General features: G+C 57.2%; 47 protein-coding genes, 1 tRNA gene and 1 pseudogene. 35 read left to right on the top strand and 14 right to left on the bottom strand.

The genetic code is table 11. The annotated features are described in order from the left end of the window. Together QM579_RS00825 and QM579_RS00820 are read left to right on the top strand one after the other, a co-directional pair. On the top strand, positions 1–904 hold a 904-nt coding region (locus QM579_RS00825), incomplete at its 5' end, for a bacteriohemerythrin (protein ID WP_414997336.1). Positions 905–1,585: 681 nt separating this feature from the next. Next, positions 1,586–1,735 carry a hypothetical protein gene (locus QM579_RS00820; protein WP_414997335.1) on the top strand — a complete coding sequence of 50 codons (150 nt, stop codon included), beginning with the start codon at positions 1,586–1,588 and terminating at the stop codon, positions 1,733–1,735. A 26-nt stretch (positions 1,736–1,761) separates the two neighbouring features. Here QM579_RS00820 and QM579_RS00815 read toward each other — a convergent pair whose 3' ends face one another. The 4 genes from QM579_RS00815 to pdxS form a co-directional block, all read right to left on the bottom strand. After that, the gene (locus tag QM579_RS00815) at positions 1,762–3,621 is read right to left on the bottom strand and encodes a lysophospholipid acyltransferase family protein (RefSeq protein WP_414997334.1); all 1,860 of its coding nucleotides are present in this window, start codon (positions 3,619–3,621) and stop codon (positions 1,762–1,764) included. 25 nt (positions 3,622–3,646) lie between these two features. After that, positions 3,647–4,054 (bottom strand): TraR/DksA family transcriptional regulator, encoded by a 408-nt coding sequence (locus QM579_RS00810; RefSeq protein WP_414997333.1) that lies wholly within the window; start codon positions 4,052–4,054, stop codon positions 3,647–3,649. A 198-nt stretch (positions 4,055–4,252) separates the two neighbouring features. Continuing rightward, positions 4,253–4,831 (bottom strand): pyridoxal 5'-phosphate synthase glutaminase subunit PdxT, encoded by a 579-nt coding sequence (gene pdxT, locus QM579_RS00805; protein ID WP_414997332.1) that lies wholly within the window; start codon positions 4,829–4,831, stop codon positions 4,253–4,255. Further along, a complete protein-coding gene (gene pdxS, locus QM579_RS00800; RefSeq protein ID WP_414997331.1) occupies positions 4,832–5,713 on the bottom strand; it encodes a pyridoxal 5'-phosphate synthase lyase subunit PdxS in 882 nt (293 codons plus the stop codon). Positions 5,714–5,898: 185 nt separating this feature from the next. Between pdxS and QM579_RS00795 the strand changes: the two genes are divergently transcribed. The 10 genes from QM579_RS00795 to QM579_RS00750 all read left to right on the top strand — a co-directional run bounded on the left by QM579_RS00795 (position 5,899) and on the right by QM579_RS00750 (position 15,678). Next, the gene (locus tag QM579_RS00795; protein ID WP_414997330.1) at positions 5,899–6,786 is read left to right on the top strand and encodes a hypothetical protein; all 888 of its coding nucleotides are present in this window, start codon (positions 5,899–5,901) and stop codon (positions 6,784–6,786) included. Next, entirely contained in the window at positions 6,783–7,448 is a 666-nt protein-coding gene (locus tag QM579_RS00790) for an HAD family hydrolase (protein ID WP_414997329.1), read from the top strand. Before QM579_RS00795 ends, QM579_RS00790 begins: the two co-directional genes overlap by 4 nt. 61 nt (positions 7,449–7,509) lie before the next feature. Next, a complete protein-coding gene (locus tag QM579_RS00785; RefSeq protein WP_183721412.1) occupies positions 7,510–7,812 on the top strand; it encodes a YggT family protein in 303 nt (100 codons plus the stop codon). Between the two features lie 55 nt (positions 7,813–7,867). Further along, positions 7,868–8,095, top strand: coding sequence for a YdcH family protein (locus tag QM579_RS00780; protein ID WP_183721415.1), 228 nt, complete (start codon positions 7,868–7,870; stop codon positions 8,093–8,095). A gap of 22 nt (positions 8,096–8,117) precedes the next feature. Continuing rightward, complete coding sequence (ilvB, locus tag QM579_RS00775; RefSeq protein ID WP_414997328.1) at positions 8,118–9,809, top strand: biosynthetic-type acetolactate synthase large subunit; 1,692 nt, start codon at positions 8,118–8,120, stop codon at positions 9,807–9,809. A gap of 10 nt (positions 9,810–9,819) precedes the next feature. Continuing rightward, entirely contained in the window at positions 9,820–10,311 is a 492-nt protein-coding gene (gene ilvN, locus QM579_RS00770; protein ID WP_183721421.1) for an acetolactate synthase small subunit, read from the top strand. 268 nt (positions 10,312–10,579) lie between these two features. Beyond that, positions 10,580–11,581 (top strand): ketol-acid reductoisomerase, encoded by a 1,002-nt coding sequence (ilvC, locus tag QM579_RS00765; RefSeq protein WP_414997327.1) that lies wholly within the window; start codon positions 10,580–10,582, stop codon positions 11,579–11,581. Positions 11,582–11,905: 324 nt separating this feature from the next. Next, the gene (locus tag QM579_RS00760; protein WP_414997326.1) at positions 11,906–14,113 is read left to right on the top strand and encodes a hypothetical protein; all 2,208 of its coding nucleotides are present in this window, start codon (positions 11,906–11,908) and stop codon (positions 14,111–14,113) included. Between the two features lie 623 nt (positions 14,114–14,736). After that, positions 14,737–14,907 carry a hypothetical protein gene (locus QM579_RS00755; protein WP_012625527.1) on the top strand — a complete coding sequence of 57 codons (171 nt, stop codon included), beginning with the start codon at positions 14,737–14,739 and terminating at the stop codon, positions 14,905–14,907. Positions 14,908–14,997: 90 nt separating this feature from the next. Further along, positions 14,998–15,678: a ubiquinone/menaquinone biosynthesis methyltransferase gene (locus QM579_RS00750; protein ID WP_414997337.1), complete on the top strand. Its 681-nt coding sequence runs from the start codon at positions 14,998–15,000 to the stop codon at positions 15,676–15,678. Positions 15,679–16,094: 416 nt separating this feature from the next. On the opposite strand, the gene QM579_RS00745 is transcribed toward QM579_RS00750, so the two are convergent. Then, a complete protein-coding gene (locus QM579_RS00745; protein ID WP_414997325.1) occupies positions 16,095–16,292 on the bottom strand; it encodes a DUF2065 domain-containing protein in 198 nt (65 codons plus the stop codon). A 46-nt stretch (positions 16,293–16,338) separates the two neighbouring features. On the opposite strand from QM579_RS00745, the gene QM579_RS00740 reads away from it, so the two are divergent. The 6 genes from QM579_RS00740 (at position 16,339) to QM579_RS00715 (ending at position 25,218) form a co-directional block, all read left to right on the top strand. Then, positions 16,339–17,652, top strand: coding sequence for a nucleotide sugar dehydrogenase (locus QM579_RS00740; RefSeq protein ID WP_414997324.1), 1,314 nt, complete (start codon positions 16,339–16,341; stop codon positions 17,650–17,652). Between the two features lie 5 nt (positions 17,653–17,657). Beyond that, positions 17,658–18,431, top strand: a complete 774-nt coding sequence (mqnB, locus tag QM579_RS00735) for a futalosine hydrolase (protein ID WP_414997323.1) — start codon at positions 17,658–17,660, stop codon at positions 18,429–18,431. Positions 18,432–18,439: 8 nt separating this feature from the next. Then, positions 18,440–19,405 carry a polyprenyl synthetase family protein gene (locus QM579_RS00730; RefSeq protein ID WP_414997322.1) on the top strand — a complete coding sequence of 322 codons (966 nt, stop codon included), beginning with the start codon at positions 18,440–18,442 and terminating at the stop codon, positions 19,403–19,405. Positions 19,406–19,430: 25 nt separating this feature from the next. Further along, positions 19,431–22,430, top strand: coding sequence for an AIR synthase-related protein (locus QM579_RS00725; protein ID WP_414997321.1), 3,000 nt, complete (start codon positions 19,431–19,433; stop codon positions 22,428–22,430). 269 nt (positions 22,431–22,699) lie between these two features. After that, positions 22,700–23,887, top strand: a complete 1,188-nt coding sequence (locus tag QM579_RS00720; RefSeq protein ID WP_414997320.1) for a M20 metallopeptidase family protein — start codon at positions 22,700–22,702, stop codon at positions 23,885–23,887. A 68-nt stretch (positions 23,888–23,955) separates the two neighbouring features. Then, the gene (locus tag QM579_RS00715; protein WP_414997319.1) at positions 23,956–25,218 is read left to right on the top strand and encodes an MFS transporter; all 1,263 of its coding nucleotides are present in this window, start codon (positions 23,956–23,958) and stop codon (positions 25,216–25,218) included. A gap of 307 nt (positions 25,219–25,525) precedes the next feature. On the opposite strand, the gene QM579_RS00710 is transcribed toward QM579_RS00715, so the two are convergent. Both QM579_RS00710 and QM579_RS00705 read right to left on the bottom strand, forming a co-directional pair. Continuing rightward, positions 25,526–26,011, bottom strand: coding sequence for a hypothetical protein (locus tag QM579_RS00710; RefSeq protein ID WP_414997318.1), 486 nt, complete (start codon positions 26,009–26,011; stop codon positions 25,526–25,528). A gap of 325 nt (positions 26,012–26,336) precedes the next feature. Next, the gene (locus QM579_RS00705; protein WP_414997317.1) at positions 26,337–27,536 is read right to left on the bottom strand and encodes a LarC family nickel insertion protein; all 1,200 of its coding nucleotides are present in this window, start codon (positions 27,534–27,536) and stop codon (positions 26,337–26,339) included. Between the two features lie 94 nt (positions 27,537–27,630). Between QM579_RS00705 and QM579_RS00700 the strand changes: the two genes are divergently transcribed. From QM579_RS00700 to QM579_RS00675, 6 genes are all read left to right on the top strand, one after another. Continuing rightward, positions 27,631–28,290 (top strand): CBS and ACT domain-containing protein, encoded by a 660-nt coding sequence (locus QM579_RS00700; RefSeq protein WP_414997316.1) that lies wholly within the window; start codon positions 27,631–27,633, stop codon positions 28,288–28,290. Positions 28,291–28,542: 252 nt separating this feature from the next. Beyond that, positions 28,543–28,860 (top strand): TusE/DsrC/DsvC family sulfur relay protein, encoded by a 318-nt coding sequence (locus tag QM579_RS00695; RefSeq protein WP_183721463.1) that lies wholly within the window; start codon positions 28,543–28,545, stop codon positions 28,858–28,860. Between the two features lie 215 nt (positions 28,861–29,075). Continuing rightward, positions 29,076–31,511, top strand: coding sequence for a penicillin-binding protein 1A (locus tag QM579_RS00690; RefSeq protein WP_414997315.1), 2,436 nt, complete (start codon positions 29,076–29,078; stop codon positions 31,509–31,511). An 88-nt stretch (positions 31,512–31,599) separates the two neighbouring features. Then, positions 31,600–32,493, top strand: a complete 894-nt coding sequence (locus QM579_RS00685; protein ID WP_414997314.1) for a tRNA (adenine-N1)-methyltransferase — start codon at positions 31,600–31,602, stop codon at positions 32,491–32,493. A 473-nt stretch (positions 32,494–32,966) separates the two neighbouring features. Further along, positions 32,967–33,926 (top strand): GlxA family transcriptional regulator, encoded by a 960-nt coding sequence (locus tag QM579_RS00680; RefSeq protein WP_414997313.1) that lies wholly within the window; start codon positions 32,967–32,969, stop codon positions 33,924–33,926. A gap of 121 nt (positions 33,927–34,047) precedes the next feature. Further along, entirely contained in the window at positions 34,048–34,731 is a 684-nt protein-coding gene (locus QM579_RS00675) for a DJ-1/PfpI family protein (RefSeq protein WP_414997312.1), read from the top strand. 480 nt (positions 34,732–35,211) lie between these two features. Here the strand turns inward: QM579_RS00675 and rfaD are convergent, their stop codons facing one another. Next, positions 35,212–36,183, bottom strand: a complete 972-nt coding sequence (gene rfaD, locus QM579_RS00670) for an ADP-glyceromanno-heptose 6-epimerase (protein WP_414997311.1) — start codon at positions 36,181–36,183, stop codon at positions 35,212–35,214. On the opposite strand from rfaD, the gene QM579_RS00665 reads away from it, so the two are divergent. The 5 genes from QM579_RS00665 (at position 36,182) to QM579_RS00645 (ending at position 38,815) form a co-directional block, all read left to right on the top strand. Continuing rightward, positions 36,182–36,319, top strand: a complete 138-nt coding sequence (locus tag QM579_RS00665) for a hypothetical protein (protein ID WP_414997310.1) — start codon at positions 36,182–36,184, stop codon at positions 36,317–36,319. The two genes, rfaD and QM579_RS00665, sit on opposite strands and share 2 nt — an antisense overlap. A gap of 16 nt (positions 36,320–36,335) precedes the next feature. Next, complete coding sequence (locus QM579_RS00660) at positions 36,336–36,662, top strand: hypothetical protein (protein ID WP_414997309.1); 327 nt, start codon at positions 36,336–36,338, stop codon at positions 36,660–36,662. Next, entirely contained in the window at positions 36,655–37,449 is a 795-nt protein-coding gene (locus tag QM579_RS00655; protein WP_414997308.1) for an ABC transporter ATP-binding protein, read from the top strand. Before QM579_RS00660 ends, QM579_RS00655 begins: the two co-directional genes overlap by 8 nt. Next, on the top strand, positions 37,446–38,609 hold the full coding sequence (locus QM579_RS00650; protein ID WP_414997307.1) for a SufB/SufD family protein: 1,164 nt from the start codon (positions 37,446–37,448) through the stop codon (positions 38,607–38,609). Before QM579_RS00655 ends, QM579_RS00650 begins: the two co-directional genes overlap by 4 nt. Positions 38,610–38,739: 130 nt before the next feature. Beyond that, positions 38,740–38,815 (top strand) — tRNA-Ile (locus QM579_RS00645). Between the two features lie 368 nt (positions 38,816–39,183). Here the strand turns inward: QM579_RS00645 and QM579_RS00640 are convergent. Genes QM579_RS00640 through QM579_RS00630 form a run of 3 tightly spaced genes read right to left on the bottom strand, consistent with a single transcriptional unit; the run spans position 39,184 to position 41,703 of the window. Then, positions 39,184–39,921 carry an ABC transporter ATP-binding protein gene (locus QM579_RS00640; RefSeq protein ID WP_414997306.1) on the bottom strand — a complete coding sequence of 246 codons (738 nt, stop codon included), beginning with the start codon at positions 39,919–39,921 and terminating at the stop codon, positions 39,184–39,186. Then, the gene (locus QM579_RS00635; protein WP_414997305.1) at positions 39,918–40,694 is read right to left on the bottom strand and encodes an ABC transporter permease; all 777 of its coding nucleotides are present in this window, start codon (positions 40,692–40,694) and stop codon (positions 39,918–39,920) included. The genes QM579_RS00640 and QM579_RS00635 overlap by 4 nt, the downstream gene beginning before the upstream one ends. Further along, positions 40,687–41,703, bottom strand: a complete 1,017-nt coding sequence (locus QM579_RS00630; RefSeq protein ID WP_414997304.1) for an ABC transporter substrate-binding protein — start codon at positions 41,701–41,703, stop codon at positions 40,687–40,689. Before QM579_RS00630 ends, QM579_RS00635 begins: the two co-directional genes overlap by 8 nt. A gap of 701 nt (positions 41,704–42,404) precedes the next feature. Between QM579_RS00630 and QM579_RS00625 the strand changes: the two genes are divergently transcribed. The 5 genes from QM579_RS00625 (at position 42,405) to QM579_RS00605 (ending at position 46,732) form a co-directional block, all read left to right on the top strand. Further along, positions 42,405–43,712 carry a histidine-type phosphatase gene (locus QM579_RS00625; RefSeq protein ID WP_414997303.1) on the top strand — a complete coding sequence of 436 codons (1,308 nt, stop codon included), beginning with the start codon at positions 42,405–42,407 and terminating at the stop codon, positions 43,710–43,712. Positions 43,713–43,973: 261 nt separating this feature from the next. Continuing rightward, on the top strand, positions 43,974–44,498 hold the full coding sequence (locus QM579_RS00620) for an undecaprenyl-diphosphatase (RefSeq protein ID WP_414997302.1): 525 nt from the start codon (positions 43,974–43,976) through the stop codon (positions 44,496–44,498). 480 nt (positions 44,499–44,978) lie between these two features. Beyond that, a complete protein-coding gene (locus QM579_RS00615) occupies positions 44,979–45,338 on the top strand; it encodes an ArsR/SmtB family transcription factor (RefSeq protein ID WP_414997301.1) in 360 nt (119 codons plus the stop codon). A gap of 63 nt (positions 45,339–45,401) precedes the next feature. Further along, entirely contained in the window at positions 45,402–46,244 is an 843-nt protein-coding gene (arsM, locus tag QM579_RS00610) for an arsenite methyltransferase (protein ID WP_414997300.1), read from the top strand. Between the two features lie 221 nt (positions 46,245–46,465). Further along, entirely contained in the window at positions 46,466–46,732 is a 267-nt protein-coding gene (locus QM579_RS00605; RefSeq protein ID WP_183721509.1) for an RNA recognition motif domain-containing protein, read from the top strand. A gap of 474 nt (positions 46,733–47,206) precedes the next feature. Here QM579_RS00605 and secF read toward each other — a convergent pair whose 3' ends face one another. From secF to yajC, 3 genes are all read right to left on the bottom strand, one after another. Next, a complete protein-coding gene (gene secF, locus QM579_RS00600) occupies positions 47,207–48,310 on the bottom strand; it encodes a protein translocase subunit SecF (protein ID WP_414997299.1) in 1,104 nt (367 codons plus the stop codon). Positions 48,311–48,327: 17 nt separating this feature from the next. Then, positions 48,328–49,902 (bottom strand): protein translocase subunit SecD, encoded by a 1,575-nt coding sequence (gene secD, locus QM579_RS00595; RefSeq protein WP_414997298.1) that lies wholly within the window; start codon positions 49,900–49,902, stop codon positions 48,328–48,330. Positions 49,903–50,120: 218 nt separating this feature from the next. Beyond that, entirely contained in the window at positions 50,121–50,456 is a 336-nt protein-coding gene (gene yajC, locus QM579_RS00590) for a preprotein translocase subunit YajC (RefSeq protein ID WP_246388142.1), read from the bottom strand. Between the two features lie 217 nt (positions 50,457–50,673). On the opposite strand from yajC, the pseudogene QM579_RS00585 reads away from it, so the two are divergent. After that, positions 50,674–51,015, top strand: a pseudogene (locus QM579_RS00585) (hypothetical protein); the annotation flags it as partial.

Here is a 51,015-nt window from a genome sequence, read left to right as displayed (position 1 = left end):
GCTCAATGCCGCCATTGAGGCAGCCCGCGCTGGAGAAGCCGGACGCGGTTTTGCCGTAGTTGCTGACGAAGTTCGCAAGCTGGCCGAAAAAACAATGGGTGCGACCAAGGAAGTGGAAGAGGCCGTTCACGCCATCCAGGAAGAAACAAGCCGTAACGTGCTCACCGTGGACAAAGCCGCCCAGCTGAGCGTGGACGGCGCAGCGCAGGCTTCACGCGCGGGCACCTTCATGCACGATATTCTTCAGTCAATGAATGAAACGGCCGAACACCTTCAACTGGTGGCCAGAGCCGCTGAAGAGCAGTCGCAAAACAGCACAGGCACCAACGGCGCTCTTGATGAAATACGCCGGATAGCTGAACAGACCGCCAGCAATATGGAAACCTTCACCGCTGCCCTGCTCAGCTTCCAGAGCGGCATGGAAGAGCTGGACATGATTGTCAATGCTCTGGTTTCCGGCGACTATGAGCAGGCAACCTCCGACAAGTTCGTGCAGTGGACGCCAAAACTCGACCTGCATGTGACAATGGTCGACAAGCAGCACAGGCTGCTGGTTGACTACATCAACGAGCTGTACACAGCTATGGCCCACAACCGCACCACTGATGAACTGCAAGCCATCCTGCATAAATTGCGCGACTATACGGCCACGCACTTTGCGGATGAGGAGAGACTGTTCACCTCCACATCTTATCTGGGCGCTGCAGAGCACGTAAAAATCCACAGAAAGTTCGTGGCCAAACTGGACGAGGTTGAAGAGCAGCTCAAGTCCGGCACCGCCACTGTGAGCATGGATCTGCTGACCTTCCTCAAAGACTGGCTTGTGCAGCATATCATGGGCACTGACCCCACCTATGTTCCCTATCTCAGAAAAGAAGATCTGGAACACGAGCAGAACCACTAACACATTTATCTATGTAACAGATAATGATTTTCGTGCCGCCTGAATGTGCCGCGCGCTACAGAAATCACTTTTCCACCAGAATCCCTTTGGAATATCTTATATTTCAAAGGGATTCTGCATTAACACCTTTTCACTTTGAAGGTGTTGTGTAGCGGCGGAAAGTCCACCAATGTCAGCGGTTACTTTGTACGGAGTGCAGTGCGGCGCAACGCGGCGTGGCTTCTGCCAAAGACTGCCTTTCTCGGCAAAATGACAAATCTGAAATGTAGAATATTACAACGTTAACCTATTCCAAGGGATACCTCTAAAGCCAAATCCGTGTAGACAAATGCACGCATGAACAGCCCTATACCCCGCGAACAAGCACCTTCACCGGGCGTAAAAGCAGCGTCCCCCAACAAAACGGTAATACTTTCTCTGCACAGAAATGAAACCCTCCCATACGGCCCCTGCAACCAGCGCGAATACAGCGCATCAGTCGCCATAACTGTTTGCGTGGCGCTCATACCCCGCCTACCTCGCGAGCGCGCTGTTTTCCCCCACAGCTGAAACAGAAATGGCAGTTACAAAACCCAGCCCTGTAACTGCTGCCAGCATACTTGAAATCGCTACAGGCCGCCTCGGCACCATTGCCGGAGCGGCCTGTAGCTTACCTGGGGGATGAGAGGAGGGTCTGGAGATATGAAATTTAAGCCATTGTGGCGCTCGGTATGCACGCCTGTCTACGGTTCATCACACTGGCGCTACTGCGAATCTGGCGCAGCATCCACATTACCTTGCCGCATCACGGCACAGTGGCAATCGCAATCTGACTATGCTGCTGCGGCCTGAACAGTGTTAAAACAGACCAATGACACTCACGCGCCATAGTTGCTGCAATCGCATGTGTGCCACATGCTGTCGCGCAAAGCGGCCATGCCGTCCTCGCCAAGAAAGCGGCGCAGCTGTTTTTCTGGCGCGTTGAGCAAATCCACTACGAGCAGGGCATCCAGAGTGCCAAAGGCCCGGTCTTCATGAAAGGCCGCAATGCGCCCACCCAGTTGCAGATAGTGCTTGAAAAGAATGGGCAGGCCACGCCCGTTTTCCATCTGGCGTACTACTGTGTTCACGCAGTTATAGTCCATATGCCGGGCAAAAGGCAGCTCGCCCCGCAAAGCACGGGGTTTGCGGCCCTGAACCAGCGCGGCCAGGGGGGCATGCCAATGGCGCAGGCGCAGGTGGCGCCACAGAAGGTCCACAGACTGAGTGCGGTAGTTCAGGCCCATGCTGGCGGGTCCGAAGAGCGCGCGAGCACCGCGCAGAAGCGCCAACTGGGCAATGCCCTTCCAAAGCAGCATCAAAGGTGCATATTCCCGTTGATATTCAAGGCAAACAAAGGCTCTGCCCAGCTCAAGCGCGTTGCCGCACTGGCGAAAAAATTCGGGGTCATAGCGAAAAAGCGAGGCAGTATAGAGGTTGCTTCGACCGCAGGCAGCGGCCTCATCAGGACGTACCAGACGCGCCCGGTACGCGCCAGCAAGGCATTGAGCTTCCTCGTCAACAAGCAGCAGATGTTCATACTGGCAGTCATAGCGGTCAGTATCTCTGGCCTTGCCCGTGCCTTCACCCAGGGCGCGAAAACTTTCTTCACGGCGGCGGGTTATTTCGTCCAGCAAAAGGGGGCATTCACTGCCGTGCAGCACGTACACGCTGTACTTGCCCTCTCTGGCCAGCACCCTGTTTTGCGGCAGAGCCGCAAGCGCCACCATGAAATCTTGCGGGGCCACGCCAGCTGCCAATGGGGCCTGACGTTTTGCGTTTGCCGGGTCTTGGATTACAGCATTTTGCTGTCGCCCGCGCGCCAGAGATTCACGGTATAGCCGCAGGCAGTGCGTGCGCTGCTCGTGGTCAAGCCCATCCAGATGCTGTTCCCGCAGGGCTTCACCCACATACAGGCTCACGCGGCTTCCACGCTGCCGCCAGAGAACACGCGGCAACAACGCTGTGGCAAACCCTTCATGCAGGCAGGCGGCAGAAAGAAAGAGCGGATCGGCACTGGCCTGCACATGCAGGGGGATGTAACGAACGCGAGGTATTTCCCCTTCACTGCTCTCCCGCCGCCGCCATTCACCAAGACGGCTCAATAGCGTGGTCCAGGCCTGTTCCTCAAGGCCGGCTCCGGCACGCCAACGGGCTACCCGGCCTGCGGGAAAAATACCCAGCGCGCCGCCCTTGCGCAAATGTTTGACGGCAAGCCGCAATGATGCCCCGTTGGCGGCTCTGTCCTCGCCGGAAAGATCCAGCGGCAACAGCATGGATGCCAAGGGCGCAAGTTGCGGCAGGCGCAGCAGTTTGGAGCTGGCAAGTATTTTTAAATCCGGGCGCGCACGCCCGCACAGGGCCGCCATGACAAGTCCGTCCAGAGCGCCTGTAGGATGGTTGGCATAAAAAATCACTGGCCCCTCGGCAGGAATGCGGGCCAATTCCTCCCTGGAGCAATGCACGTCAACATCGAGCTGCGTCAGGCTGGCGGCTGCCCAGGTGTGGGCAGCATCACAAAGCGGCAGACGCTGCGCTGCCCTTTCAAGAGGGGCAAGACCGCTCAGGCTGCGCCCCACAGCCCGCATCTGACGGCTCAAATCATCGGCCAGACGGCGCAAGGGCGAACGGCGGGGGCCGCCTCTACCTGAAGGTTCACGCCCTGGCGCCAAGGGTAGCAGTTCTGTGGTGCCTTGCATATGGATCTCCTGATGTTTGTCTTGTTCAGCAGAATTGAGCCTGGGGTGTGGCGCTGACGTCAAACCACGGGGCGGATGCACCGCCGGGCGATGCCAGCGGGCTGGGCATGCTCTCCATCTGCTGCTGGCAGTAGAGGCAACGTGTAGTGCCCGGAGCCGCCACCAGGCGCTCCAGGGGAATGTCGTCGCCGCAGTCGACGCACTGGCGGGGGCCATTGTGGCGCAAGAGATACAAAAGACTCTGAAGATCACGGATTCGCTGGGCGCTGCGGCGGGCGCTGCATTGCGCCAGGTGGGCCGCTTCCATATGGCTGGCCGCATCTACTTCATCGGCAAAGTGCTGCGCTTGAAAAACGTCACGCAGCTGGGCCATACGCTGCAATTCGTCGGCAAGTTCGTCCTGAAGCCGCTTGAGCATGAGTGTGGTTTCCATAACTGCCTCCCCGGAATTTCCGGTGGTTGAACTGTTGTTCTTGAGGCAGTGTGCGCGCCCAGTTTGGCAGACAGGTGTCGGCCATGTTAAATCGTGCGGCACATTGACGGCAAATTGAGGAAAAAAACGACAAAGGGTGGAACGTCCAACGACGTTCCACCCTTTTCAAAGCAGAAAGGCTATTTCAGAGGCTGGGGACTACTTGCCGCACATACTCAGAAAATAGCTGTGCAAACGTGTATCCGGCGTCAGTTCGGGATGAAAGGACGTTGCCAGAATATTGTTCTGGCGAACCGCAACGGCCTGTCCCTTTACCTCGGCCAACACCTTGACATCCGGCCCCACACTGATGATCACGGGGGCGCGAATAAACACTGCCGGGATAGGGTCAGGGCCGACTTCAGGTATGCTGAGGTCAGTCTCAAAGCTGTCTACCTGACGGCCAAAGGCATTGCGCCGCACAGTCGCGTCCAGCACGCCAAGGCGCGGCTGGTCGGAGTTTTCAATGGTGCGGCACAGCAGGATAAGTCCCGCGCAGCTGCCGTAAACGGGCATGCCCTGCTGTATGCGTTCCCGCAAGGGCTCCAGCATATGCCACTCGTTGAGCAGTTTGCCCATAGTGGTGCTTTCGCCGCCGGGAATGATCATAGCGTCGATGCCGTCCATATCCTTGAGCTGGCGCACTTCGCGAGCCGCCACGCCCAGGCTGGACACAGCGGCTACATGCTCACGAAAGGCTCCCTGAAGAGCCAGAACGCCCACGCAACGTGCGGCCATCTACCAGCCCCGCTCCTGCATACGCTCACTCGAAGGAATGGTGGAAATTTCAATGCCCACCATAGGTTCGCCCAGATCGCGGGAGATTTCAGCCAGCATGGCGAAATCCTGATAATTGGTCACGGCCTGCACAATGGCTTTGGCGCGCTTGGCCGGGTCGCCGGACTTGAAGATGCCCGAGCCCACGAATACGCCGTCGCAACCAAGATGCATCATCAGGGCAGCGTCAGCCGGGGTGGCAATGCCGCCAGCGGCAAAGTTGACCACGGGCAGACGGCCTTCTTTGCGCACAAGCAGACACACTTCAAGAGGCGCGCCGATTTCTTTGGCAAAATTGGCCACTTCGGCCTCAGGCATGCCGCAAAGGATACGCACTTCGTTCATCACCTGACGGCAATGGCGCACAGCTTCAACGACGTTGCCGGTGCCGGGCTCGCCCTTGGTGCGGATCATAGCCGCGCCTTCGGCGATACGGCGCAGGGCTTCACCCAGGTTGCGGCAACCGCAAACAAAGGGCACGGTGAAGTCGCGCTTGTCGATATGATATTTGTCGTCAGCGGGGGTAAGAACTTCGCTTTCGTCAATGTAGTCCACACCCATAGATTCAAGAATACGGGCTTCGACGAAGTGGCCGATGCGTGCTTTGGCCATGACGGGAATAGTGGCCACTTCCATGATTTTTTTGACGATCGTGGGATCGGCCATGCGGGCCACGCCACCGGCGGCACGAATGTCCGCAGGTACGCGTTCCAGCGCCATGACCGCGCAAGCTCCGGCTTCTTCAGCAATCTTGGCTTGCTCGGGAGTGGTGACGTCCATAATCACGCCGCCTTTCAGCATTTCCGCAAGGCCTGTCTTCAGGCGGATGGTGCCCTGTTCCATATTTCTACTCCTTCTGAGCCGGGTCCGCCGGCGAGGTGTTGGCAGTCTACCGCTCACGCTGCGGCGTTGCTGGGGTGCTATATATGTCATATGCGATCATCTGACAATACATCGCAACCGCAACTCCACCCGGCTTGCACTCTGGCCCGGCTCTGGATATGCTGGTTCTGTCCAAAGGATGTACAATGACCGCACCTACCCCCTGTGTAAGGCTGCCTTTTTTGCGCGGCCCTCTGTCTTCCGGCGTGGAGGAAGCCGACGCCCCAGCTGCGTCTGCGCCTCAGGCCGGGCCCGTTGCGGCCCTGCTGCTGTGGCCGGGCCTCCCAAACATTCCGCAGCAAGGGTTTTACTGCCCGGCGGATTACCCATTCAGTCAACGAGAAGCCGCTGCCTGTCTTGAAGATTTGCGCCAGATGGGCGATGCCGCTCTTTCGGGACTTCCTGTGGGCGCAACCGCAGCAAACAACCCCCGAGCGGCGCGCCGTGCCTCTGAAATGGCGCTTCTGCGTGAACTCGGCGGCGCAGATAACGAAGCTGCCCTTAAAGCCGAGGCCGCCCGTAAGCTGCGTATTGAGCGCGAACAGGCCCAGAAGGCTCTTATCTGGGTCTGGCTGCAGGAAGAACGCATGGGCGAACTGGCCGATATGGCCCGCACGCTGGCCCGGAAATCCAGCGTCTTCACTCTCTCCCTCGGGCTTGACAGCGCCGATGCGGATGAAGCCAATGAACTGGCCTCGCCCGGCGCATACGCAGGCGCGGGCATTCTGGGAGCGCCCATTTCTCTGGATCTCGGCCTTATGCCGCCCTGGAAAATGGTAACGGCCAATGCCATGTATTTTCTGCCGTCCGCCCTGCCGATTCTGGCCGAAGGCACTATGGCAGAGGATCTGCTGGAAGAGCTGGATTTCGTTCCGTCCACAGACAGCGCATTGACTGCGGATGCTGCCCCGGCAGACGCCACCCTGCTCTGCGCCCGCGCCCCGGCGTGGCGTGCAATGGGACGAAGCCGCCCCACAGGCGCGCTGGCTCTGGATGAAGAGCGCCTGTGGCTCGTAAGGAGAGCCGCATCATGAGCAAGCTCTTCACCAATGGACTTGCGGGGGTCATCTTTGACTGTGACGGCGTCATGGTAGACTCGCGCGAATCCAACAACATTTTCTACAATCGCGTGCTTGAGTACTTCAAGCTGCCGCCTATGACGCCAGAGCAGGAAAAGTTCAGCTTTATGGCAACGGCCATGCAGGCATTGCTGCACATTGTGCCGCCGCATCTGCACAATCAGATAAATTATGTCACCAGTGATGTAATCAACTATCAACGCGATATTATGCCCATGCTGCGTCTGCAACCAGGATTTGTTGATTTCATTGACTATCTGCGGGGCAAACAGGTGCGCATGGCCGTGCATACCAACCGCAGGCTTGAAGGAATACAAACGGTTCTGGACATTTTTGGCCTGCCCTCCTATTTTAATCCTGTGGTCGCTGCTGATACGGCAGCCCCCAAACCGTCACCAGAAGGCACGTTGCGCATCTGCGCAGCATGGCAAACCCTGCCGGAAAACGTGCTTTTTGTGGGCGACAGCGAACACGATAAAGAAGCGGCCCAAGGGGCGGGTGTGGTTTTTGCTGCATTTAACAGCGGCTCTTTGCGGGGGCAAATAACCGCGACAGACTATGAAGGTCTGCGCGTTGCTCTGGACCACACCCTGCCGCAAAACAGCGCCCTGGCATGATGCCCGGCCCCGCCGGGGCCTTGATGTATTTTGACACAAAGACCGCCACGCTGGAGGGCGCATGATTGTTCTGGCCAATACTATGAGCGCTGTTGCTATGATACTGGGTTCACTGCTGAGCCTGTATTTCTGGATAGTCATTATCGCCGCCGTACTTACCTGGGTGCGGCCTGACCCGTACAATCCCATAGTGCGCACCCTGCGCGCCCTCACTGAACCAGTGTTCTACCGGGTGCGCAAATGGTTGCCCTTTACCTATACAAACGGCATGGATTTTTCGCCTGTGGTCGTGCTGCTGTCCATTGAGCTTTTCAACCGCATTGTGGTTGCCTCTCTGGCCCAGTACGCCCTGACCATGCAGTAACACCGGTTTCACTCGCGGGACTCCGCGTTCGAACATCTAACAATGGAGATTTCTTATGGATCAGCATGAACTAGAACTCCTAAACAAGTATGCGGCCACTGATCCGGAGCTGAAATCCCTTTGGGAAGATCATGTGCTCTACGAAAAGCAGGTGGACAAGCTTGAAGGCAAGGCCTTTCGCACCCCTACTGAAGAACAGACCTTGAAGCAGCTGAAAAAGCAGAAGCTTGAAGGAAAAACCCAGCTCATGGCAATCCTGGATCGTCTGAAAAAACAGGGTTAGCCTGGCTGCTAAGGAGCCGGTCATGGAATGTACAGGTGCGCAGATTCTCCTTGAGTCCCTGAAAAGAGAGGGCGTTGACGTGCTGTTCGGATATCCCGGCGGCGCTGTTATTGACATTTACGACGAACTGCCGCGACATCAGGAAATCCGTCACGTGCTGGTACGGCACGAGCAAGGGGCTGTGCACGCAGCTGATGGATATGCCCGCGCCTCCGGCAAGGTAGGCGCATGCCTGGTAACATCAGGCCCCGGTGCCACCAACACGGTGACGGGCATAGCCACAGCCTATTCCGACTCCATTCCGCTAGTAGTAATTACGGGGCAGGTGCCCACGCAACTGATCGGCAATGACGCTTTTCAGGAAGTGGACATCGTGGGCATCACCCGCCCCTGCACCAAGCATAACTTTCTGGTAAAGGACATCAACAAACTGGCCCTTACCATACGACAGGCCTTTTACCTGGCGCGCACGGGCCGCCCCGGGCCCGTGCTCGTCGACCTGCCCAAGGACATCATGCAGGCCAAGGCCGAATTCGTCTGGCCTGAAGATGTGTATATGCGCAGCTACAACCCCACCTACAAGCCCAACCTCAATCAGTTGCGGCGCTCGGTGGAAGAACTGGCCAAGGCAGAACGCCCGGTCATTCTGGCTGGCGGCGGCGTCATCATGTCCAATGCGGCCGATGCGCTGACGAGCCTTGCCCGCAAACTGCAAATACCCGTAACCTGTTCGCTCATGGGGCTTGGGGCATTTCCCGCCACTGATCCCCTGTGGCTGGGCATGGTGGGCATGCACGGCACATACGCGGCCAACCTGGCCATCAACAATGCCGACGTGCTCGTGTGTGTCGGCGCGCGCTTTGACGACCGCGTCACTGGCAAACTGGCCGGTTTCGCGCCCAAGGCCCGCATCGTTCACATTGACATAGACCCCACTTCCATCCGCAAAAACGTGGAAGTGCAGGTTCCTGTGGTGGGCGACTGTCGCCTGGCCCTTGAAGGCATGGCCGAGATATGCGACGCCAAGCTTGAAGGAAAAGACTGGGCCAGCGAACATGCCGCGTGGCTTGAGGCCGTGGGCGAATGGAAAAAGAGCAAGCCGCTCTGCTACCAGAAGAACCACAATATCAAGCCGCAGGAAGTTATTGAAACCCTGTACGAACTTGCCAACGGCGATGCCATCATCGCTACGGAAGTGGGTCAGCACCAGATGTGGGTGGCCCAGTTCTATACCTTCACCAAGCCCCGCACCCTGCTTACCAGCGGCGGTCTCGGCACAATGGGCTACGGCTTTCCCGCGTCCATCGGCGCGCAGTTTGCCTTTCCCGACAAGAAGGTCATCACCGTGGCTGGCGACGGCTCGCTGCAAATGAACATTCAGGAGCTGGGCACTGTGGTGGCCAACAAACTGCCCATCAAGGTCGTTATCCTGAACAACCGCCATCTTGGCATGGTTCGTCAGTGGCAGGAACTCTTTTACAACCAGAACTACAGCTCCACCAATATGGAAGCCCAGCCGGATTTCGTGAAACTGGCTGAAGCCTATGGCGCTGAAGGCTACCGCATCGAAAAGGGCGAAGACCTGCGTGCCACGCTTGAAAAGGCTCTGGCCTCGCCTAACCCGGCCTTTATTGACGTTGTGGTGGAGCGTGAGGAAAACGTGTACCCCATCGTGCCCGCTGGTGCGGCGCTTGATGAAATGTTGCTGGTGTAAGGGAGCGGCTATGAGCAAAAGACATGTGCTTTCCGTGCTGGTGGAAAACGAACCGGGCGTGCTTTCCCGCGTGGCGGGGCTGTTCAGCGGCCGCGGCTTCAACATCCACTCGCTTAATGTGGCCCCGGCCCTGGAAGAAGGCGTTTCACACATGACCATCACCACTGAAGGCGACAGCCTGATTTTGGAGCAGATAATGAAACAGCTGCACAAAATCGTTTCTGTCATCAAGGTGGTGGATTTTGCGGACATACCCGCTGTGGAACGCGAAATGATGTTTGTGAAGGTGCAGGCAGAAGGCCCCATGCGGGGCGAAATTCTGCGCACCGTTGAAATATTCCGCTGCAAGGTGGTGGACGTGAGCCCCAATGAAATGACCATTGAGGCCACTGGCAATCAGGACAAGCTTGATGCCATCATCAACCTTCTACAGCGGTTTGGTATCAAGGAACTGGCGCGCACAGGCTCTGTAGCCATACGCCGTTCCAAAAAGACGGATTAGGCTGCATCAGCCCCGGCTTTGCCCGCTTCCGCATCCGACGGCCCACAAGGCCCTCTCCGGCGCGGAAGCGACGCAGGTGGTTTTCCCTTTATCCCCAAGGGCCACATCTGCGCGCAGGCATGTCCGGTTCCGTCCACCGCGCCCCAGGCCGCGTAACTGCCGCAAGGCAGCAGCACCGCCGGGGCATCGTCAGGGCCCCCTACTTTCTCTTCGGGTGAAGAGAAATGCAATTTTTGCTTAACCGTGAGTGATCTCAAAGGAATTTCAGATGAAAGTCTATTACGATCAGGATGCCGACCTTAATCTCCTGAAAGACAAAACCGTTGCCATCATCGGCTACGGCAGTCAGGGACACGCCCACGCCCAGAACCTGCGCGATTCCGGCGTCAAGGTTGTGGTGGGACAGCGCCCCGGCGGCGCCAACTACGAACTGGCCAAGGAACACGGCTTCACCCCTGTTTCCGCTGCCGAAGCCGCTGAGCAGGCCGACCTGATTATGATTCTGCTGCCTGACGAAGTGCAGGCCTCTGTTTACGAAAACGACATCAAGCCCCACCTCACCAAGGGCAAGGCTCTGCTGTTCGCTCACGGCTTCAACATCCACTTCTGCCAGATCCAGCCACCCAAGGATGTGGACGTGTTCCTCATCGCTCCCAAGGGTCCCGGCCATCTGGTGCGCCGCACCTACACCGAAGGCGGCGGCGTTCCCTGCCTGGTGGCCATTCATCAGGATGCCACCGGCAATGCCCTCAAGGTAGCCCTGGCCTATGCCAAGGGCGTTGGCGGCGCACGCTCCGGCGTGATCGAAACCACCTTCCGTGAAGAAACCGAAACCGACCTCTTCGGCGAACAGGCCGTGCTTTGCGGCGGCGTTTCCGCCCTGATCAAGGCTGGCTTTGAAACTCTGGTGGAAGCCGGATACCAGCCCGAAATGGCCTACTTTGAATGCCTGCACGAAATGAAGCTTATCGTCGACCTCATGTACGAGGGCGGTCTTTCGCGCATGCGTTACTCCATCAGTAACACCGCGGAATACGGCGACTACGTCACCGGCCCCCGCCTCATCACCGATGAAGTGAAAAAAGAAATGAAAGGCGTGCTGAAAGACATTCAGAGCGGCGTGTTCGCCCGCAACTTTATTCTTGAAGCCCGCGCCAAGTATCCTATGTTCCTCACCACCCGCCGCAACGAATCTGAACACCAGATCGAAAAAGTGGGCAAGGAACTGCGCAGCATGATGTCCTGGCTCAAGAAGGACAAAAAAGACTAATACCGTATCCTCGGTTTAGCCATTTGACCTTTCTACCGGCCACCCATCAGGGTGGCCGGTTCTTTTTTGGAATAGTTTTATTTTATAGCATGTTACCTTTGAAAAATTTTAAAAGCCCCAAAATCCTTGCTGGCTCGGTTCAAAATACGTAAAGCCGCACAGCAGAGAGGTTTGCGTCTTTCTTCATAACCTGATACGAAAAACCGTGGCTTTGCACGTATTTTGCTTCTGCGGCATGGCCAATAATCGTCATACCGCATACAGGCGACAATCCCGCCCCCCTCCGGCCCAGTAGCCGAAGTTCCTAACCACATGAGGTCGCGCATGGCTGCCCAAAACACCCATGAAAATACTGAAGAAATCATCGACCTGACCGAACTTATCGAAAAAGGCAGCGTTCCAGAAGCAGATGAGGCCGTCGGAAGCCGCACTGTAGAAGAAAACGCCGACCTTCACAGCCATATGCGCAGCCTGAATGATCAGGTGCAGCACTCCGAAGCGGAAGCAGAAATCGACAACCTGCTGGCGCAGATGGATTCTATGGACGAAAATGCCACTGCAGATATGCCCTTTCCGGGTGTTGACGCTGACGATGAGCCCGCGAGCGGAATTGCCGACAACCTGGCTGACGCCAATACCGGCATACCCTCCGATTTTCCGCCTGTGCGCATGCCTGACGGCCATATTGTAGACCCCCATGAAGAATTGCACATGCCAGGCATGGGTGATGTTGACAGCCTTCTGAACTCGCTCGACATCCCCCCGCAGCCCAGAGCTCAGGAAACCGCCGCCCCGTCCCCCAAGGACACGGATGACGCTGTGGATAAGATGCTCGGCAGTCTGGGCGGTGCATCCTGCCCCACCCCGGAAGATTTTGCCCCAAGCGCCGAACAGGGCTCTCAGGCAGACCCAATGGGCCTTGATGAGCTTCTGGCCGCCGGAACCATGCCGGAGCCTGTTATTTCCGACGAGCTTGAAGCCCTGCTGCGCGAGGCTGCTCCGGCAGCGGCACAACCCGCGCCCGCCAAGCCCCAACCCACTGATCCGCGCGTGGCAGCGCCAGCTCAGGCGGCGGAACCCCAGGCGGCTGCCCCAAATCAGGCCGCTCCGGCGCACAACCTCACTGAAGATCTGGACGCTCTGCTGCATTCCATCATGGCCGACCAGCCAGATAATGCCCCAGCCCAGACGCAAGTCCAGCCTGCCGCCAGTCAGGAGCCTGTTCAGGCAACCTCCCACGATACTTTGGATTCGCAGGCCGCGCAAAACATGATGGATACGCCACCGGCTCCCGCTTTTTCGCCAGATCCTGCGCCGACCACCCCCGAATCCGCAGCGCCTGCTGCAGATATGGCATCAGACCCTGTTTCTGACCTGGCCGCCGATCTGGATATGTTACTGGCCTCCATCAATGGGCCAGAATCCGCACCTGCGAGCAGCGGCACAGACCAGACGGCTTCGTCCGGTCCGGCGAAAAGCGACGAACCGCTTGAATTTGATCTTGATGCACTTTTGGCGGCAGCTGACGCGGAAGAACGGGGCATACAGCAGACCAGCACAGCAGAGCCTCAGGCAGAAGCTGTGCAGCCCCCCGTTGAAGACGTGCCAGCCGGGTATCAAGAACCTCCCGTAGAAGCCCATCCTCAGGCCGTGTCCTTGCCGCCCGAACTGGATCTGGACGACATTCTGGATGCAAACGTTGCCGTTGAGCCCGACGCTGTGGCCCAAATGCCCGATCAGGCAGGCAGCACTGCGGTGGCTGCAACTGCCGCCGCCAGCGTCGCCAGCAATGCTCCGGCCAGTAGCGGAAGCCAGATTTCTGCTCAGGATATGGCAGCTCTTGTGGAACGGCTTGACCAGTATGCGGCGCAATTACAGCAGGCAGACGATCGTGTGTCGGCTCTGGAATCCGCAGTGGCTGAAGCACGGGCAGAAGCTGAACAGGCCCGCACCGAGGCCGATGAAGCCCGCGCCACAGCACAGCAGGCCCAGACCGCGCTGGACGAAGCCCTTGCTTCGGCGCAATCTGCGCACGAAAATGTGGCGCAAACCGCTACCGAAGCCCTGCACACGGCACAAGGCGCTGCGGAAGCAGCAGCCAGCGCCGCCGCGCAACAGCAAGGGGACAAACCAAAAAACGCGTCGTCACCCGAAGATCTTTTCGCAACAGACCACCCCCTGCATCAGCGCCTTTTGGAACTTATTTCCGCCACAGCCGCAGAGGTTGCCGCAGAAGCAGCCGCAACGGCGGCACACCAGGCTGCGGACGAGGCTGTTCAGTCCGCCACATCGCAGGCCGGGGACAAGCCGCAGACAGAGCATGAAGATCCCGCCCTGCTGGAGACCCTGCTGGACGAGCGCATGCACGCGGTTAACCTGACCGTGCGGGGCACTTCTGCCAGACTGGATTCCGTCGAAGAAAGACTGGACGAACTGGAACCCCGCTTCAACGACAGAGTGGAAAAAGCAGCGGCAGCGGCAGCCGCCCGCATTCTGCGCGAAGAGATTGGCCGCCTGCTGGAAAACGAATAGCCCGGTATAGTTTGCTGGCTGAACAGGCCTCGGTGTCATGCTCTGACTGCTGGCAGGACTGTACGAAGGCTGCCGCAATGCGAGTCAGTCAGTCCACTTGAGGTGTTTTTATCAGTGTTCCCGTGCGAACCTGATTGAGGGAGTTTGCTGACAAAACCCCTTACTGTTCCCCCACAGGCAAAAACGCTGTTACAGGCGCATGCCGACAAGCCGCATCCCTGCCAGACAGGGCCGCTGTGCTTGCCAAGTGAAGGCGGAACGCATATGCTGTTGCCCGATTTCACTTGCATGGGACCATCAGCCCGCCGATCCATGCCACGTGGTTTCAGCTTGAAGCCGAAACACGACGGCATGGCGTTTTCTGTTGCCAGCCGCGTTTTTCGCACGCAGGGCAGAGGGTATGGAAGCATGCCGCCACATGCGGGATGAAGGGGCACGTTCCCCAACGCAGATATAAAAAAGGGGCGGGGGCTTGAGTTTCCGTTCATTTCCCGTCCAGGCAATGCCCACTGTGGGTCAAGGCCATTCCCCGAAGGGCGGGTTTTATTTCCGGCCATCAGGCAAGCGCCGCAAGTCTTTCGCAAACAGCGGCAGAAGCGGCAGCAACAAAGCATGAGGACCGTATGGACAAGGATCGCAAGGAAGCCCTGCAGGTGGCCAAGGAACTGACCGCCAAATTTATTGAGACGCGCACGGTTTCTCCCGGCAACTTTGCCGAGGTATTCCCCTCGGTCTACCGGGTGGTATGCACAGCCATTGGCGTTGATGCAGATCAGGACAACAAGGGAAAATAAGTGGATTCTTCTCAGAACTCCCGGCAGGAAGGCGGGCACAACCCGGCTGCCGCGCCGCAACCGGCTCCCCGGCCCACCCATGACGCAGCTGTGGCTGGCATGTTTGGCCGCATCGTGCGCTTTTATGATTTGCTGAACCGCGTTCTCAGCCTGGGTCTTGACCAGTACTGGCGCAAGGTGCTGGCCCGCAACGTGCGTCTGGGCGATACAGGCGTGGTTCTGGATCTGGCCGCAGGTACCCTGGACGTTTCCCTGGCCATACGCCGCCAGCATCCGACCGCCATTGTGCCTGCGCTGGACTTTTGCCCGCCCATGCTGGTGCAGGGCACCCGCAAGCTAAAAGGCGAAAACACCCGGTGCATTCTGCCAGTTGCGGCCGACGCCAAGCGCCTGCCCCTGCCCGATGCCTCCGTGGATTGCCTGACCATAGCCTTTGGCATTCGCAACATTATCCCGCGCGAAACGGCTTTTGCCGAGATGCTGCGCGTATTGCGCCCCGGCGGCCGGGCCTGCATTCTTGAATTCGGCTCCGGGCGCGAGCGCATCTGGTGCGGGCTATACAACGTATACCTGAATTTTCTGCTGCCCCGCGTTGGCCGCTTGTTTTCCAAAGATCCTGCGGCCTATGGCTATCTGGCCGACACCATCCGCGCTTTCCCTTCAGCCATTGAGCTGGAAAAAGAAATGCGCAAGGCTGGTTTTTCCAAAGCCTGGTACCAAAAGCTCACATCGGGCATTGTATGCCTGCATGTGGGGGAAAAGGCGAAGTAGTTTTAGCGCCGCGCGTGCCGGACTTTTCGTGCTGTATCCACGGTTTGGCAGTGACCAACTATTTGTGCTAGCGGCAGTTTGCGGCAAGGCGGGCAGCCCCTGCATGCCAGATTTGCAGCTGAGCGCCAAAAGTGTGCCCCTCATTGCTTGCAGCAGCATCGGCAAAGGCCAACGGCTGAAACAATGGGTAGCCCCTGTGCGAGCAGTTTCAGGTTTTATGCGTTCAGGCAGCTCCGCGCAAACGCAACGCCTGAAACAATGTTTTGCACAGGGCAACATGCGCTGAAGCATACCCGGTTTACAGATTGGCCCTCTGCCAGTAGCGAGGTTTGCGGCTAGCCCGCACTCGCGTTACAGAAAGCGGCGCATCTATACACAAACGGGCGTTTTTATATGTTCAATAATGGCAAAATGCTTTAGTGCGAAGCTAGCCAGACAACCAGCAAACCCAAAGCCAATGCCGTCAGCCCGGCTATACGCAGGCGGCTTTCAGGCAAGTGTAAAAGACTCAGCAGTGCGCGGCGCATGCCGCCAGGAAACAGCGTCCAGCACAGCCCCTCAAGCACAATGGCAAGGCCCAGGGCGCGAAGAAAGAGTTCAATATTAAATTCCATGCTTTTTTGGTGACGAAAAAAGCCTGTTTTGTAAAGGAATGAAATTATGGTGACATTCGAGGCTCTGCAACAAGGCAAGGAAACGCTGGCCGTCGTCGGCCTTGGCTATGTGGGTTTGCCCCTGGCCGTTGCCCTTTCGCGCCACATGAAGGTTCTGGGTTTTGACATCAGCGCCCCGCGCATCAAAGAGCTGCAAGACGGACACGACCGCACCCGCGAAGTGGACGACACCAGGCTGCAGGCTGCTGATGTGCGCTATACCTGCGATCCTGCCGAACTCAAGGAAGCTGCCGTTATCATCGTGGCCGTGCCCACGCCCATTGACGATCACCGCTCCCCTGACCTCACCCCTGTGGTGGGCGCAAGCAAAACCGTTGGCCAGCATATGAGCAAGGGTTGCGTGGTGGTGTATGAATCCACCGTGTATCCCGGCCTGACAGAAGAAATCTGCGTGCCCATCCTTGAGCGCGAGTCCGGCCTTACGTTTGGCAAGGACTTCACCATCGGCTACTCGCCGGAACGCATCAATCCCGGCGACAAGGTACATACCCTTGAAACCATCACCAAGATCGTTTCCGGCTCGGACGAACCCACCGCCGATCTGCTGGTAAAGGTCTACGGTTCCGTGGTTACGGCGGGTATCCACCGGGCCTCCAGCATCAAGGTGGCCGAGGCGGCCAAGGTGATTGAAAACACCCAGCGCGACCTCAATATCGCCCTTATGAACGAGCTTGCCATCATCTTTGGCCGATTGGGCATCGACACGCTTGAAGTGCTTGAAGCCGCTGGCAGCAAGTGGAACTTCCTGCCTTTCCGTCCCGGCCTTGTGGGCGGGCACTGCATTGGCGTGGACCCCTACTACCTCACCTATAAGGCCGAGGAACTGGGCTTTCACCCCGAGGTTATTCTGGCTGGCCGCCGCATCAATGACAATATGGGCAAGTATGTGGCCGAATGCGTGGTCAAACGCCTTATCAAGAGCGGCCGCGTCATCAGCGGCGCCCGGGTGGGCATCTTCGGCTTCACCTTCAAGGAGAATGTGCCGGACCTGCGCAATACCCGCGTGGTGGACGTTATCCGCGAGCTTGAAGATTACGGCGTGCAGGTGCTGGTAAGCGATGCCGAGGCCGATCCCGCCGAAGCCATGCACGAGTACGGCCAGACCCTGTTGCCGCAGGAAGATCTGAACAATCTGGACGCATTTATCCTGACCGTGAGCCACAGCGCCTACAAAGCTCTGACCCCCGAAAAAATCAAGAGTCTCTTCGCCCAGCCGGAAAAAGCTGTGGTGCTGGACGTGAAAAGCTTCTTCGACCCAGCCGACATGAGCGGTGCGGGCATAGACTACTGGAGGCTGTAAGCCGCGTGAGCCTGCTTATCTGCGTCGCTACCGGCCCGGAACTGGCGGGCCTTTTGCCGGATTTTGCACCGCCACTGGAAACTGGCGCAAAATCCGGCGGTAGTGATACGCCTGCGGCACCCGGCGCAGCAAGCTGGCCCGAAATGCAGCTCTGGCCAGCAAGGCTCAAAACAGGAAACGCCTTGTGCTGCATAACGGGCGTTGGCCCCATCAATGCGGCTTTGGCTCTTGGTCATGTTCTCAGCCGGGCCCAGGCGGAAGGCACGCCCATAAACGCAGTGCTCAACGCGGGACTTGCCGGGGCATTTGACCTTGAAGCCAACCCCCTGCTTTCGCACTGCCTGGTGCGGGAAGAAATCTGGCCTGAGTACGGCCTGCACGATGGGCAAAGCGTCACTGCCGGAGCTTTTGGCTTTCCGCAGTGGCAGCCCCCGCAAGGCGAAGCCGTACGTGACCGACTGACGCTCCCGGGCGTGGAAGCTCTGGCCCCCTTTGGCGGCAAGTGCGCAGACGACGCCCTGACGAACTGCCGTTCTCTTACGGTTGCGGGCGTCAGCGCCAGTTTCGCCCGAGCCACAGACTTGCGTGGCCGCTATAAGGCTGATCTGGAAAATATGGAAGGCTTTGCCGTGGCATACGCCTGCGCACGCCAGGGCATTCCCTGTGTGGAAGTACGCAGCGTGTCCAACAAGGTAGGGCCACGCGCCAGGGAAGAAAAAGATTTTCCCGGCGCGCTGCGCTCACTGGCGCAGGTGCTGCCCGCCCTTAACCTTATCTGAGTAGCGACATGATTCAACTCAAAGCACGCCTTGCCCTGGAACTGCCCGCCATCAACCGCGCTCTGGACAAGGCCGTGGACACATTGCCAGAACCAGTACGCCCGGTAACGCGCCACATCTTCGAGGCAGGCGGCAAACGCCTGCGTCCTCTGCTTACCGTGCTTACGGCACGTTTGCTGGGAAACAACAATGAAGATATCCTTAATCTGGCCGTCACCCTTGAAATGCTGCACGCCGCCACCCTGCTGCACGACGATGTGCTGGACAACGCCGTAAGCCGCCGGGGCAAACCAGCGGCCCACACGCTCTACAATGTGTCCAGCGTCATTCTGGCTGGCGATGCCCTGCTGGCAGGCGCCAATGCCCTTGTGGCCCAAAGGGGCGATCCGCGCCTTTCGCACTGTTTTTCCAAGGCTACAAGCCAGACAGCGGCGGGCGAAATTCTTGAAATCGCGTCCCAGGGCAGTGTGGATTCCAGCGCCGCCCAGTATGAAGAAATGGTACGCGGCAAAACGGCATGGCTTATCCGCGCCGCCTGTGAAATGGGCGCGCTGGCAGCAGGAGCCGACGATAAAACCGTGGCCGCCGCTGCTGCCTACGGCGAAAACCTGGGCATGGCCTTTCAGATGGTGGACGACGCGCTGGACTTTGCTCCTGAAAGCGTCACGGGCAAGCCCACTGGCGGCGACGTGCGCGAGGGCAAGCTGACTCCGCCCCTGCGCCTCTACCGAGACAGCCTGACCGAGGCTGACCGCAAGGATTTTGACGTGGCCTTTACCAGCCTGAGCATGACCGAGGCAGACGCCGAGGCCATTGCCCTGCGCATACGCGAGGCAGGCTTTGACGCCGCCGTTCGCCGCCAGGCCGATACTTTTCTTGACGCGGCAAGGCATGCCCTCAACAGCCTGCCCGACAAGTCAGAGCGCAAGGTCATGTTCCACATGGCCGACTATGTGCGCGACAGAAAGAAATAAGCTGTAACCTCACGAGGAAGCACCAATGCTCTACCGGGTGGAAACCGGCCTGCACGCCGGACTGGACGATACACAGGGTCGCAAGACGGCCCAGCATCTGCTCAAGGCTCTCAACCTGTCTACAGGGGCCGTGCGTCAGATCAAGGTCTTTACTGCCGAAGGCCTCGATGAAGCCCAGGTCAAGCGGCTGCTGGACGAAGGCATCTGGCACGACCCCATATTGCAGGCGGCCTCTCTTGAGCCCCTGCCCGCAGGCCAGCCCGAACCGGACTGGTATGTGGAAGTTGGCTTTCGTCCCGGCGTGACCGACAACGAAGCACGCACCGCCCGCGATACTGCCGCAATGGTGCTGGACATCCCCCGCGACAGCCTGCGCGTGTACACCGCCGTGCAGCACCGCATTGTCAATGATCCGGCTGCGCCGTTGACCCGCGAACAGGTGGACATGCTGGCGCGCGACCTGCTCTGCAATACCCTGATCCAGCGGTACCGCATCAAGAGCCGCCAGGAATGGCAGGCCAACCCCGGCTTTGAAGCTCAGGCCGCTCAGGTCACAGGCGAAGCCAACGACACGGTGGACACCATCACCCTGTCCGGCATGAACGACGACGACCTCACCCAGGCCAGCCGCACCAATACCTGGGCCCTGAACCTCAAGGAAATGCACTGCATTCGCGACCAGTTCACTGCCCCGGACGAAGTGTCCCGCCGCAAGACCATTGGCCTGCCCGGGGACCCCACTGACGTGGAGATGGAAGTGCTGGCCCAGACCTGGTCCGAGCACTGCAAGCACAAAATTTTCGCCTCTCGCATCAATTACACTGATGCGGACACGAACCGCCACGAAGTGGTGGACAACCTTTACAAGACCTGCATTCGCGATGCCACGGCCATTTTGCGCGAACGCATGGGCCCCAATGACTACTGCAAGTCCGTGTTCAAGGACAACGCGGGCGTCATCGCCTTCATCAACGGCTACGATGCCTGCATCAAGGTAGAAACCCACAACAGCCCTTCGGCTCTGGACCCTTACGGCGGCGCACTTACGGGTATCGTGGGCGTTAACCGCGACCCGATGGGTACGGGCATGGGCGCGGAGCTTGTCTGCAATACAGACGTGTTCTGCTTTGCCTCGCCCTTCCACGACAAGCCCCTGCCTCCGCGCCTGCTGCATCCCCGCCGCGTGCTGGAAGGCGTGCGCGAAGGTGTGGAACACGGCGGCAACAAGTCCGGTATTCCCACGGTCAACGGTTCTCTGGTTTTTGACGAGCGCTTTTTGGGCAAACCGCTGGTGTACTGCGGCACTGTCGGCGTGATTCCGGCTGAAATCCACGGCCGCCCCGGCTGGTTCAAAAAGGCCGAAACTGGCGACTTTATCGTCATGACCGGCGGGCGCATCGGCAAGGACGGCATCCACGGAGCCACCTTCTCATCCGAAGAACTGCATGAAGGCTCACCTGCCACAGCCGTACAGATCGGCGATCCCATCACCCAGCGCAAGATGTATGACTTCATCATGCGCGCCCGGGACCTTGGCCTGTACCACGCCATCACCGACAACGGCGCTGGCGGCCTGTCCTCTTCTGTGGGTGAAATGGCGGAAGACACAGGCGGCTGCGTGCTGGATATTGCCAAGGCCCCTCTCAAGTACGACGGCCTGCGCCCCTGGGAAATCCTGCTCTCCGAAGCACAGGAACGCATGACCCTGGCTGTGCCGGCCGAAAAACTTGAAGAATTTATGGAGCTGGCCACCCGTATGGACGTGGAAGCCACGGCTCTCGGCACGTTCACCGAATCCGGCTACTTTGAAGTGCGCTACAATGACCGCATTGTGGCTTCCATGCCCATGCAGTTCATGCATGAAGGCGTGCCCCAGCTTGAGCTGGAAGCCGAATGGAAGGCCCCTGAAATCAAGGAAATCAGCGTGGATGTGGCCGATGCGGAACAGGGCGCTTTTCTCAAGCGTATGCTGAGCCGCCTCAACATCTGCTCCAAGGAATACATCATCCGCCAGTACGACCACGAAGTGCGCGGCGGCAGCGTTATCAAGCCTCTGGTGGGCGTCAAACGCGACGGCCCTGCAGACGCGGGCGTGCTGCGTCCTCTGCTGGAATCGGACGCTGGCCTTGTGATTTCTCACGGCATTTGCCCCAAGTTCAGCGATTACGACACCTACTGGATGATGGCCAACGCAATGGACGAGGCCATCCGTAACGCCGTTGCCGTGGGCGCTGATCCCGACGCCCTGGCCGGGGTGGACAACTTCTGCTGGTGCGACCCTGTGGTCAGCCCCACCAACCCCGATGGCCGCTACAAGCTGGCTCAGCTTGTGCGCGCCTGCCGCGCCCTGCGCCAGTTCAGCCTGGCCTTCGGCGTGCCTTGCATTTCCGGCAAGGACTCGATGAAGAACGACTACACCGGCGGCGGCGAGCGCATCTCCATTCCGCCCACGGTATTGTTCTCCGTACTGGGCGTTATCCGCAATGTCACTGCTACCCAGACGTCAGACTTCAAAAAAGCTGGCGACTATATCTACCTGCTGGGCGGCACCTGGAATGAAATGGCTGGCAGCGAGGCGTGCGACGAACTGGGCATCAAGGGCGGGCACGTGCCTCACGTGGACGCGGCCTCTGCTATGGCGCGCTACCGTGCGGTTTCCGCCCTTATGGGCCAGCGGGCCATCTCCGCCTGCCACGACTGCTCTGACGGTGGGCTGGCTGTGGCCCTGGCTGAAATGTGCATTGGTGGCCGTTTGGGCGCAGAACTGGATCTGGACGCGGTACACGCCATGCAGTGCATGAACAAAACCGAGCTGCTGTACAGCGAAAGCGCCAGCCGCCTGCTCGTCAGCGTTAAGCCCGAACTGGCTATGATCTTTGACGCTCTTGGCCAGTGGCAGCTCTGTTCGCGCGTAGGCGTGGTCACCACCGACGAGCGCCTGACAATGAAATCTGGCGACAGCGTCATTGCCAGCGAACATGTGGAAGATCTGGCACGCGCCTTCAAGGTGACGCTGGACTGGTAAATATAGCCCCCATAACAGTGCATAGTATAGAAATGCCGTTGGCTGCCGCCAACGGCATTTCTTCATATACGTTACAGTTGGCCAGCAGCTTCTCAGGTACGATATGGCATCTGCTATTATTTATACCAACAAAACCATGCCATTAGCATTTGCCATCTCGTAAACCTAGGTATATGGTTGGGCATATAGTTTTCTAACATGGGATATTACGCTGCTGGCGGTCCATCCTTGCCCGTGGGTGGGCTGTCTCCATAGCAAAGGAGAAAACCATGCACCATATGCGCGAAGAAGCAGAAGGCATCAGATCCCAACTGACGGTGTGGCGTGAAACCCTGCATCGGCATCCAGAGCTGAGTTTCAAAGAATTCTGGACCACCGACTACCTGAAAAAAGAACTGGTCGGTATGGGTATCGAAATTGTGGACTGGGGCGGCGAAACAGGCGTTGTGGGCCTGCTGCACGGCCCTCGCCCCGGCAAGTGCGTGGCCCTGCGGGCCGATATCGACGCATTGCCTATTGATGAAAAAAGCGGCGTTTCCTTTGCCTCAGAAAATCCGGGCACCATGCACGCCTGCGGGCACGACAGCCACATGGCCGCCCTGCTGGGCGCAGCCCGCCTTTTGTCCAACCGCAAGAATGATCTCAAGGGCACGGTAAAGTTCATTTTTCAGCCTGCGGAAGAAATATTCGCTGGCGGAGCCCTTATGGTTAAAAAGGGCGTGCTTGAAAATCCCCATGTGGACTTCATTTTCGGCCAGCACAACATCTGCGAATACCCGGCGGGTAAAGGCCTCATCTCCTCCGGGCCCATCATGGCCTGTTCGGCCTTCATTTCCATTACAGTACACGGCAAGGGCGGTCACGGCGCAGTGCCGCACCTGGCTCACGATCCTGTTGTGGCCGCAGCCGCCATCGTCTCTTCACTGCAAACCATCGTCAGCCGCGAAATGCGCCCCACCGAAGCAGTGGTGGTCACCATAGGCAGCATACACGGCGGCACTGTGGCCAATGTCATTCCCGACACTGTCACCATGCAGGGCACAGTGCGCTGCTTTGACCTTGAACTCTTTCACGAGCTTGAAGGCCGCTTGCGGCGCGTCATTGAAAATACCGCCGCCGCGCACAACGTCAAAGCCGATTTTGAGTACAACAAGCTGGTTCCCAACGTGAACAACCCGCCGGAACTTACGGAATGGATGCGCCAAGGCCCCATGAAGGAAGTTTACGGCGAAGAGAATGTGCTGCCCTGCGTACCCAGCATGGGTGGCGAAGACTTTGCCTGTTATATGGCCGAAACACCCGGGGTTTTCGTCTGGTTTGGCAGCGGCAACCCGGAAAAAGGCATCAAATTCTCCTGGCATAATCCAGCGTTCAACGTGGATAACGAAAGCCTGGTTTACGGTGCGGCGCTGTACGCGCAGGTCGCTCTGGACTGGCTCGCCAAGGAAGCCGGATAGCAAACATACAGCCGGGCAACGCATGTGCGCGGCCCGGCTGATGCATAACAAGTTGAAGGAGATGCCTTATGGGATTCACGTGGAAGCACAGGCACACGTCTCTGGCCGTGGTGTTTGTAGTCTGGCTGGTTTCCTACCTAGACCGCATGGTCATGTCCACCGCCATACCGTATATTGCGGATGACTTTAACCTCTCCGCCAGCGAGATGGGCGTGGTCATGAGCGCTTTTTTTGCCGGCTACGCGCTCTTCCAGATTCCCGGCGGCATCCTGAGCGACCGCTTCGGAGCGCGCAAGGTTCTAGTGTTCGCCATTGCCTGGTGGTCCATCTTTACCCTGTTCACCGGGTATGCCAGCAGCCTCATAGGCCTTGTGCTTATTCGTATCTGCTTCGGCATCGGTGAAGGCATCGGCCCCGCCGCCACGTGGAAATCCCTGGCCGTCTGGACACCCGCCTCGGAGCGCGGGCGCGCCAACTCCATCATGATGAGCACCAATTCCCTCGGACCTGCCCTGGCGCCGCTTTTTGTGGTGGCCATCATGTCCCTCTGGGGCTGGCGGGCAGTGTTTCACTATCTGAGCATACCGGGCTTCCTGCTTTGCATCTGGGTCTGGTTCACGCTTTATGACAACCCCAAAGAAAAAAAGGGCGTCAGCCCGGAAGAACTCAGGGAACTGGAAGAAGAACCTTCCGCTTCAGGCGTGGAGCAGAAGAAACTGACCTTCATGCAGGTCCTGTCCACGCCTGTGGTCTGGAAGTCCTTTCTTTTGCTTTTCTTCAGCAATACCGTGGCCTGGGGCTACATGTCCTGGCTGCCCACTTACCTTGTCAAAAGCCGTGGCCTGGCCATGGGACAAATGGGCATAGCCGCCTCGCTGCCGTTTTTCGCAGGCTTTATCGGCGCCATTGTTTCCGGCTATCTTATGGACGGCGCGCTGAAAAAGCACCGCTTCCACTATGTCATCGTCACCCAGCTGTGCATGGCGCTTTTCCTCTACCTCATGTTCACTGCTGAAAGCGTGACCAACCTTATGATTTTCAATGTCATTGCGGGCTACTTCTGCTTCTGCTGCGTGGCTTCGGTCTTCAGCCTGCCCATGATGGAAGTGCCCAAGGAAATCGCGGGCCGGGCTATGGGCATCGTAAACACAGCAGGACAGCTGGCAGGCTTTCTGGCTCCCATTGTCGTGGGCCTGCTCATCACCACCGCCGCTGACGGCGTGCAGAACTACAACGTGGCCTTTGGCTTTTTGTGCTGCTCCAATATTATGGCAGCCATAATCGCCTTCTTCTTCCACAGGAGCAACGTCAAAGCTGCCTCTGCCGCATAGAGCGTTTTTAGCTTGATACATAAAAGCCCCGCAGGCATCAGCCTGCGGGGCTTAATTTGATCATATCAATATTGAAATGCAGCGCGTTTCAATATTGGCATCCTGCCGGAAATCGTATTTCTGGCAGAATCCATGCCGCTATACGGCAGGCGGCTCGGTCTACTCACCGCCGTGCATTTTACCATTTTTATTAATAAAATGCCTTATTGCTGACAAACCATGCTTTTTTGTGGGGGGACACTTCAGGGATTGCAGCCTTGGAGTTCTGCCCTGCTAAACCGGATAGCTTCCGGGCAGTTCACCAGCCTTAGTTGTTAACGTCACCTTCAAAGCGCTGCGGGGCGCGGCTCTGAGCATCAGGGCGCTTGCCGGAGCGGTTGTCTTTGGGGTGAGCGGCCTTGTTGCCCTTGGCATTCTTGCCATTGGGGCTGGTCATCTTGTCTGCGCGCTGGCCCTTGGCGCCGGGCTGAGCAGCTTTGGCAACCTTGCTGTTCTTTTTGACATCATGCTTGCCATTGGCATTGCCTTTGACGTCTTTTTTGGGGGCATTTTTGCCGTTGTTTTTCACCTTGGCGGCCTTTGTGTCTTTAGCAGCCTTAGTGGCCTTGCCGTCACGGTGATACTGGGTGTCAGCACCCTGGCCTCTGCCATACTGCTGATCATTACGGGCTACGAGCATCGTGCCCTGTCCCATGTCTGAAGTGTCCGCATTGGCCTGGGCCGGAACACCGATCCACAGAGCCGCGGCAAGGGTACACAGACCCAATGGCCGCCAGAGATATTGCATGGTCATAATGGTATCCTCCTTAAAGGGCGCACAGCCCTGAGCTTCCATATGCCTATGCGTTCCCGGACGCAAGAGGTCTTTACAAATTACCCGGCTTCATACTGAAAATATTACTCTTTTTTTTAAACTTTCTTTAGAAAACAGCTGAAAAGTGACGATTTTTATCTGCTGGCAGATACCACGGTGTTCAGGCATACCAAAAATGATTCTACGCCAAACCAAGGCAAAAGACTTTTTTACGAAAGCAGTCAGCGCTTACGGCGCATGCCCAGAGTAAAAAATGGCTTTTTAACGCAGCCAGTTCGGAAAATGAATTATTTCGAGACAGCCGCTAGCCTGAAATCAGCCGCAACGCAGGCGCGCCCAGGCCGTCCTCCTGCGCCGCCCGGCCCACTGCCTCGGCTTCGGGGCGAATATAGCTGCGGCCTTCAATTTCATAACGCTTGGCAGGCATGTCGCGTCCCGCAACCCTGGCTGTTACCGCACTTCGGGGCGACACAAGCCTCTCCAGCCTCTGGCGGCGTATCCCCAGGGTATGTGTATGGCGCAGTACTGCCTGCTCTGCCGCGTCTTCATGATCCGTCAGACACAGCACGCGCAGCAGTCCCGAGGGACGATTTTTCTTGCCAATCCCCGGCAGCCACAAGACGTCCAGCACTTCAGGCATGTCGGCCAGAGCTGTGAGGGCCTGCCCCATCTCCTCTCCTGTGAGGTGATCAAGGTGGGTTTCAAGCTGACTGACCAGCTCACGCCCTCCGTGATGGTGATCCACACGGGGGGACGCATTCAGCAGCCACATGCGCAGGCCGGACGCCGCCGGGCGCGAGCCGTAGCCCGTGCCCATAGCAGCGAGCGTACCGCAAGGGGCGCCAGTAAATTCGTCTACCAGGGCATGCAGCAGGGCTGCCCCGGTGGGGGTGATCAGCTCTACGCGCGCGTCAGTGGCGTACACGGGCTTGTTGCGCAAAAGCCACGCTGTAGCAGGCGCTGGCAGGGGAATGCAGCCGTGCGCGCATTCTATACTGCCCGAAAACCAGGGCAGAAATGACGCGGTAATGCGCTGCACGCCCAGCTGCTCCAGGCCGTAGCATACACCCAGAATGTCCACCAGGGTATCAACGGCCCCCACTTCATGAAAATGTACTTCATCCGGCTGTATCTGATGCGCATATGCTTCAGCCAGGGTCAAAGCTTCAAGAACGGACAGGGCGCGGTCGCGCACAGAAGCCGGCACATCCACAGCTTTAAAAATAGCTGCAATATCCGCAGGGTGTCGCAACGGCTGTTCATCCTGCCGCCAGCGGACATCAATGTGCCGCCCCGGGCCAGCCGCCCTGATCTCTTCACGTAGCTCAAGTTCGCAGGCCACGCCCGCTTTTTCCAAGGCTGCCGTCAACGGAAAAAAATCCACACCCAGGTGGGCCAAGGCCGCCAGCGTCATATCGCCGCTGATGCCGCCGCCGCAATCCAGATACACTTCCATACGCACTCGCAAATCGCTGCGCCGTATGCCGGGAATGCCCGGCCACACACTTGTGCAGCATCCGTTTGTTGTTGTATAATCAGAAAAAGGCCGCTTAGTTATGCGGCCAAACACCAAACCGCATCGAAAGCCGGAGGGAAGCATGCCTGTTCAGAACTGGATGACCACCGATGTTGTCAGCGTCACCCCGGAGACGTCTCTGCTCAAGGTTGGCAAACTGATGAAGGACCATCATGTCCGCCGTTTGCCAGTCCTTGATGACAAGGGACGCGTTGTTGGCATTATTTCCGACCGTGATGTGCGTGACGCCTCTCCCTCCAAGGCTACCACGCTCGACATGTACGAAATGCATTACCTGCTGGCCGAATTGAAGGCCAAAAACATTATGACGGCTAACCCTTTGACCGTCAAACCGTCAGACACGGTTGAACAGGCCGCCCTGCTGATGCTCGACAACAAGGTTGGCGGCCTGCCCGTGGTTGAAGAAAACGGAAAGCTGGTAGGCATTATTTCTGACCACGACGTGTTCAAGGCGCTTGTGGACATTACAGGCGCACGCCTTGGCGGGCTGCAGTTCGCCATTGAACTGCCCGACCTGCCGGGCACTGCCCGTCCCCTCTTTGATCTGCTGCGCGCCCATAACGCCCGCCTTTTGTCGGTACTGACGGTCAGCAATGATGACGGCAATCGTCACATTTTTATCCGAGTGCGTGAACTTGAAAACAAAAGTGCTGAGAACAGCCTTATGGAAGAAGTTGCAAAGCTCGGCAGAGTGCTGTATTGCATCCATCAGAATGGTTGAGCAGACCAATCGGGATTACATCATCCCGCTGAAATTGCTAATAAAAAATTTCGACTAGAATGGTGGGGCATGCCAAAAAAAGCCGTCAGGGCTTGCCATCAAATTTTTTTTATGGCATAAAGGCATTCGTTGTGATTGCATTACGCTTTCGCGCCCCATTGGAGGAATTCGGCCGGGAAACCCCGGTTGGCTGCGCCAGGAGCATGTTGTTCCGGCGAGGTTAAGTACTATCTGTCCAAGGAGGACACTCGCATGGCTGAGATCACCTATAAAGGTAAAAGCTTTGAAGTTGACGAAGACGGCTTCCTTCTGCGTTTTGACGACTGGTGCCCCGAATGGATGGACTATGTGAAGGAATCTGAAGGCATCTCCGAAATCACCGGCGACCACCAGAAGATTCTTGACTTCCTGCAGGATTACTACAAGAAGAACGGCATCGCCCCCATGGTCCGTATTCTGTCCAAGAACACCGGGTACAAGCTGAAGGAAGTTTACGAACTCTTCCCCTCCGGCCCCGGCAAAGGCGCCTGCAAGATGGCTGGCCTGCCCAAGCCCACCGGCTGCGTGTAGTCCGAGCCGCGACATTTGGAAAAAAGCGGAAGGGAAACCTTCCGCTTTTTATTTTTTTGAAAACCAGCAATTTTTATTTTACAGTTTTTTGCAATTTCATTCACGCGCCCTGCCTGTTTCAAATCCATACCCTGCCTGCGCGTTTTGCAGCCCGCTACCCACGGGGCTTTAGGCGTGTACTTTACGCCGCAGCAAAAAAACGGTATCGCCCTGCCATGAAAATTCGTCTGTCATTGAAAAAATTCACTCTCTGGCTGATTGGCATTATAGTAGTATGCGGCATCCTTGGCGGGAGCGCCGTGACCATGCTGTTTTACTGGGCCTCACGCGACCTGCCTGACATTAACCGCATTGCCGAATACAAGCAGCCGCAAGCCACGGTAGTTCTGGCACGCGACGGCTCCACACTGGGCACCCTGTACCACGAAAAGCGCTATGTCATCGGGCTCAAAGAGATGTCGCGCTTTCTGCCCATGGCCTTTCTGGCTGCAGAAGACGACGCATTTTACCGCCACATGGGCGTGGACCCCACGGCCATCCTGCGCGCGGCCATCAACAACTTTCGCAAGGGACGCCAGGGTGAAGGCGGCAGTACCATCACCCAGCAGCTTATCAAGCAGCTTTTGCTGACGTCCGAGCGCAGCTATACCCGCAAGATGAAGGAAGCCATTCTGGCTTACGATCTGGAAAAAACCTACACCAAGGACCAGATCCTCACCATCTATCTGAACCAGATATATCTTGGCGAACATGCCTATGGCGTGGAAGCCGCCGCCCGCACCTACTTTGGCAAGCACGCTTCGGATATTACCCTGGCTGAAAGCGCGGTTATCGCAGGTCTGCCCAAAGCCCCCAGCACGTACAACCCCTTCCGCAGGCCGGAAGAGGCGAAAACCCGCCAGATGTATGTGCTTGGACGTTTGCGCGACCTCAAATGGATCACGGCAGAAGAATATGAAAAAGCCGCTACCGAACCGCTTGTCTACTGGAGCATGCCCGACGGCATGGGCGGCGCGGCCTTATGGTATCTTGAAGAAACCCGCCGGCTGCTCGTCGAATTTTTTACAGAGCAGAACCTCAGGGCGCTTGGCATAGAAACTGACAAATCCGGCGTGGATTACGTGTATGACGCCGGACTTACTGTGCGCACGTCTATGGACCCGGCTCATCAGTACGCCGCCGGAGCTGCCTTGCGGCAGGGCCTGGAAGAACTGGACAAGCGTCAGGGCTGGCGCGGTCCGCTTGAAAAGCTGGATGCGGAAAAGCAGAAAGCTTTCAGCCAAAGGAGCTTCAGCCCGCTGGATCTTGCCGGAAACAGCTGGGTCAAGGCATTGGTCACGCAGGCAGACGCCAAGGAGGCCCGCGTAAGTCTGGGGCAGGGATATACGGGTATTGTTTCCGTGGCTGACATGTCATGGGCACGCAAGCCCAATCCCAAGGTTGCAGGCATTTATGCTCCTGCCGTCAAAGACGCCAAACTTGTGGTCAGCCCCGGCGACCTCATCTGGGTTTCCGCCGCTGAAGTCACCGTAACTGAAACAGCAGCCAAGGGCCGCAAGGAAAAGAAAACCCTGCCCTTTGACCCTGCAGCGGTTAAAAAAGGCACGCCCATCTCTCTGGTTTTGCAGCAGGAGCCCGCAGTACAGGGCGCAATCGCTTCGGTGGAGGCTGAAAACGGCGACGTGGTGGCCCTTATTGGCGGCTACCAGTTTGGCGACAGCCATTTCAACCGCGCAACGCAGGCGCGCCGCCAGCCCGGCTCCAGTTTCAAGCCCGTGGTGTACTCCACGGCGTTGGATATGGGTTTTACCGCACTTTCCACAGTGCTGGACGCACCCTTTGTGTATGTGAACCCCTATACCAACGAGGTATGGCGGCCTTCCAACTACGAAAAGAACTACAAGGGCGAACTGCCCCTGCACACAGCGCTGGCGCTTTCGCGCAATACATGTACGGTGCGCATTGCGCAGCAGGTGGGCATAGCCAACGTCATTCAGCGGGCCAAGGCTATGGGGCTTGAACCCCACTTCCCGCAGGAACTTTCGGTCAGCCTTGGCGCTGTGGCGGTTTCTCCCCTCAATCTCACCCAGGCCTATGCGGCTTTTGCCAACAAGGGCCTTGGCGTGCGCCCGCGCATCATCACGTCCATTACCGACCCCAAGGGCCGCGTGCTCTATCGGCAGGACGTGGAACAATGGCAGGCGCTCAGCCCGCAAAATGCCTTTATGATGGCTACCCTGCTCAAACAGGTGGTCAACGCAGGCACGGGTAGCCGCGCCAAGGTGCCGGGCTACAACATTGCAGGTAAAACCGGCACAACCAACGAAGAACACGATGCGTGGTTTGTGGGCTTTTCTCCCCATCTGGTCACGGGCATCTATGTGGGTTACGACCAGTTACAGAGCCTTGGCCGCCTGGAGCAGGGCGGGCGCACGGCGGCTCCCATTTTCCGCGCCTATCGCGTGGAAGTGGAAGAACGCTACCCCGCAGACGATTTTGTTATGCCCGAAGGCATAATCATGCGGGACGGCCTTGCTTTCCGCTCCGACATGCCCATTGAAGGCGCTTCGGCCACGTCAGCTACAACCGAGGACGACAGCATGGTCGACACCTCGCAGGGCGGCGAAGACCTCATGCGCCAGATGTTCTGATTTTTGGCCTGATCCTGACCACCAGGGGCCGGTTGTCCGGCCCCTTTTCACGCTACGGCGCGCCAGCGCCGCAACACAAAGGAAATACATGATTCCCTATGGTTCTCTTGTTGTTTATGTGACGCCCAAGGGCCGCCGCTATACCAAGCGCCTGATGGAAGAGCACAACTGGCACAGCAACGACGGCACCCTGCTGGCCTCTGATGTGACCTGCTGCGACTTCGGCAGCGTGGCCTACACCAATCAGCAGGTGCCCATTCAGATCATGGAAGCCACCCTGTACGACAGGCTCAAGACTCTCAAACGCCAGACGCAGATCATCTACCCCAAGGATATTGCCTACATCTGTCTGCGCCTTGGCGCCGGACCGGGCCGTACCATCATTGAGGCTGGCTGTGGTTCTGGCGGCCTGACCACCGGGCTTTCCTGGTTCTGCGGCCCCACCGGGCGCGTTGTCAGCCATGAGGCGCGTGAAGAGTTCATGGCCCTGGCCCGCCGCAATCTTGAGTGGGCAGGCGTGGGCGAAAATGTGGAACTGCACAACCGCGACGTGGCCGAAGGCTTTGCCGTCACCGGCGCGGACGCCCTTTTTCTCGACGTGCGCACCCCCTGGGAATATCTGGACCACGCGGTAGCCGCTGTGCGCCCCGGTGCAAGCTTCGGCTTTCTGCTGCCCACGGTGGATCAGGTCAGCAAGCTTCTGCTCGGCCTTGAACGCGGCCCCTTCGCGGATGTGGAAGTTTGCGAAATCCTCATCCGACGCTGGAAGCCCGTGGCTGACCGCCTGCGCCCCGAAGACCGCATGAACGCCCATACGGGATTTCTGGTTTTCGCCCGCCAGCAGCAACGCAGTGAAGACTTTGAATCACGCAAACCACTGGGCACGCGCGAACGCAAGCAGGAAGCCGCACGGCTGGCCCGCCTGGGCCTAGACGGCGACGCCTCGCAAACCGCCGCTGCCGAAGAAGACGTGACGGAATAATCTGTTCATAAAAGCATGCCAAAAGCCCGGTGCGTACATAACGCGCCGGGCTTTTTTGTTTGTCGCCGTCAGCGGCGGTGGCAATGCAGGCAATGCCATGCGCCAGTGGGGGGAACCTGCTTTAAAACTTTAAAGCCAGCCCCCGGGTGTACCCTCCCCCAGGCCGGTAAAGCTGGAGTTATCAGATAGCAACAAACCGAGAGAGATCGGGGGGAACAACCTGTTGAAACATTGCACCCGGCTCGCGGGGCACGAGCGAACCTTCCTGTGAAGAGAGGATGAGATTTCAGACATTGCCTCGCCCCTGTCAAAGGGTGGCTCCACCTGAACCCGACAGGCAGACAGAGTACCATATTGGCAGGAATATCACTATTAATGTCATTGTGCCATATCGTGCTCTAGCCTAGGGTACGAACATGAAATGCGAGCATTCCCCCACCGACGGTTGTCCAACTGCCCCACGCCTTGTCGTCATGGCTGTCCATGACGGTGCGGAAATCCTCGATATCACGGGGCCCTTGAGCGTGTTTTCCGCAGCCAACTCTCTGCATGCACAGTCCGGCGGCGCGGAACCGCTTTACCGCATCCAGGTCGCGGGCGAGAGCAGTGACGCGGTGGTGCGGACCGCCTCCGGCATCCGTCTGCTGACTGATACCGCATTGGGACAGCTCAGCGGCATTGACACCTTGCTGGTGGCTGGCGGCCCTGTGGCGAAGCAGGCTCCGCAGGCGCTGGTGGACTGGCTGCGCGAATCTGCGCCTCTTGTGCGGCGCGTTTGCTCCATCTGCACCGGAGCCTTCATTCTGGCGCGCGCAGGGCTGCTGGAAGGCCGCCAGGCCACCACCCACTGGCTCATGCTTGAGGAACTACGCGCCTTTTCTCCCAATATTGATGTTCAGACTGACGCCCTGCATGTGAAGGACGGCTCCGTCTATACCTCGGCCGGGGTAACGGCGGGCATTGATCTGGCATTAGCCCTGCTGGAGGAGGACTTCGGCCGCGATCTGGCGCTGAACGTTGCGAGAGTGCTGGTACTCTACCTCAAGCGTCCGGGTGGGCAATCGCAGTTCAGCACAACCCTTCTGGCGCAGATTCACGAGGGCGGCACGCTGGCTTCGACGATCCAATGGCTGCGCGACAACCATCAGCGCCCGCTGTGCAACGAAGACATCGCCAAACACGCGGCTATGAGCCCACGCAACTTCGCAAGGGTCTTCAAACGCGAAACAGGCGTAACTCCTGCCCATTTCATTGAAAACATTCGTCTTGAAGCAGCTGTGAAACTCCTTGAGGAAACAACGCAGGTACTGGAAACCATCGCCCGGGAGTGTGGTTTTCAATCCGGTGAGCACTTCCGCCTGACATTTTCGCGCCGCTTCGGCATCACCCCCGGCCAGTACCGGAACAGATTCCGTTCCGATGCATGGCGTTAACACTTAGGAGAAGTATATGAAATATATACCGTTACAATGTATTGCTCTCGCGTTCATGCTGCTCGCATCCGCCCTCTCCGTTCCGGCGCAAGTGCAATCACCCCAATCAGAGGAGCAAGTCATGTATGAGGTCCACCCAGCCCAGGTTTCCAAGCAGATAACCGTTGGGGTTCTCATCTTCCCCGGCTTCGAGATGCTGGACGCCTACGGCCCGATGGAAATGTGGGGCAGCCTCAAGCACGCCCCGGCCCGTTTCTGGGGTGGCGAAGAAAAACGTGTAGGCGTACGGCTGGTGACCATCGCGGCCACACGGGGAGAAATTGCCTCAAATCAGGGGCCAAAGACCGTAGCCGATTACAGCTATGCCGACTCGCCCAAGCTGGACTATCTGTTGGTGCCCGGCGGCATCGGGGCAGTGCCCCTGGTTCGCGACACTGCGACTCTGAGCTGGCTACGCGACCAGGCAACCAAGACGGAGATCGTCATGTCCGTGTGTAACGGCGCGTCGCTTTTGGCTGCGGCGGGCATTCTGGACGGCAGACCTGCCACAACAAACAAAATGGCCTTCAAGACCTCTACGGAGCCCGGCCCCAAGGTGAACTGGGTCAAACAGGCGCGCTGGGTAGATGATGGCACCGTGGTCAGCTCTTCCGGCGTTTCTGCCGGGATGGATATGACCCTGGCGGTCATATCCCGTCTGTACGGCCAGCCTTTGAGCGATTGGCTGGAGCAGACCACCGAGTACGACGCACACCGCGACCCGTCCTGGGATCCCTTCGCGGTCAAGGCCGGGCTGGTGCGTTAATCCTGTCCACAGGGCATTCCAAAACAGGCGGCGGGGTTCTAGGGAAACGCTGATTTATTCCGTTTGGCGGCGTTGCTTCACTTTTTTTGAAACAGGCGAGGACGGAAGAGTCCACGCCTGCTTCAAAAAAAGATCGCGCCTTGCCAAACGAAATAACTGCGCGTTTCCAGGAGGCTCTTTAATCGGTGCTTCCCTAGGCAATGCCCAGAATCTCGCCGCCCTCTCTTCGCAAGAAGGCCCGCCCCTGTAGCCCGTGAGCTGACGTTCTCAGTTTTTATAAATGGGTCTGCCTAGCTAGGAGTAGTGCCGTCAAACTTTTATGTTGAGCTGCTTTATGGGGGGATCTTTATTGAAAACAGGGGTTAGCAAACAGCGCCTTTCAAGTATCACACCGTCTCAAAGTAAATATGCGATAGACCTTTTCCAGTGACAGTTGGCCCACACCCTGATCAGGGCGCGCAACCTCAGCCTTTACCCGCTCTACAAATACGCATCGTCCATTTCAAGATAACTGCGCACATAGTCGGCAATGCCTTCTTCAAGCGAAGCAAAGGCAAGGGGGCAATCCGCACGCTCAAGCCAGCCCATATCCGCTTGTGTAAAATGCTGGTAGCGGCCGTGAAGTGAGGCTGGCATGTCCACGTAATTTATGCGGCAAGGCAACTCAAGGGCCGCGAACACGGACTGGGCAAGCGCGTTAAAACTGCGGGCCGTACCCGTGCCCACATTGTGTATGCCGCAAACGTCATGCCGTTCCAGCAGCCAGGCCATCAGGGCCGTGCAGTCTTTAACATAAACAAAGTCGCGGCTCTGCTCGCCGTCCGCCATGTCGGGCCTGTCGGACTTGAACAGGTTTATGCTGCCCTCTGCACGAATCTGCTTGTGGGCCTTGGCTGCCACACTCTGCATGTCGCCCTTGTGATATTCATTGGGGCCGTAGACATTGAAAAACTTCAGGCTGGCCACCTCGGTTTGCAGGCCTTCGCGCAAAAGCCAGAGGTCGAAAAGCTGTTTGGAATAGCCATACATGTTCAAAGGCCGCAGCTGCGGCACAAGTGCTTCCGCATCGCTGAAACCAAGAGAACCGTCGCCATAGGTGGCGGCAGAGCTGGCATTGATGACCCGCGCGCCCTTGTCCAGAGCGTAACGGCAAAGATCGCGGCTGTAGTGGAAATTATTTTCCATCAGAAAGTCCGCGTTCTTTTCCGTGGTGGCGGAACAGGCGCCAAGGTGCACAACCCCGCTGATCTTCCAGGGCAGGGCGTCGCGCTGCATGAGATCATAGAATCGATCCCTGTGCAGGTAGTCCACATAGCGCCGCTTGACGAGATTACGCCATTTGTCGCTGTGGGCCAGATTGTCCACAACCACAATATCTTCAATATTCATGCAGTTGAGTTGCCATAAAAGAGCGCTGCCCAAAAAACCAGCGCCGCCGGTAATCACGTACATGGATACCTCCATTCGGTCTTTTTTTATGGTAGCCAGTACGCCGCCGCACCGCAAGAGCTGGCGTTCCCCTACCCTGTATCAAAGCCATACCCTCTGGACACAGGCTGACAAGTTTGCCACTATGCGGCATCTGTAAAACCAAGGGGAATACCATGAAAGTGTGCATTGCCTATATGCATGGCAAGCCGGTCATGCTGGAACTGCGGGATGACATCGCCTACATTGATGACGAACCCCAGCCCATCAAAAACCTCAGCAATGAAACGCTGCAAGCTTTCAGCGACAGCATAAGCGCCATACCCTACAGCGCTGATCCGGGCTATGACGCTTTGGTCAATGCCAAAAGGGCTGCCTTCCTAGTTGACCTGCTGGCAATGGCCGTGGGAGACGACTGTGTCTCCAGGCTGACCCACATTCTGGATCATGTGCATTACGATGTGATGGAATATCTTGGTGAAACCGGAGACAGCGATGCTTGAAATCAATGACCTGCATGTGGAGGTCAAGGGCACGCCGGTGCTCAAGGGCATAGATCTGCACATCAAATCCGGTGAAACATTCATACTTTTTGGCCCCAACGGTTCGGGCAAAACCACCCTGCTTATGACCCTCATGGGTTTTTCAGGCTATGCCGTTACCCAGGGACAAATCATTTTCAAAGGTACGGATATTACCCATGCGCCCATGTATGAACGGGCGCGCCTGGGGCTTGGCATGTCTTTTCAGCGTCCCCCCACCATCCACGGCCTGCCCACAGGCAAGCTTGTGGAGCTGTGCGGGCGTGGACGCGAAATGGACGTAGAGGGCATGGCCCGCAAGGTACACTTTGACAGCTTTCTGAACCGGGACGTCAACGCGGGTTTCTCCGGCGGCGAAATCAAGCGCTCCGAACTTTTACAGCTCATGGCCCAACAGCCAGACCTGCTGCTTTTCGACGAGCCGGAATCAGGCGTGGACCTTGAAAACATGACCCTTGTGGGCCAGACCGTGCGCGGCCTGCTGGACGGCATGCCTGAACGATGTTGTGCCACGCTGCGGCAACGTGAGAAAGCACGCGGCACCAGCGGCCTCATTATCACCCACACCGGGCACATTCTGGAATACGTCAACGCCCACCGGGGGCAGGTCATGTACAACGGCAAACTCTGCTGTGAAGCCGGACCACGTGAAATTCTGGAACACATAGCCAACCACGGCTACCAGGAATGCCTGCGCTGCCTGGCTGGCGACATGTTTGGTCAAATTGCGGAGGCCCCTCTCAAATGAGCACTGTAAATCTTTCCCGCTACAGTTTCAGTGGCAACGAAGGGGCCGCGCCCATCGAAGACCTAGCCAACCTGCCCGCGCAAGACAAAGAACGCCTTGTGCTGGCTGGCATTGACGTGAACGACCGCTCGGTCAGCGGCGCGTTCATGCAGCTCAATCATGCGGGTGTGCACTGCGAGACCAAGCATGAAGGTCTTGACCTTATGGACATCCGCACCGCGCTTAAAAAATTTGACGGACTGCCCCAGTATTTCTGGAAGCTGCTTGATCCTGACAAGGACGAGTTCACCCGGCTCACGCGCGAGCACTGCAATGGCGGTTACTTTGTGCGCGCCCGCAAAGGGGCCAAGATCACCCAGCCTGTGCAGTCCTGTATGTTCATCAAGGGACACGGCGCAGGCCAGAGCATCCACAACATCGTCATCGTTGAAGAAGGCGCGGAACTGCACATTCTGGGCGGCTGCGCCACGGCCCACGACGCCAATGACACAGCCCACCTCGGCATTACCGAATACTATGTGGAAAAAGGCGGCAAGCTGACCTTCACGATGATCCACAACTGGGGCACAAGCACAACGGTGCGTCCCCGTTCGGCGGGCATTGTAGAAGCCGGGGGCGAGTTCCAGAACAACTACATCCTGCTCAAGCCCGTGGCCGACCTGCAGATGTACCCCACTATGAAATTGCAGGGGCAAGGCGCGGTGGCCCGCTTCAATTCCGTTATCGTTGCGCCCACAGGCTCATATGTGGACTGCGGCAACCGCATTGAACTCAACGCCCCCGACACGCGCGGCGAAGTCATCTCCCGCACGCTCACCACGGGCGGCACTATCATCAACCGGGGATTCATCGGCGCTTCCGCTGCACCCGCCAGAGGGCATCTTGAGTGCAAGGGCCTTATACTGGGCGGAGGGCGTATACACGCCATTCCTGAGCTAGACAGCAATCAGGACGGCGTGGAACTATCGCACGAAGCAGCGGTGGGCAAAATCGCCCAGGAAGAAATTGAGTATCTCATGGCACGCGGCCTGGATGAAGACGAGGCCGCCTCTACCATCGTGCGGGGCTTTCTCAATGTAGATATTATGGGCCTGCCGCTGCCGCTGAAAAAAGCTATGGATGAGCAGATTGCCCTGCTGGAGACTGGCAACGCCATGTAATGACGACTTTGAAATGTGAAGCATTTCAAAGATAATCTGCTCTAGTTCAGCGGCAATGTTATGAAAATCTGCCAGCTCTGGCTTGTTGACTTGACCGCCAAACAACTTGCGTCTATAGTTCCTCTCCTTGGGGCCTATAGCTCAGTTGGTAGAGCTTCCGGCTCATAACCGGCCTGTCCCAGGTTCAAATCCTGGTGGGCCCACCAAGACAATCAGTAGAGTCCGCCGAGGCAGAAATGCCTTGGCGGACTTTGCAATTTCAAAACCTTTCCATTCTGAAATACTTTGTGGTGGAGGAGACCCTTTTGCAAAAAATCTCCTCCACCACGCCCCTCTTTAAAGAATTATAACATTAATTTAAACATCTTACATGACATATCATGATATGAGGGGGGATTTCCAGAGTCAGCGGCATTGATGCCACGTTGCCTCAAGGTTGATGTATTCTAAAACTCCTTGCGCCTGAAATATTCACAAGAATTTCCCCAAAATCGTTGTCTCGAATGAGCGGAGTTTTATTTTCCGTCATCCGGCAGCTTCAAGCGTCAATCAAAAGACCACAAGTACATGCGCCTCACATAACCGCTTCCAGCCGCGCACGCATCTCCGCTTTCATCTGCGCAAAATCCGTATCGTCGGGGTGTCTTGGGCGTGGGGCATCGACAGTCCACGTTGCAGCAATGCCAAGGCCCGTACCCATAAGATGTATGGTGTCTGCCAGCAGGCAGGCTTCCGAAACATCGTGCGTGACTAGAAGTACCGTAACGCCTGTTTGCTGTTGCAAATCTGCCAGCAGGAGCTGCATGCGGGCACGGGTAATGGCATCCAGCGCGGCAAAGGGTTCATCAAGAAGCAGAAGCTTCGGGCGCAACACAAGAGCCCGCGCCAGTGCCACGCGCTGCCGCATGCCGCCGGAAAGTGCCGAAGGCAAGGACTTTTCCCACGCCTCAAGCCCTACCAGCGCCAGCATCTCCTGCACTCGCTCTTCCCGAAGGTCAGGTGCAACGCCCCCAACCTTCAACCCCAGTGCAACATTTTCCTGCACACTCAGCCAGGGGAACAGCGCATCGTCCTGAAATACCATCACTCTGTCCGGCCCCGGCCCGCTGCACAGCCTTCCGTCAAGAAGCATGCTCCCGGCATCCAGAGGTATGAACCCTGCCGCCACTTGCAGGAATGTGCTTTTTCCGCAGCCGCTGGCCCCTATAAGGGCGGTTATGGAACCTTGCGCAAGAGCCATATCAATACCGGGCAGCACGACATGCTGGCCGTAACTTTTTTGCAGCCCCCTACAGATGAAGTATTCTTTCATCGCGCAACACCCGGCAGCCGCGATAAAAAGCGGACAAGCAATGCATCGCAAATGGCTCCAAGCAGGGCTATGAGCACAATACCGCTCAACAGCACGTCTACACGGCCATTCATGCGGGCATCCATAATCAGTGCGCCCAAGCCATCAGGCACGCCGGTAAGCTCTCCCAGCACCAGATAGGCAAAGCTCATTCCAAGCGCCACACGCAAGCCTGCGCATACCTGCGGCATGGCCCACGGTAAAATAACCTCTGTAAAGAGCTTCGGGCGCGAGAATCCGAGCATGCGCCCCGCGTTGATCAGATTTTTCGGCACTGACGCAGCAGCTGCTGCCGCACTGAAATACACCGGAAAAAATCCCGCCAGAGCAATAAGGCTGACGGTCGTCATAAAGCCCACCCCAAGCCATATGAGGGCCAGAGGCAACCAGCTTATACCCGGAACAGATTTCACGCCGTTGATGGATGAAGACAGCAGGCGCGATACCGTGGGGCTTCTGCCCGACCACAAACCCAGAATCAAACCGGGCACGACAGCCAGCGTATAGCCGCAGGCCACACGCCACAGGCTTGCTGTGGCGTCGCTCCAGAAGCGCCCGCCGTAGGCCGATCCGTGGCCTCCCCCCATATAGGTAAAAATGGTGCGGGCAACTTCAACTGGTGACGGAAGCAGCCATTCTGAAACGAGGCCGAGCGCCGTCACGGCCCACCATGCCGCCAATACAAGAAGCGGAAGGCACCAGGGCAGAACGCGGGATTCCCTGCCGTCAGTCATGCTTGGCGGCGTCGGTACGCAGGGCGTCTACAAAGCTGCGGTCAACAAGCTTCGCATAATCCGGCTCCTGCTTAATGATGCCAAGGGCCTTCATACGTGCGCCCAAGGCAGCCAGCCGCAGCATGAACGCATCATCCATATCCCACGTCAGCTCGATATTGCTGGCAGACGCTTCAAGCAGCCCGCGGTTTACGCCAAACAGGCCCGATGCCGTATCCAGCCATAGTTTTTTGTCTGCAACCAAGGCTTCCGTAGCGGCCTTGTGCGCGGCAACCATCCGCCGGGCCTGGTCCGGGTGCTCTTTTATGAAGTCCTCACGCATGAGCATGCCGCTGTTGATAGTGCCAATGCTGTCTCCGTAATAGGGATAGGCCAGAATGCGCCCGAATCCCTGCATGACAGACTGGGTGGGAAAGGGCTCGCCGGAAAGAAAGGCATCCACATTGCCCTTGGCAAGGGCTGTGCCCATATCAAAAAAATCAATACGCATGAGCGTAACATCACGGTCGGGATCAATGCCTTCGCGTTGCAGAAGCTCACGCAGCAAAATTTCATGCATGGTGCCGGGCACATAGGCGATGCGCTTTCCTTTAAGATCAGCGGCCTTGTGTATCGGCCCATCCTTTGCCACCACAAGAGCCGAGCACTTGCTTCCCAGTGTTGCCACAAGCTTGACGGGCTCTCCCCGTGAGGCAGCCTGAATTGCCAGCGCCAGCGTTGTGCCTGTCATGTCCAGACTGCCCGCGAGCAAGGCGGATTTTTGATCCGCGGGGTTCGTAAAGGGACGCACATCAACCTTGAGGCCCGGATTCGCCGATGCTGCGTATTTTTCATACAAAAATGGCTGTATGGTCTGGGCGGTCTTCCATGTGCCAACGTGCCAGATTTCAGCGGCTTGCGCCGGGCCTGAGGCCCCCACAGCCCACATGCCTATTCCTCCCAGCAGGGCAAGAACCCAAAGAACGCCGCGCAGGGTTGCGCCTGCTACATTTTTTCTGCACGCTGCCACAGTGGTCTCCCCCTTTCAAACGCTGTTGTGGATAAAAATGGCAAGAGACACGCGAGTTCTGCCGTCAGATTGCGCGTGAATAAGCTGCAATCAGTCCGATCCCGGCTGCTCCGTTTCAGACGCCAGTGACTGCGCTACCAGCGTTTGGCGCTGCCAGCCCCTCAGCAACCAGCCCCTCAGCAACCAGCCCCGGTTCACCGGGATCCATCTAGTTGACTTAGTCTAGTATAGATATAAAAAACGCCACTTTCCTGCACATGTCAACTTACCTTGTAAAAACATGTGATATATCCAGCCTTATCCCCATAGCTTTTCAGTTAAGTCACTTTACTTTCATGCATACCAGCAGATCTTCGCCGTGCACCGCAATCACCAGATGCAGGGCAGCGATGGTGAACCCTTCCCTGTGATTCGATGTAATTGCGGCATGTTGGCGTATTTTTTACTTACAAGATACGCTGCCCTTTCTTTTCCAGAATTTATTGACAAATATTATTTACCTGGGGCAATTTTTAGCATGGAATGCCGCCGAAGGCTGTTAATCCACAAAGAACGCACCTCAACCACATTTAGAACAGATTATTTTTTTAAAATTTAGCTGCTCTAGAAATATCTGCTTTAATCCGGCAGTTACAGCCATCCTGACTCTGTTTTGATTTATGGCCTGCGCATAAACCCAAAATCCAGCTGAGGAAAAGCCCATGCACAGATTCTGGCGTCTGATTTCCATATGCCTCGCGCTCGGCCTGATCGCCACAACGACGGCAAGAGGTGAAGAGCCCTCATCTGTGAAGAATGAGGACGAGCTTGTTCGGGTGGTCGTGCTTTCCCGGCATGGCGTGCGTTCTCCCACGCAATCCCCTGAAACGCTGTCCGCCTGGAGCACACGAACATGGCCCCAATGGCCCGTGCAGCGGGGCTTGTTGACCAGGCGCGGTGCCGTGCTGACATCCGCCATGTGGGAAAACCTGCGTTTACGTTTTGTTCGTGCAGGCCTTAATCTGACCCCGGAACAGGTTTTTGTGCGCGCGGATGTTGATCAACGCACCCAGGCTACCGCCCGCGCGCTACTAGACGGCCTGCACCTGCCCTCTACCCCCTTTGCCGTGTCCACGGGCAAGCTCGATCCTTTGTTTCATCCGGTCAAGGCGGGCAAATGCGCCTTTGATGCCCAATCTGTACGCGATGAAGTCCTGCGGCAGGCGGGCGGAAGCCTGGAGCATCTGACGCGTGAACTTGAAGAGCCATTGCGCCGCATCAGCGATCTTGTGGCCCCTGTCAGCCCAGCGCTTTGTCAGAAGTGGAAGTTGCCCCCGGATTGTGCTCTTGCCGACATTCCAGGGGTGATTGAAGTGCGCGCTGATGAACACGCGGTCAATCTTCAAGGTGGGCTGGCCATTGCCTCCAGCCTGGCAGAAATATTTTTGCTGGAATACGCAGAGTGGCCTGACAAGCTGTCAGCCTGGGGACAGGCCAATGAAGCAGTGCTGCGTCAGATTTTGCCCGTACACAACAAGATCTTTGATCTGGTTAACCGAACCCCTGCCGTAGCAGGCCCGCGAGGCAGCGCCTTGCTGCATGAAATGGCGGCGGCATTGGCTGGAGCGCATGTGGATTCCCGCGTGAATCAGGCTCGACTCACCGTATTTGTGGGGCACGACACCAATATTTCCAACATTGGAGGATTGCTTGGCATAAACTGGCAGTTGCCTGAACAGGGAAACAGCGCTATTCCACCTGCTGGCATTCTTGCGCTTGAGCTGCGGCAAAAACAGGCGAAGCAAGAGATACGCATCATGTTCTGTGCCCAGTCATTACGTACGATGCATGGGTGGACCGAAGCTGATCCGCTTGCCGAAGCTGCACCCATTTGCGTGCCCGCGCGGTTGACCTCTGGCGAAATGGCGCTATATACAGCAGACGCCTTTTCGCAACTTGTGCAATCTGCCGTGCGCTCACAATGCGTGCCCGAAGAAACAGAGCTCATGCGCAAGCAGGCAGATTTATAGGCAGACGACTTTGCCTTTCACAGGCAGGGCTTACCGTACAGAACGGGCATTGACCTCACGCGGCCTGAATTGCTGTGGCTCTACGCTTTAGCAGGCGCCCCGTAGGAGGAAGCATTGTATGCGTAGCCCGAGCCAGTCAGACTGCGTAAGGATTTCCAACCATTCCAGGTTACAGTCGGTACGATCGACCAAGGTTCATGAATACCACCCCTTGGGGTGATGCAATTATACGGTTGAAGAGATTCACCCAAAAGAAGAATTATGTATTCCTTAAATCACCAGCTTTTTCTGGCGCTGAACGCCGACGAAACCTCACCCGTTTTTCTCATCGCAATTGCGCGGTTTCTGGCTGAATGGCCTATTGGCCTTTCTCTCATCATTGCATTTTCCACCCTGGTCAGTCGCAAAACTGAACGGGTGGTGGTCATGCGCCTGCTGCTCACAGTGGCGCTGGCTATGTTTACAGCCTATGCAATCAGAAAAATCCATTACAATCCCCGTCCCTTTGTCATTGATTTGGGGCAGGCCTTCATTTCTCACGCAGCCACCTCATCTTTTCCCAGCTTTCACGGCACCCTGCTGTTCTCAATGGCGGCATCGTTGCTTTTCAGTCATGATGAGCGCTTTCCCGGCGTGCTGATTTTACTGCTTGGCTTTATTACCGCGTGGGCAAGAATATTCCTCGGGGTGCACTATCCTCTTGATATGTTCGGCGCGTTTGTCACAGCATTTCTTACAGCTGCCGTTGTTCACTGGTGTTTTCTTTTTCGCAGGCACCCAGCATAGCTTCAGGGGATTGCGCTTTCCGCAGCGTGCAAGGCAGCGTGGTCTCTCAAAAAAGAGATAAGGGCAGTCACCTCCGTATAGCTCAGCCTCAACAAAGACCGCCGCGCATTACGGCAACACCTGCCGCAACGCTACCTATGAAGGCAGCGTGAGGTGCGGCAAGACTTACCCCGCACAATCGCTGCCGCTATTCATCGCTCTCATGCAGGCAATGACTGTTAGAAAAGAAGCACGGCTCTTTCTGCGCGAGTAAACACCACAATAAACGTCTCTTACATTTTGGGAATGCACATTCTCAAATCACGCTGCCCTAACAGACGCTTGCTTCTGCCCCCCACTACTGAACCTTCACTGAACCACATACTCCTGCCCATAAGCGTCACTCCTGTGGCCTCGCAGACGGTGCTGCCTGCTTGTCGATTTGGCATCTTCGCTCACAAAAAGATTGACACATTTCAATAAACGTTGAAATGTCACGTCATGGATGTGACGCAAGCCAGCACTCTTTTTGAAGCCCTGTCTTCAGGCGTACGTCTGGAGCTGTTCAGGCTGCTTGTGCGTTTTGCTCCAGATGGCCTTGTGGCTGGCGAGATTGCCAAGCATCTGCAACTCCCTTCCACTAACCTATCGTTTCATCTCAAAGGTCTTTTGCACACCGGGCTTATCTCTGTGGAGAAGGAAGGCCGCTTTCTTCGCTACCGGGCCAACATTCCTCTTATGCTGGATACAATCGCCTACCTGACAGAAGAGTGTTGCGCAGGCCACCCCGAAAAGTGCGCGCAGTACCGCGAGCAAAGCCCGGTGGTTGCCGCAGTACTGCCTTCGTGCCGCTGCAAGTAACCCCTCTTTTTTTGCCATAATATTTCAATAATTGTTGAAATATTAAAACAAAAGGACAATACCATGCCGCATTCAAAAGACCTGAAAGCCAATCAACAGGTGAAGGAAACAGTCCGCGCCGGATACGCGGCCATAGCCTTGGGACAACAAAAATCATGCTCCTGCCAGCGCAGCGGGCAAGCTGATCCGGCCAAACTGGCTGCATCATTGGGTTATGACGCAACCACTCTCGCATGGTTGCCCGAAGGAGCGAACATGGGCCTGTCTTGCGGCAATCCGGTAGCTTTGGCCGCCCTTAAGGCTGGACAGACAGTTCTGGACCTTGGCAGCGGTGGCGGGTTTGACGTGTTTCAGGCTGGTGAAAAGGTCACGTCGACAGGGCACGTCATAGGCGTGGACATGACACCAGAAATGCTCGGCAAGGCAAGAAACAATATTGCATCCTATCGGCAGGTCACAGGGCTGGACAATGTGGAGTTCCGCCTGGGTGAGATTGAGCACCTGCCCGTTGCCGACCAAACCATAGACGTGGTTTTGTCCAACTGTGTCATCAATCTCTCGCCAGACAAGCAACAGGTCTGGAGTGAAATATCCCGGGTGCTGAAATCTGGCGGCAAGGCCGCCGTGTCTGACCTGGCCTTGCTGCAACCCCTGCCGGAAAATATCCGGTCTATGGCTTCTGCGCTGGTGGGTTGCGTTGCAGGGGCCACACTTGTGGAAGATGTCAGGCAGATTCTAGAAAAAACGGGGTTTACCCGCATCACTATCAACCCAAAACCTAGTTATATACAAGGAATGCAAGACTGGAACGACCCCCTTTACGCGGAAATCGCACAGAATCTGCCTGATAAAAAAGAATTGGCCGATTATGTAGTGAGCCTGTCCATTGAGGCGTATAAACAGTAATCTGCAAGGCAATGCGCATTTACTGCGGAATTTTGGCCTCAGATAATGCGTTGGGTTGCAGTTATTAAAGTCGCGCCTTACGCATTTCTCTTGACAGCTTTTTCAGTCCCCCGTACAGTGCTTTCACTGATTGGGTCCAGTATTTTTTTTTGCCAGAGACTTACGTGGGTAAGGCTTCCAGCGGAAAGTCTGCACCCATAACAACAAAAATGGAGTCTCAAATGGCTATTTCTATTTACGTGGGCAACCTGCCCTGGTCCGCTACCGAAGACAGCGTTCGCGATCTCTTTTCCGCTCACGGCGAAGCCCTTTCCGTTAAGCTTATTTCTGACCGCGAAACCGGCCGCGCCCGTGGCTTCGGCTTTGTGGAAATGAACGAAGACGACGCCCGCAACGCCATTGCCGCTCTGAACGGCGTGGAATTTGAAGGCCGCGCCCTGCGCGTGAATCAGGCCGAAGAAAAGCGTCCTGCGCCCCGCCGCTGGTAAGCTCTTCTGAATAGATGAGTTCAAGGCCGCAAGCAATTGCGGCCTTTTCTTTTGCCCTACGCTCTCCGTCTGACGCCAGAGCATTTTACCATTAAAATGCTTCACGCTTAAAAGTTGTCATCTTACCGGGAACTGCAATCTTGCAGAATTCACGGTTCGCCACAGGCGATACTCTTTCGTGCAACGCCAGAGCAGTTAATCTGGAGCAGATTAACTTTGAAATGCATCACATCTCAAGTAATCATTCTGCCCCCAAATCCGTTTTTTGACCGAATCCACGCCATATTGCGGCGCGGTACTCTTCGCAGCGCTAGAGCAGTTCAACTTTTACAAAGCTTAACTACTCTATTCAAAGTTAAAATGCTCTGGCACTTTAAATACTTCACAATTCAAAGCAGCAGATAAAGCAAGATCCCCACATCAGTTGATGTGGGGATCTTGCTTTAAATCCAAAAGTCTTCGAATACTGCGGAGCTACACCACGCCGTGCTCGCCGGGACGTTCGTACTGATCCTTTCTCTGCACAAGGCGCACATAAAAGTCCGTATCGCCCAGAGCCAAAAGGATAGCGGAAGAAACGTAGATGGAAGACGCCGTGCCCACCACTACACCAATAAGCATCGTGAGCGCGAAGTCATGAATGACGCCACCGCCAAGGAAGTACAGGGCCAGCGTGGACAACAAGGTTGTGCCGCTGGTCAGGATGGTGCGCGAAAGAGTCTGGTTGACGCTCTTATTGATAAGGTGCGCCATATCCAGGTCAGGCGTGGCACGCAGGTTTTCGCGCAGGCGGTCGTAAATAATGATGGTGTCATTGAGCGAAAAGCCCACCAAGGTCATCAGGGCCGCCATAACGTTGAGGTCTATTTCGACATTCATCAACGACAGCAGGCCCACTGTTATTGCAACGTCGTGTAGAAGCCCCACGACGGCCCCTAGCGCAAAATTGAGCCGCAAGACAAAGCATACCACCATGGTGATGCCCAGGGCCAGCAGTACAAGCCAACCCATGCCCAACCCAGTGAGTCCGGCAACGTAAATGCCGCCCCAAAGAGCTGCGGCCATAATTGCGCCAGCCATCCAGCGCTGCTCGAAGCGGCCAGAAATGTAAACCGCGATAAGCAAAATGGCGTAGTAAAGCGCACTGAGGGCTTTGTTGGTCAAATCCGCGCCCACCTTGGGGCCAACGATTTCAAGGCGTACAATCTCTGCGGTGTTGCCAGGAAATGTCGCCGTCAGGGCTTCCATAACCGTCGTGCGCAGATGTGTGGCATCAGCATTTTCAGCACTGCTGAAGCGCAGCAGGTAATCCCGCCCGCCTTCACCGAACCGCTGAGTACTGATACCTGGCAGTGCGGGGATATCCAGGCCTTTTTTCAGGGCTTCGTCAGCAACGGGTTCCTGAAACTGCACCTGCACAATCACGCCGCCGGCAAAGTCGATGCCCATTTTGAGGCCATTGCCCCAAACCGCAGAGATAATGCCTATAAGAATAAGCAGAACCGAGACAGCATAGACCCAGTAGCGCTTGCCAATGAAGTCGATATTTGTATCGTGCTTGATAAAGGTAAAACTCATGACAGCCTCCCGGCGCGCTAGATGCTCAGACCCTTGGGACCGCAATGGCGCGCCCATTCTTCAAAAATGGCCCGCGAAACGAAGATGGCCGTAAACATGGAGGCAACAATGCCCAGCCCCAGGGTTACCGCGAAGCCTCTGATGGGCCCAGTGCCGAACTGGTACAGAATGACCGTAACGATGATGGACGTGAGGTTGGCGTCCGTAATGGAAACCACGGCTCTGTCAAAGCCCGCCCTTACCGCAGCCAGCGGCGTGAGCCCCAGGCGCAGTTCTTCACGTATTCGCTCGTAAATCAGCACGTTGGCGTCCACCGCCATACCGATGGTCAGTACTATGCCCGCGATGCCGGGCAGGGTCAGGGTCGCCCCGAAGGCTCCCATGCCCGCCATAACGATCAGCATGGTGAAGCAAAGCATGAGGTTGGCGATAAAACCACTGAGGCCATAATAAATACCAATGAAGAGCACCACAGCAGCCGCGCCCACAAGGGCTGCGCGCACGCCGCTGTCAATGGCCTCCTGCCCAAGGGAGGGGCCAACGCTGCGTTCTTCCAGTACGGAAACCGGGGCGGGCAGCGAGCCCGCGCGCAGCACAATGGCCAAGTCCTGAGCTTCGGCAGTGGTGAAGCTGCCAGAAATACTTGCCTTGCCGCCGCCGATGCGCTCACGAATGACAGGGGCGGAATACACCTTGCCGTCCAGCACAATGGCCATGCGGCGGCCAACGCTCTCTCCGGTCACGCGTTCAAAAATACGCGCGCCACGGGCGTTGAAGCTCATAGTCACATAAGACTTGTTCATGTTGTCAAAGGCAGGGCGGGCGTCGGCCACGTCCTCGCCAGTGAGCATCGAGTCGCGTTCAACGGCGATGCGCCCTTCGGTGTGTCCGGCGTCCTTTTCCAGCATGGGCAGAACCACGACGCCGGGAGGCAGCACGGCCTTGGCCGGGTCCACATCTTCGCGGACCAGATGAAACTCCAGATGAGCGGTCTGGCCGATAATCTGCACAGCGCGGCGCGGGTCGGAAATACCGGGCAGCTGCACCTGAATGCGGTTACCCGCCTGCTTGCGGATGTCGGGTTCAGCCACGCCGAACTGGTCGATACGGTTGCGGATGGTGCGAAGGGCCTGGTCAAGGGCCAGGTCTTCAATTCTTTTGACTTCAGCCTGCGTAAAACGGGCCACATAGCGCAACTGGCCGCCTTCGCCAGCCTGGGGCTGCCCCACGCTCAGCTGAGGGAAGTGACGGGCCAGAATCTCACGCAGTTTTGCCTCGTTATCGGCGCGGGGCAGAAGAAACTCAAGAGCAGTGCCGCCCACCAAACGGGGGCGCAGCACAACGATCTTTTCGTCCTGGGCCATACGGCGCAGGTCTTGCCCGGCCAGAGCCAGAGAGTTGCTCACAGCCTTGGCTACGTCCACGCCCAGCGTCAGATGGATGCCCCCCTTGAGGTCAAGACCAAGATTGATCTTGCTGGACGGCAAAACGCGCTCCAGAGCGGGCCCGATAACAGGCACGCTTGGCAGCGCGTACATAAGGGAAACCAGAAATACCAACGAAGCCAAGATCAGGCGCCAGCGCAGACCCATCGTTCACCTTCCAAACAACAGATTTAAAGCACAGCATGCCCTGAAGGGCACGGCTCGCCCGAAGCCTTGTGTGCTGCAGGCCGGGCGAAACCCCACAGCGGCGGAAACGCGCAAACCGCGCGCATACAAAGGCCATGCCCAGTCCAAGGACAAAAGCCCCTGAGCCGGCCTTGGCAAAGGCCAGCTCACGGGCCGGACATGACAAAAAAACAGAGCTGCTACTTGCTGTCGCCCTTACCGGGCACAAGGCCGCCAATGGCGCCGCGGGTAACGCGCAGCTTTGACTCGCCGCTTTCGAGCAGAACCTGCTCGTCATCAATTTCAAGAATGCGGCCGATCAGCCCGGCGGACGTGATCACATGGTCGCCACGCTTGAGTTCGGACAGCATGGCCTTGTGAGCCTTGGCCCTCTTCTGCTGCGGACGGATGAGCAGAAACCAGAAGATGACGAACATTACGATAAGGGGAAGAAACTGCATAAGCATGTCGGTTCCGCTGGCAGGAGCGGCTCCGGCCTGGGGCGTGCCCATGGCGTAGGCTACGGATTCAAACAAAACGCACCTCCAAAGGTGTGGCTGAGTCATTGGTATGAACGTCGCGCGTACCTATCAGGCAGCCCCGAAGCCGCCTTTATGCCGATTTGCGCACAATACCAGCGAATTTCTATATACGCTGGCGTTCAATCTTGCAAGCCTTTCCACTACGGCCCGAATGACAAAACGGTTTTGCCCAATGCCGGAATCATCCCTGCCATACTTGTGAAGCCGTGCCGTGCCAGTCAGCAAGCCCTCTTTCCGGCAGGAAAAACGCTTGTATCAGCCGTGCGGCAAAGCGCCACAAGCAGCACCCGGCCTTGCCATTACCGCCCTGACAGGGATACAGAAGTTTTTTGTCAACGCCACAGGAGTCGCCATGCGTCCTTGCCATATCCTTGTTCACGCCGCTCTTATCGTCACGCAGGATGAAGACCGCAACATACTGGAAAACGCCAGCCTTGCCGTACTCGACGGGCTTGTAGCTGCTATGGGACCGCGTAGTGAAATGACTGCGCAGTGGCAGCCCGAGCAAGAGGTGGACCTTGGACAGTCCGTGCTGATGCCGGGCCTTGTCAAT

It is taken from the genome of Desulfovibrio sp., assembly GCF_047607245.1.
In the GTDB taxonomy this organism is placed as follows: domain Bacteria; phylum Desulfobacterota; class Desulfovibrionia; order Desulfovibrionales; family Desulfovibrionaceae; genus Desulfovibrio.
This window is presented reverse-complemented; position numbering and strand designations above follow the sequence as displayed.

What these genes read in the sequence shown, in the direction of transcription:
- QM579_RS00820 (WP_414997335.1), top strand. Translation starts at nt 1,586, where the DNA reads ATGAAATTTAAGCCATTGTGGCGCTCGGTATGCACGCCTGTCTACGGT.
- QM579_RS00815 (WP_414997334.1), bottom strand. Translation starts at nt 3,621, where the DNA reads ATGCAAGGCACCACAGAACTGCTACCCTTGGCGCCAGGGCGTGAACCT.
- QM579_RS00810 (WP_414997333.1), bottom strand. Translation starts at nt 4,054, where the DNA reads ATGGAAACCACACTCATGCTCAAGCGGCTTCAGGACGAACTTGCCGAC.
- pdxT (WP_414997332.1), bottom strand. Translation starts at nt 4,831, where the DNA reads ATGGCCGCACGTTGCGTGGGCGTTCTGGCTCTTCAGGGAGCCTTTCGT.
- pdxS (WP_414997331.1), bottom strand. Translation starts at nt 5,713, where the DNA reads ATGGAACAGGGCACCATCCGCCTGAAGACAGGCCTTGCGGAAATGCTG.
- QM579_RS00795 (WP_414997330.1), top strand. Translation starts at nt 5,899, where the DNA reads ATGACCGCACCTACCCCCTGTGTAAGGCTGCCTTTTTTGCGCGGCCCT.
- QM579_RS00790 (WP_414997329.1), top strand. Translation starts at nt 6,783, where the DNA reads ATGAGCAAGCTCTTCACCAATGGACTTGCGGGGGTCATCTTTGACTGT.
- QM579_RS00785 (WP_183721412.1), top strand. Translation starts at nt 7,510, where the DNA reads ATGATTGTTCTGGCCAATACTATGAGCGCTGTTGCTATGATACTGGGT.
- QM579_RS00780 (WP_183721415.1), top strand. Translation starts at nt 7,868, where the DNA reads ATGGATCAGCATGAACTAGAACTCCTAAACAAGTATGCGGCCACTGAT.
- ilvB (WP_414997328.1), top strand. Translation starts at nt 8,118, where the DNA reads ATGGAATGTACAGGTGCGCAGATTCTCCTTGAGTCCCTGAAAAGAGAG.
- ilvN (WP_183721421.1), top strand. Translation starts at nt 9,820, where the DNA reads ATGAGCAAAAGACATGTGCTTTCCGTGCTGGTGGAAAACGAACCGGGC.
- ilvC (WP_414997327.1), top strand. Translation starts at nt 10,580, where the DNA reads ATGAAAGTCTATTACGATCAGGATGCCGACCTTAATCTCCTGAAAGAC.
- QM579_RS00760 (WP_414997326.1), top strand. Translation starts at nt 11,906, where the DNA reads ATGGCTGCCCAAAACACCCATGAAAATACTGAAGAAATCATCGACCTG.
- QM579_RS00755 (WP_012625527.1), top strand. Translation starts at nt 14,737, where the DNA reads ATGGACAAGGATCGCAAGGAAGCCCTGCAGGTGGCCAAGGAACTGACC.
- QM579_RS00745 (WP_414997325.1), bottom strand. Translation starts at nt 16,292, where the DNA reads ATGGAATTTAATATTGAACTCTTTCTTCGCGCCCTGGGCCTTGCCATT.
- QM579_RS00740 (WP_414997324.1), top strand. Translation starts at nt 16,339, where the DNA reads ATGGTGACATTCGAGGCTCTGCAACAAGGCAAGGAAACGCTGGCCGTC.
- QM579_RS00730 (WP_414997322.1), top strand. Translation starts at nt 18,440, where the DNA reads ATGATTCAACTCAAAGCACGCCTTGCCCTGGAACTGCCCGCCATCAAC.
- QM579_RS00725 (WP_414997321.1), top strand. Translation starts at nt 19,431, where the DNA reads ATGCTCTACCGGGTGGAAACCGGCCTGCACGCCGGACTGGACGATACA.
- QM579_RS00720 (WP_414997320.1), top strand. Translation starts at nt 22,700, where the DNA reads ATGCACCATATGCGCGAAGAAGCAGAAGGCATCAGATCCCAACTGACG.
- QM579_RS00715 (WP_414997319.1), top strand. Translation starts at nt 23,956, where the DNA reads ATGGGATTCACGTGGAAGCACAGGCACACGTCTCTGGCCGTGGTGTTT.
- QM579_RS00710 (WP_414997318.1), bottom strand. Translation starts at nt 26,011, where the DNA reads ATGACCATGCAATATCTCTGGCGGCCATTGGGTCTGTGTACCCTTGCC.
- QM579_RS00700 (WP_414997316.1), top strand. Translation starts at nt 27,631, where the DNA reads ATGCCTGTTCAGAACTGGATGACCACCGATGTTGTCAGCGTCACCCCG.
- QM579_RS00695 (WP_183721463.1), top strand. Translation starts at nt 28,543, where the DNA reads ATGGCTGAGATCACCTATAAAGGTAAAAGCTTTGAAGTTGACGAAGAC.
- QM579_RS00690 (WP_414997315.1), top strand. Translation starts at nt 29,076, where the DNA reads ATGAAAATTCGTCTGTCATTGAAAAAATTCACTCTCTGGCTGATTGGC.
- QM579_RS00685 (WP_414997314.1), top strand. Translation starts at nt 31,600, where the DNA reads ATGATTCCCTATGGTTCTCTTGTTGTTTATGTGACGCCCAAGGGCCGC.
- QM579_RS00680 (WP_414997313.1), top strand. Translation starts at nt 32,967, where the DNA reads ATGGCTGTCCATGACGGTGCGGAAATCCTCGATATCACGGGGCCCTTG.
- QM579_RS00675 (WP_414997312.1), top strand. Translation starts at nt 34,048, where the DNA reads ATGTATGAGGTCCACCCAGCCCAGGTTTCCAAGCAGATAACCGTTGGG.
- QM579_RS00665 (WP_414997310.1), top strand. Translation starts at nt 36,182, where the DNA reads ATGGATACCTCCATTCGGTCTTTTTTTATGGTAGCCAGTACGCCGCCG.
- rfaD (WP_414997311.1), bottom strand. Translation starts at nt 36,183, where the DNA reads ATGTACGTGATTACCGGCGGCGCTGGTTTTTTGGGCAGCGCTCTTTTA.
- QM579_RS00660 (WP_414997309.1), top strand. Translation starts at nt 36,336, where the DNA reads ATGAAAGTGTGCATTGCCTATATGCATGGCAAGCCGGTCATGCTGGAA.
- QM579_RS00655 (WP_414997308.1), top strand. Translation starts at nt 36,655, where the DNA reads ATGCTTGAAATCAATGACCTGCATGTGGAGGTCAAGGGCACGCCGGTG.
- QM579_RS00650 (WP_414997307.1), top strand. Translation starts at nt 37,446, where the DNA reads ATGAGCACTGTAAATCTTTCCCGCTACAGTTTCAGTGGCAACGAAGGG.
- QM579_RS00640 (WP_414997306.1), bottom strand. Translation starts at nt 39,921, where the DNA reads ATGAAAGAATACTTCATCTGTAGGGGGCTGCAAAAAAGTTACGGCCAG.
- QM579_RS00635 (WP_414997305.1), bottom strand. Translation starts at nt 40,694, where the DNA reads ATGACTGACGGCAGGGAATCCCGCGTTCTGCCCTGGTGCCTTCCGCTT.
- QM579_RS00625 (WP_414997303.1), top strand. Translation starts at nt 42,405, where the DNA reads ATGCACAGATTCTGGCGTCTGATTTCCATATGCCTCGCGCTCGGCCTG.
- QM579_RS00620 (WP_414997302.1), top strand. Translation starts at nt 43,974, where the DNA reads ATGTATTCCTTAAATCACCAGCTTTTTCTGGCGCTGAACGCCGACGAA.
- QM579_RS00615 (WP_414997301.1), top strand. Translation starts at nt 44,979, where the DNA reads ATGGATGTGACGCAAGCCAGCACTCTTTTTGAAGCCCTGTCTTCAGGC.
- arsM (WP_414997300.1), top strand. Translation starts at nt 45,402, where the DNA reads ATGCCGCATTCAAAAGACCTGAAAGCCAATCAACAGGTGAAGGAAACA.
- QM579_RS00605 (WP_183721509.1), top strand. Translation starts at nt 46,466, where the DNA reads ATGGCTATTTCTATTTACGTGGGCAACCTGCCCTGGTCCGCTACCGAA.
- secF (WP_414997299.1), bottom strand. Translation starts at nt 48,310, where the DNA reads ATGAGTTTTACCTTTATCAAGCACGATACAAATATCGACTTCATTGGC.
- secD (WP_414997298.1), bottom strand. Translation starts at nt 49,902, where the DNA reads ATGGGTCTGCGCTGGCGCCTGATCTTGGCTTCGTTGGTATTTCTGGTT.